We start from the raw sequence: 57671 nt of genomic DNA, 5'->3' as shown, positions 1-57671 counted from the left end.
TTTGATCTGAGGCAGGATCACTTCGTCATCAAGAGGAATGCCAAACTTGGAATCTTTTTTTCCCGTCACAATATAATCGTGGCTGCTGCTCTTGACGCCCGGTGTAATTCGGAAAAGGACATTCATCTTCTTCCCCTTTTCTCTGCAGATATCTTCTATCAAATGCAATTCCTGCAGACTGTCGATAATGATTCTGCCAATCCCATATTCCACGGCCATCTCAATCTCTGCCGGTTGTTTGTTATTGCCGTTAAATTCAATCTTCTCTGCCGGAAACCCGGCTTTGATGGCTGTATAGAGTTCTCCGCCAGATACGACATCCACACACATTCCTTCTCGATCCACCAGCTTTGCCATAGCTACTGGAAAAAACGCCTTTGCTGCGTATGCAACCCGCGTGCTGGGATACTTTTCGAGGAAGCACTTCTTCAGCTCCTCAAATCGTCTCACAATATCGCTCTCTGAATAGACATATAACGGCGTTCCATATTTCTTTGCCAATGTCACAGTGCTGCATCCGTCAATGTACAGCGTATTGTCTCTCACTTCTCTAAACATTTTTAATCTCCTAATTTGTTCATCTTTTGCATGAATTTATTTTGATGCCCGAAGGGCCGCTTGTTTTCGTTCTCATTGGGCGGCAAATCGTGTTCGCCGCCCTGTAGTTTTCTTTATCTCTCTACCTCAAAAGTAATTTCTTTTGCAGTAGTGTCCATGGAGCAAACCGCACCCATGGGCAGAGTCATCATCGGATTTCCATGTCCGGACTGGATGTTATACATCACTGGAATATCCAGACCCTCTAAAATATCCGTCAGACATCTTATCACGTCATATTCTGGGCATTCCCTGTTCTCACAATGGGTAAACTGCCCCAAAATAATGCCGCTGCATTCTCTAAGTTTGCCAGAATTTCTCAAGTGATACGTCCACTTTTCTATTTTGCTCATCTGTTCATAGACTTCTTCAATGAATAGGATATTCCCCTTCGTATCCACTTCATAGGGCGTCCCGATGCTCGCAGACAGCAGAGATAGATTTCCGCCAATCAGCTTACCGCAGGCCTTCCCCTCCTGGAGCACCTGCAGCGCATAACCCTGAGGATTCTTGAATTGGTATGTGCCCTCAGCGTTAATTGCCTGATACAGGGATTCCCTCGTCTCATCATCAAAATCGTCTACGATATTAGAAGATACCATGGGGCCGTGGAAGGTGACAAAGCCGCAGTTCTGCGTGATTGCAAGATGCATGCTGGTCACATCGCTGTAGCCGACAAAGACCTTTGGATTGTTTTTAATCAACTCATAATCCAGATATTCCATCGCGCGGCTGCCGCCGTCACCGCCTCTGATGCAGAAGATAGCCTTTACTTCCGGATCTGCAAACATTTTGTTGATCCATTCTCCCCGCACTTTTCCGCTGTCAGCCATATAGCCGGCATAGTTCGTATCCAGGTTATCCGCTGTTTTCACTATGTATCCCTGGTCTTCCATCGCTTTGATACACTGTCCGATGCGCTCGTGACTAATCGCAGAGCAGGGACAGATCAGGCCAATAGTATCGCCTTTTTTTAATTTGTTTGGATATTTCATTTCTAGTCTTCCTATCCTTTAGAACCACATGACGTTTACAATGACAGTCGCTGCAATCAGTGAAGCTAAGTCGCCGAGCAGACCTGCTGCGACAGACTGTCTTGCGTTGGTGATGCCGACTGCTCCATAATATACTGCTACGATATAGAATGTGGTTTCTGTGGATCCCAGTGCAACAGATGCGATTCTGCCGATCTGTGACTGTGTGCCATAAGTTTTCAGTAACTCAGCCATCATACCCTCAGCCCCACCGCCGGAGAAGGATCTCATGATGCCCATCGGCAGTACCTCGGCCGGCATGTTGATCAAATTTGTTACTGGTTCTAACAGGCTGCACAACCAGTCCATAGCGCCTGACGCTCTGAACATGCCGATTGCGCAAAGCATGGCTACCAGATAAGGGATGATCATGATTGCCGTGGAAAACCCTTCTTTTGCGCCCTCAGTGAATACGGCATAGACAGGGACTTTCTTGCAGATTGCATAAAGACAAACTGCAGCTACGACCACTGGTATGGCCCATACGGATATTGTTTCTAATACTGCTGTCATGACCTTACCTCCTTACCATGCGACTTTTTCTTCTTCAGCGTTAACGGATTTGTAATTCTCTGGCAGTACGATCGGGTCGTCTCCGATGTAGTCCTCGTTAATTTCCAAAGTTCCTGCCGCAATTTCCTTTTCAATGATTACATCGTACTTAAATCGCTTCAGCTTGCCAAATACAATGGTGAAGAAGATTCCAGTAACTGTAGAAATCGTTGTTGCGATGATAACTGGTGCAATAATTTCAGCAGCCCCTGCAGTCTGTACACTAGCACGCAGTCCAATCGCAGTTACAGGTATCAGCGTAATGGAAGTTGTCGCTACTGCCAACAGCATGACCTGGGCGTCTGTGGCGATGTTTTTTGTCTTGTTCAAGGTCTGCAATTCCTGCATCGCTTTAATACCAAAAGGCGTTGCAGCGTTACCGATTCCCAGAATATTGGCGGCAAAGTACAGCGCCATAGCGGAGTTTGCCGGATGATCCTTTGGTACTCCTGGGAACAGCAGTCTCATAACCGGTGAAATCGCCTTCCCCAGCTTTTCACAGAGCCCTGCCTTTTCCATAACTTTCATTAGCCCGCAGAAAAATGCCATGATACCGATTAGGCCTATTGCCAGGGTTACTGCGGTTTCTGCAAATTCAAACAAATTGTCTAAAATGCCCTGCATATTGCCAGTAACGCCGCCGGCAATTACTGCGATGACAACCAGTGCCACCCAAATATAATTCATCATATATCGTGTCCTCCTTAAAATATTTTCGCCTATATAATTGCGTCAAATCTTACTTCCGCCGATATGAAGCGGAATGCCATCCTCCTTTCTACAAATAGTCAAAAAATTGTAAATTCATTAAGATGACCTATGATAGAGCAATATTTATGCCAATTTAAAATGTGACTGAATTTGATGAATCCTGGGAAATGCCATCTCTTTTTTATCATTTTTGTCCGATTTTCAGGACATATAATCCTGATTTTCGGATTTAACCGTTATAATTTCTCGTAAAATCCCTATTGTAGAAAGGCATATTTCTTGCTTTAATAGTATATGTGCAGTTATTTTATAAAAGGAGAACATTTTATGAATAAGATACAATATCACTATACCAACCTGGCAAAACAGATTTTTTTCCTCGTCTGCTTCCTCTATTTCTTTCTTCGTTTCCTCATTATGATGGAAATCATTTTCTTTAGAATTGACGGATATTATGAAAGTACCAATATCCCACTGACCCTCCTTCTATATGCCGTTTTATTTATAATCGTCATTCTTTTTTTCAGAGGGCATAAGTTCTGTTTCAGTACCTACGATGAAGAGCATCTGATTTATCATAACACACTTCTGCGCACAGAAAAAAAACTGGAGCTGGCAGATGCAAAATTAGCGGTATTAGATACCTTCGGCATAAAATTCTTCTCTGCGCAGAATGCGGACCCAAAGACAGAAAAACCGATTTTCTTTCTGCCGTTTTTCCGAGATGGGATTATAGAAGCCGTGCAAATCGACAAGTTCTATAAGATGCTGAAAGCGAAAGAAGACATTCGGGTCGTAAAAAAATTCAAAGTTCTTCCAGGCTACAGCAACAAGTGGAAATTTGTCACAATCGCCTACGGTTTTCTTGCTGTCATCCTCTTCATGAGCTGTGCAACCCCTATTACCGTGGTCATCGTATTATTTCAAAACCACTAAAAAATGTGGAAATGACGGAATCAAAGATTCCTATTTCCACTGTCATAAAAAACAGCCCTGTAGGTCTCAATACCGCCAGGGCTTTTTCTATGTGCTTATTCTTGATCGGGTTCATCCTTTTCCTGTTCCGTCGTTCTTCTTTTTGCCATCAAGGTGTCCATAAGGCTCTGCTTCGGATTTTTCATGATGAATAGAAAAGACAGAATAACGATGAGGACGCCTGCAATTCTAATAATCGTATCCATACTTACAATCCTTTCTTCTGTTCTGTCCCAAAATCAGACAGCCAGTTTTACACAAAAGAAAACTGCACCTGCGACAATCAGGATACCGGCTGCCAGCAGAACCCTGTGCCATGTTTTCAGCTTTGCTACAGGAACAGCGTTTAAGTTTATAGTGCCTTTCTGCTCTTGCTCAATCAGACCCTCTCGTCTTTGCCGACGATTTTCCTTAGCCACATAATCCGCAACCGCTTCTTTACTAGACGCTTTGTATGCACCGTATTTCTCCAGATAATCACCGATGGCTTTCAATGGATCCTTTCCCATCCTGATTCACCTCTTTTCCTTTGTTCCCGTTAAGTCTAGTATATAACAAATTTTCTAAAAACTCAATTTATTCTCCGACTACGTCTTTGATGACTCTCAAAGCATTGAGGCTGCAGATTTTCTCAATTTCGTCATCACTGAACTTCTTCTCCATTTCTGCCAGCAGCCTGCCAAAACCGCTGTAATTGACTAGCTCGCCGTTATCGTCAATGCCGTCAAAATCAGACCCGAAGCCGATTGCCTCAATTCCTGCTTTATCTCTCATATGGAGCAAATGACCGATAATCTGCTCTATGGTCGCATGTTCCGAACCCTCCCTCAGAAAAGAGCATTCAAAGTTGATGCCGACCATTCCACCGCAGTTTCCGAGGGTCCGTAGCTGCTCATCGGTCAAATTTCTTTTGTTGTTGCAGAGCGCTCTTGCGCAGGAATGAGATGCAACAAAAGGTTTCTTGCTGTATTTTGCCACGTCATAGAAGCCTCCCTCGGACATATGAGATACATCGACGATCATGCCCAATTCATTCATCCGTTCCACCACCTCAATGCCAAAGGCTTTGAGACCCTTTTGATGGATTTCAGGATCGTCACTGCAAGGGTAACCGACGGAATTCTCATAACCCCACATCAAAGTCAGCAGCCTGACGCCCATGTCATAGACCTCTTCAACCCTTTCCATCTTTCCGTCGATGAACACGCCGTCCTCTACGGTCAGAACGGCAGACAAAAGCCCTGCGTCTCGGTTTCTTCTAATGTCCCTGGCACTGAATGCCGGTCTGATGATATCTGGATAGGTCTCTATCTGTTTCGTATAATACCTGTAAATTCCCTTCAAAATATCATAGGGATCCATCGTCTCCATCTCTTGTCTTGACAGGTACATGGCAAAGAACTGCGCCATGGAATCGTTTTCCTTCAGCAGTTTCAGATTGATAGAAGTTTCCCCATCAAAGAAACTTCGCTCTGGATGCCTCCACCCCTCAATCAGGGTATCACAATGCATATCAATAATTCTCATATTCTCGTCCTCCTCAAGTCTAAAGCAACGCAATGCTGCCGCCACCTGTTCTATATAATTATATAAAAGCAATTATTATGCCAAAATATAGTAAAATCGGCACAGTAATTGCATTATAATATATTCATGAAATCAAATCAACCAGAGGGAGGTCAATCATGATATACGACATACAAGAATTACAGGCAAAAGTGGATGATATCTTTGCACAAATTGTCACTTTACGCAGGCAGCTTCACATGCATCCTGAACTCAGCGAGCATGAGGTGAACACCAGCCAGCTCATTCAAAATGAACTGGCAAGACTTGAAATTCCTTATCAAAGCAATATTGCAGGCCACGGCATCTGTGCAACAATCTATGGGAAAGATAAATCCCACGGCGTAGGTCTTCGGGCAGATATGGACGCTCTGCCACTGACCGAAATGACGGACGTACCGTTTAAGTCTAAGGAACCAGGCGTCATGCATGGCTGCGGACATGATATCCATACAGCCATTCTCTTAGGCACTGCCCGCATTTTAAACGAGATGAAAGAGGATTTATCCGGTTCCGTCCAACTGCTATTCCAGCCCTCTGAAGAAACGATCGGTGGTGCAGAGCAGATGATTGGTGCAGGCTGCCTAGAAAACCCCCACGTTTCCAGTGTAATCGGCCTTCACGTAGACACCGCCGTTGACGCAGGGTGCGTTCAATTTATCCCCGGCGCTATGAATGCAGCTTCCTGTGAATTTTATGTTACAGTTACAGGGAAATCCTGCCACGGCGCCCATCCCTCGGAGGGCATCGACTCCCTGCTTGCTTCCTGTACCATGATCAGCTCCCTTCAGTCTATCATTACCAGAAAAATTGACCCGGCAGAAGCCGCTTTAATCACGGTAGGACAATTTCACAGCGGGACGAAGAATAACATCATTTCTGGTGAAAGTAAGTTTTCTGGCATTATCCGCACACTGAACATGGATAACCGCAGTTTTATCAAAGAACAGATAGAAGAAATCTGCAAATCTACCGCCCGCGCCTACGGGGCGTCCTGCAGCGTAGAATTTCATGACAGCTACCCTTCGCTGGAAAACGACGACCAGCTGCTGGCGTGGATCAAACCTGTCTGTGAGGAAGTCTTAGGCAAAGATCACGTGCTTCTTTGCACAAAACCCAGTCTGGGAGCTGACGACTTTGCTTACTTCTGCCACGGCACCAGGGGGCTTTACTATAACATCGGTGCCCGCAGGCCAGGAGAAAAAAACGCCTATCCCATTCACAACAATCGATTTAACCCGGATGAGGCATGCATCAAAACGGGCATTTTGACAGAAGTTCTCGCTGTTTTAACAGTCTTAAAGGAGGAAAGCAGACAATGGTAGAAAGAGAAGATTTGAGAGACACACAGATTATCGTGGATTTAGATAAAATTGAAGAAAACATGCGGCTGATTAATAACATCGTAGGAGAGGAAATTGCAGTAATGGCCGTGGTCAAGGCCAACGGCTACGGCCACGGCGCCGTCTCTATCGCCCCTGCCTTAATGCAGTGCGGTGTCAGGTATCTGGCAGTGGCCACTCTGACAGAAGCCTTGGAGCTGAGAGCAGTTTTTCCAAGCTACCCTCTCTTTATTCTGGGTCATACCCCCGACAGGCTGCTGCACTACGTTGTCGAAAAAAATATCACCCAGACGATATTTTCCCTAGAGCAGGCTCAGCTTCTGGGTTCTCTGGCAAAAGTGCTGAACAAGACTGCCCGGGTCCATATCAAAGTGGATACCGGCTTCCACCGACTGGGAAAAAGCCCTTCTGCGTCCTTTGCCGATGAAGTCTGCAAAATCTGCGCTGTTGCAAACGTAGAGGCAGAAGGAATTTTCAGCCACCTTGCGCTCGTAAACGAAGAGGAAAACGAGAAGCAGTACCGGCTTTTCTGTGATTTTATTGAAAGACTGGAATCCCGTGGATGCCACTTTAAGTATAAACACATCGCAGACAGCATTGCCACGGTAGACTATCCACGCTATCGAATGAACATGGTCAGACCCGGTGCTCTGATTTACGGAATGCATGGATTCCACATCGGCTTCCTGCCAGTACAGCAGGTTTTGACATTCCGCACTGCCATTTCGGAACTGCACGCCGTTCCAAAGGGACAAGGCGTTGGCTACGACTATCTTTGGAAAGCGCCACGAGACAGTATCGTCGCCACGCTGCCATTCGGTTATGCTGACGGCTATCCCCGCAACCTGCGTGACAAAGGATATGTAATCATAAACGGTGTCAAAGCCCCGCTTATCGGTGTTATCTGCATGGATCAGTGCATGGCTGATGTGACCGAAGTTCCAAATGTGACCGTAGGCATGGAGGCCATCATATACGGGGGCGGAGAAGATGGTTCTATGACCATAGACAAAGCGGCCAAACTGGCAGGAACCAATAAGAACGATATCATCGCTCGCCTTCCAGCCCGACCGCCAAGAAAATACATTTCAAAGAAAGTAACTTTAGAATAAAGGATTATAAAAGCCTGCTGCGGAATTAAATACGGCCTGTCTCACTGCCATCAACTCCTCCATATTCGCCGCCGCGACAGCTACCGTCATGGCGTCGACCCGCCTGATGCCAGGTACTCTCATTGCCCCATCGGCTAAATTAACCTGCTGAAAGGTAATTTCCATTTCAGGAGAACTCGGCACAGCCACAGGCTTTTTTTCTTTTGCCTGTCTCACTGCCTTCTCTGCTGCTTCTACCAGCAGATCCTGCGTCTTAATCCTCGGCAGACATCTGGCACAAAACCTTCCTTCTGCATATTTTACGACCACCGTCTCCACGTCCTGATAAAAGTCTTTTGCCTCTTTCTCCAGGGCCTGGTCGCCTGTAGCCATAATCAGTGGAACCTCTTTTTCCGCCGCAAACAAAGCGTTAAAACCCAGTTCGCCTACACTCATGCCGTTGACCCTCAAATCACGAATCATAGAGGGGCTGAAGGTATGATCTAAAATGGCGTTCTGCGTACCGAATTTTGCGTGATATCCCAGGAGAATCAGACCGTCAAAACTCTCATCGAGGCCATGAACCATGGAATTGGCTCTGGTATCTCCGCGCACCAGCTGTGCTCTGTCGTCCAGCTGCTCTACTTTGATATTTGCCGATACATTGTGAGAATCGCAGACGATTACTTCCGTTGCGCCGCCGGCAAAAGCACCGCTGACGACTGCGTTGACCTCTTCCGTCATAAAAACTCTGGCCTGCTGATAACCGCCGCCGACTTCCTCCACGTCTTCTGGGGCAACAACGCCATTGACGCCTTCTAAATCCGCCGAAATAAATATTTTCATACTCTTTCCTCCGCCTTTTTTAATATTTGATGTTGTACTTTTTCAGTTTATCGTAGAATACAGTTCGAGACATATCCAGTTCGTCCATGGCTTTCTGTTTGTCACCGTTATATTTGATCATGGTCATCTCCAGAATTCGCTCTTCTTCTTTGGCCAGCATCTCTTTCATAGTCGTCGGAATCGCTCCTTTGCCGATACGCAGATGTTCTGAATAAATGATGTTAGACTCACAGAGGGTAATCGCTCTCTCTATTGCATTCTCTAATTCCCTTACGTTCCCCGGCCAATTATAAGAAATCAGCTTCTGGAGGGCTTCGCCAGAAAACTGTTTCGGCTCCAGGCCATAAGTATCGCAGGCTTTCTTCAAAATCTGGTTAATCAGCAGATACAGATCCGCCTTTCGTTCTCTGATTGGCGGAATGTCGATGGGAAATACGTTGATGCGATAAAAGAGATCCTGTCTAAAATGTCCCATTGCCACCTCCTCTTCGAGATTTGTATTGGTGGCTGCAATGACTCTCACATCTACTTTAATCGGTTTTGACGAGCCGACGCGGTAGATAATCTTGTTCTGTAGTACGTGGAGCAGCTTTACTTGAATGTCGAGAGGGATTTCTCCGATTTCATCCAGAAAAATGGTGCCCCGGTTCGCCGCCTCAAAGAAGCCAAGCTTACCTTCTGTTTTCGCACCTGTAAAGGCTCCTCCCACGTACCCAAAGAGCTCGCTTTCAAAAAGGGTCGGTGCAATGGCATTGCAGTTAACCTCCACAAAGGGTGACTCAGGATTCCCCATCATATGAATTTCTCTCGCCAGTTTAGATTTTCCTGTGCCGCTTTCTCCAGTGATGATGACATTAAATCTGTTTTTGGAGGCTTTATAGGCCATGTATTTTACTTCTCTTGCCTTGTGGCTTTTCCCTACGAAACCTTCAAAAGCATTTTCTGGATAAGACAGCTCCGTTTCGGTCTTATCCTCATTCTTAGCCTCAATCTGCTTGATAATCTCATTTCTATCGTCTAACAGATTTTCCAAATGCTCTGCATCTTGAATCAATAGAAACACGCCCTCTATGTGATTGCTCTCTGCCTTGCGCCAAGGAACAATGTTGCAGATAAATGGCCTTTTGTTGATTTCATATAGGTGATTGCGTATTTGCTCCTCCTGACCCGCCAGGACGGCAAAAAGGCGTTCTGACAATGTGGATTGGTCGAAGAGGTCCAAAAAACGCCGGCCTGTCACGTCCAGATCAGTATCCTCCGGATCCTTGCCATAATACTTCTGTCCACGCAGAAGATTTCCTGCATCCTCATTTCTGATACTATATCCTTTAGCTTGGAAAAACTTAATGTCTCCCGTCGTTCCATCGATAATCACTACATTTCCGACAGAAGAGTAATAATTCATCTTATAGCTGAGGTCGTTAACGACAATCGAAGTTTCTTTTTTTTCAGTATCAATGGATGCTGCAATATGAAAGCCAAAATAATTGACGTCCAGATGCAGTGGAACGTTCAACTGGTGTTCTCTGAGATATTTGAATTCCGGTTCAATCTTTTTATTCTTATATACACCCACTGCCACCAGCATATCTCCGTCGCGGATATCCATATCATTGATATTCAGCAGCGCCAGTTCTTCTCTGCCCAAATTGCCGTCGTCTTCCCCCAGTTTATTATCTGCGATGATGACGATATCTCCCTCTGCAATCTGTCCCGCTTCGTGGCTCACATGGGCATCAATGACGATTCCCGTTATTTCCTTGGCCTTTCTGTTGCAGATCTGAATTTTCTGCGCAGCATCGACGTATACGATACCCTGATTCATACTGTCCATCAATAATTCAATTGCTTTTGCATCGTAGTTGTCCATTGTTACCTCATTTCGTGAAAAATCGCAGGGTCATTATACCATATATCAAGAAACTGAAACAGTGTATAAAAAGTAATAGTTGCTCAAAATCAAGGATAGAGATCAGTTACGGGATACTGTATCGTCACAGGCGTGGAGTCCTATGAAAAAGCTATACGCAATTTGTCGCTAGATTATGACGTCACCCCGCCGCCCGATATCGCAACTTGACTTCTTTACTTTCTATACGCATCTATCACATGGTTTTTAAAAGCCAGATAAGCGCCTGTCAGTCGTCGTTTTCTCGGATAGGCCAGATAGGTCAACATCTCCTGCTTTGGTTCGATAGGAATTGCAGCGATTTCCTCATTTTCATAGACTTTTCCTACGCTGTCGGTCACCAGGCTGATACCGATATCCTCTTTTACCATGTCCAGCATCATATCCACTTCCCCTGTGTTGAGGAATGCCACGTTAAATTCAATATTATTTCTTTCATATAGTTCTTTCATCTCACTATAAAAGTGAGAGTCCTGGTCTCCGGTCAATAGAGACAAACTGCCCAATTCTGACAACTCTATCACCTCTTTCTTTGCGTAAGGGTTCTTTCTGCTGATCAAAACATTCAAGTTTTCATTTAGCAACGTTTCATATTTCACCCAGGATTTCTGGATATTTTCCAAACGGGATTTGATGATGACAAAGTCCAACTCCCCTGTCTCTAGTTTTTCATATGCCCTGTAATTTTCTTCTACTTTAATGCTGCCGATTACGTTGTGGTTCGCAGCAAAAAAAGAATTGATTACCGGTGTCAGACCCGCCGCCTTATAAAATGGAAATATCCCCACTTTAATTACGGTCTTGTCTTTGGTCGTACTCTGGTTAAACGCTGACATTAATCTGTCTATAGATTCCACCACGTCTTTTGCATAAGTGCAGAATTTTTCGCCTTCTTTCGTCAAAGCCACGCTGTGAGTATCCCGCTTGAATAGTCTGACCTGCAGTTCCTCCTCCAACGCATTAATCTGCTGCGATATGGCTGGCTGCGTGATAAACTGTGCATTTGCCGCCTTTGAAAAACTGTTGAACTTCGCCACTTCCAGCACGTAATATAATTGTCTGATTTCCACGGGTCTGTCTCTCCTTTTTTGCTTATTAGTTGTTCTAATAATCGTATTATATCTAATTATTTCCCAATTGGCAATTCATCACGTACAATAAATTCAGAAAATTTAATCAGAAAGGTGGTGAAAAGAATGAATTTATTCTTACAAGAGGCCGTTGCCATGAAAGACACGATCATTCAAAATCGCCGTTACATCCACGAAAATGCTGAGACAGGTTTTGATCTGCCAAAGACAAGAGCTTTCGTCACGAAGCAGCTCAAGACACTCGGCTATAACCCCATCCTGCTCGGTGAAGGAATTACCTGTACCATCGGCAGCGGTAAACCGGTTATCTTGCTCCGAGCAGACATGGACGCTCTGCCCCAGAAGGAATCCTCAGGTCTTGATTTTGCCTGTACTACCGGCGCTTGTCACTCCTGCGGCCACGACGCCCATACGGCCATGCTCCTTGCCGCTGCCGCTCTGCTGCAGAAACGCTCTGATCAGTTACATGGCACGGTAAAATTGATGTTTCAAGCGGGAGAGGAAACGCTGCTTGGTTCCCGAAAAATGTTGGATGCCGGCATTCTGGAGCGACCAAAGGTGGATGCTGCTATGGCGCTTCATATGAACTTCGGCCCCTGCGGCAATTACGATATGCATGCGGGCAGCCTCGCCTACAGCACGCATAAAATGATGCCTTCTGCCGACGAGTTCCGCATTACGCTCAAAGGTAAAGCCGCCCACGGCAGTAGCCCTTACCTGGGTGTATCCGCTGCCAGCGCATCAGCCAATTTGGTGGTTGCTCTCCAGCAGCTGATTTCCCTGGAAATTCCCTGCGATGAACCAGTTATCCTGTCTATTGGAAAATTGACATCAGGCACTGCTTCAAATATTGTACCAGAAGAAGCAGAAATCATGGGAAACTTCAGAGCATTCACAAGAGAAAATAGAGAATACCTAAAGCGACGGCTCTCAGAAATTTCGAATTCTGTCGCTGCATGCTGGCACACAATTGCAAAAGTGGAGTTTTTGGCCGGTGTCGCCCCAAATATGAACGATCCTGATCTGGCAGAAGAAATGGCAGGCTACTGCAGCCAGATTATGAAAAAGGTTCAGGTGATTCCTCCGGTGAAGGGATCAGAGGACTTTGCCAACCTGTGTGAATATGTGCCGACTTTCTTTGCCAACATCTGTGCGGGCAGCATGGAAGATGGGTACGAAGCCTCCATGCACAATCCAAGTGCTCGTCTAGATGAAAACGCTCTGCCTTACGGCAGCGCCTTATACGCCTTCTGTGCTGTCAAATGGCTGGAGAAACACAGCGCAGATTATTAAGAGAATCAATCTGGAAAGGAATTATTATGAACGGATTATACGCTTTGACGATTATCATGATTGTCTACGCAATTGGCGACATCATCGCCACAAAGACCAAAGCAATTATTTCTATGTTATTTGTCGCTTCTGTGGTCTTCGCCATCGGTTTTTGGAATGGATTACCAGCCTCCATCTTTGACGATTCATCTTTAAAATTGTTTGCAAGTGTAACTGTGGGGCTGCTTCTGGTACATATGGGAACGACGATTAAGATGCGCGACTTGATAAAAGAATGGAAAACTGTCATTATCGTCCTCTGTTCTACCGTCGCTATCTGTTTAGGCGTGTATTTTATCGGAGGACTTATCATCGATCAATATATGGCATTAATCGGCGCACCAATTCTTGGCGGCGGCGTGGTTGCCTTTCTTGTCATGTCAGAAGCTCTGGGAAACGCTGGAGAGCATATCATTGTTTTTGGTTCCCTCGTTCTGGTCATTCAGGGAGTCGTTGGGTTTCCCATCGCTTCCATCCTTTGCAAGAAAGAAGCTTTACGCCTCAAGGGGCAGATTGCCTCTGGAACACTGGTCTTGAACAAACCGTTGGATACTACAGAAAACAGACCGACCTGGAGAATCTTTCCGCCGATGCCCGCAGATTATAACGGGGATAACTTTGTCATCGCCAAACTGGCTGTGGTCGCCTGTCTTGCCCAATGGCTGTCAAATCTCACAGACGGCAGTGTCAATATGCTGGTAATCTGTCTGATTTTGGGAGTCATCGCACGGGAAATCGGCTTCCTTGAGGAAGGTTCCTTGACAAAAGCCAATGGCTTTACCTTTGTCATCGGAGCCGTCCTGGTCAATGTATTCGCCAGCCTGGCAAACACAACGCCTTCACTAGTGCTGTCCATGATGAAGCCTCTGTTCATTGTAGCCGTCACCGGTCTTACCTGCTGCGCCCTCGCTTCAATCCTGATCGGCAAAGTCTTCAAACTCAGCTGGTATATGTCCTTTGCCCTTGGCGTCACGGCTCTCTTCGGCTTTCCCGGCACATTTATCGTACCGAACGAAGTTGCTAAAGCCGTCGGTGAAACAGATAAAGAAAAGGAAATTCTTCTGCAGAACATCATGCCAAAGATGATTATCGCTGGCATGGTATCCGTCTCTATCGTGTCGGTAGTCTTTGCCGGAGTCATGGCACGCTGGGTGTGAAATGTATTCATCCTAGACTTCGTCGATTCTGCATAACTGCACTGCTCGTTTCCCCGCCCCGTTACACAGTTCGCCTGTCAGCGGGGCTATCTTCTTCTATATCCTGCCAGACAGCATATCATATTGACTGCAATTCCAAGAAACAGCGGATCAAAGGGCAGATTGATCAGGTTCCCCGCAATGACAGCAACTGGTCCGCCGACCATAGAGGCGATAACAGCCTCCCTTTTGATTCTGCCCTTCAGGAATAATGCGCAGCTGAACGGCAATACAACGACTGCACCTCGCAGCCCCATGGAGAGAAATCCCATATCGTTGATAATTGCATCCGAAGCCATACCACCGATCAGTGCCGCTGCAAAAAGGACTACGATGATTACGACCCTCGTCACAATCAGTTTATTTTTTTCATCATTTATCTTATCAGACAGTTTAGCTAAGATATCTTCTACCAAAATTACCGAAACGCCTAAAGACAACCCTGCTCCTCCCCCAACAATGGTTATCAAAAGTGTGCCCAATGCGACGCCACCAATCAGTTTCGGCATGTAATGAACGATAAATGCTGGAAAGACCTGTGCCGTAGAGTCCAATTGGATCAAATCCTGCGGAATAACTTTTCCCATCTCCGTCAGCTGTGCCATCTCTTCTGCCGTGATACAATGACCTCGCATAAACAGTCCAATTGCGATGCAGGCGATGCCGATGGGCGGAATGAGAAAGGCTGCCAGCAGAGAACCTTTACGGGCTTTGTCATCTGTTTTAGCCGACCAGATGGCCTGCGCATAAGTCTGTGTAGACAGCACGCCCAAGACCAATGAAATTCCAGAACCGACATCCTTTGATATGCCGCGGGCAGTCAAGTTCATATACTGCTGACTCACATCGCCTTTATTCGTTATATCATAGAGACTTGCAATCTCTGTTTTCAATAACGTATGGTCCAGAAGTTCCAGTAGACCGCTGGTTCCTTTCGTCATCATCAGTACAAGAAATAGTCCAATGATGGAAACCCCATAGAGAAGTAGAAGTTTTACGATGCCGCCCATGCCAGCACCCCAGACGCCGCCAAAAATCACATAAATAATCATCAGAACAGCAGCGATTGTGATTGCAAGCCACTTGTCTACATCAAACAAGGTAGTTATCAATGCACAGGCTGAAACCACTTGTGATATGATGCTGATGATAATTCCGATAGAACTGAGTACAGATCCCAGTCCTTCCGCCCGCGGCCCATATTCCTTGGCGATAACTTCCATCAAAGTCGTAGCACCCGACTGGCGCATCGGCTTTGCATACCCCCATGCTAAAATTGCACACCCGATGCCTGATCCAAGGGTAAACCACCAAGCAGAAAGGCCGTAGAGATATGCTAGCTGTGCAGTGCCGATGGTCGCCTGACCGCTGACTAAAGCTCCCATAATTGTACCGCACACAATCCAGGGTCCTGCACTTTGTCCTCCAGTAGAAAAATCACTGTCACCGCTCACCTTGGTACCAGAGTAAATGCCAACGCCGATAATTAAGGCGATTGTCATGATAATTCCAATAATATGTAATATTCCAATAGACATTTAACCCACCTGCGATTCTGAAAAACAAGGCACACCCAAGCTGGGTATGCCTTGTATATTGCATGCAAGGATGAATCTAAAACAATCCTCCTCTGACCTATAGGATATTAATCGTCTTTTTCACGTTTGGCAGAATTTCCGTTGCCGTAGCCTCTTCACTATGCTCTTCGATTTCTTCTGCAGCATCATCATAACGAACCAGATTTCCAGATCCGCCAACACAACCGCCAACACAGGCCATGCCCTCAATAAAATTATTCGGCAGCACGCCCTTATCTGCTCTGGCTAACGCCTGCTTGCACTTGTCGATACCGTCGCAGACAATCGGGTTGAATTCGAAATCGTGAATGTCCAGTTCTTTCAGCGCCTGGGTCACTGCCTCGGCAAGTCCGCCTGATTTGGCAAAAATTCTTCCATAATAGGACGCCTGGTTCCATTCCGTCTCTTCCTGTTCACGCAGAAGAATATCTCTGCTGTCAAAGAGGGCCTGCAGTTCTTCAAAGGTAATCGCATAATCGATATACTTGCGCACTTCCGGCTTTCTAACTTCTGCCTTCTTCGCAATGCAAGGTCCGATAAATACGATTTTTGCCTCAGGATGGCCTTCTTTGACGAATTTAGCCAATTCTACCATCGGTGAAAAGTTATGAGAAATCTTTTCCTTCAGACCTGGGTACTTAGTCTCAATGTATTTTACGAATGCAGGACAGCAGGAAGATGTCAAAAATCCCTTTTCTACCAGCTCCTGCGCTTCTTTTGTCGCTACCATATCTGCACCCAGCGCTACCTCGAGAACCTGTGCAAATCCCAGCTTCTTAATGCCAGTGATGACCTGTCCCAGGTTGGCGTAGAGAAACTGACTGGCGATGGATGGCGCTACAATGGCAATTGTCGGATTATTCGCGTCTTTACGCGTACTCTCCTTCAGAGAATTGATGACGTCTACGATACTGGATACGTCAACAGTCGCACCAAAAGGACAGTGGTACACACAGGTACCGCAGCTGATACATTTGTCGTAATCGATCATTGCCTCGCCGCCAGGTCCCATGGAAATCGCCTTGACTTTGCAGGCGTTCTCGCACGGTCTTTGGAAATTATGTATCGCGCTGTATTTGCAGGCTGTCGCACATCTGCCGCAGTCAACGCACTTATTCTTATCGATATGCGCATGATGTTTTGAATCGATTGTAATCGCCCCTAATTTGCAGGCGTCAATGCAGCCGTGAGCCAGACAGCCTCGGCAAAGATCTGTCACAACATATCCTGCCTCTGGACATTCGTCACAGGCGATATCGATGACCTGTACGACACCGCTGGCTTTTCTACTTCCTCCGATGGCCAATCTGATTCGTTCAGCGATGACTGCTCTATCTTTATAGATACAGCATCTCTGCGGCGGTTCATCCTTTGGAATGACCTTGCTGGAAATTTCGTTAAACTCTGCAAAAACGTCGTTGCCCCGCCATGTCTGAATGGCAACTTCACGAAGGACATTATACTTCCTTTCTTGAACTTTGTTGTCAAATAATTTCACTCTCTATGACCTCCAAATTAAATATTACTGATATCCAGATCTTCATCTGAAAGGTGTTTATACTCCTCGCCGTTCATTATATCATAAATGATCGGAACAATATAGAGCGTTAATAAAGTTGCATAAATTAATCCGCCGATGCAGACTAACGCTACTGGCTGCATCATATCTGTGCCGGACGAATTGCCGAAAGCCATGACAATCAGACCGAGTATGGTGGTCAGAGACGTCATCAAAATCGGTCTCATTCTGGTCATCCCTGCCTCTATGATCGCATCTTTCTTGGCAGATCCTGCGGCTCTGAGCTGATTGATATAGTCGACCAAAACGATACCGTTGTTAACGATAATACCCGTCAGCATGACCATACCAATCATGGCAATGACGCTGATTTCTTTACCCGTAATCAGAAGGGCCAGCAGTCCGCCGGTAAATGCCAGCGGTATGGTGAACATGATGATAAATGGTGATTTCAGCGACTGGAATTGAGCTACCATAATCAAGTAGACGAAAACGATGCCCAAAATCAACATCAGGACCAAGTCTCCCATGGCATCCATGATTGTCTCATTTTCACCTGTAAATTCTATAGTTGTACCTTTTGGCAATTCATATTGGTCAATCGCCTTCTCCGCCGCTGATGTCACCTTTGTTACATTGTAACCTTCTTTTAAAGTGCCTGTCACGTTGAGATATCTGCTCTGATTGTCGCGGCCGATGGATTTCAGGGTTTCTTTTTCCTCCAGCTTTGCGATATCGTTCAGTTTGATTCTTTGCTCTTTCCCGTCCGCATCTTTTACGGTCAAAGTAAGGTTTTTCATCTCCTTTGGAGTCAGCGCTTCCTTCTGCTCAGAAGATACCATCACGTCATAATCGTTGTCCTGCCACGTCACCGTCGTTGCCTTATCCTCATAAGTCATCGCATCTACAATCGCCGTATAGACCTGAGCAACTGTCAGTCCTCTCTTCATAGCGGCAGTCTTTTTTACAACAAAGTGATATTCCTTATCGGACTCCTGAATACCGCTCTCTACTTCGTCGATGCCTTTCACCTTTGCAAGCTCAGCACTGATGCCCTTTGCTGCCTTTTGCAGATGATCAAGGTCGGCGCTGTATACATTGATGGAGACGCCGGCTCCTCCGAGTGCTGTAGTAAAGTCTCCCGTAGAAGATCCTGACGCCGTCACGACCCCTTTTAGATCTTTACATGCATCATTGATTTTGTCAGCTACCCAGGTACTCGTATGCTCCATCTCTTCTTTCAGCATGATATAGAAGGAAACAGAGGCCTGTGAGGTGCCGCCGCCCATCATGCCGCCTGTGGATAAAATAGCGCCTACGGTGTCCACATCCTTGATACCTTCCATTTTTTTAATGGCTGTATCAGCTGTTTCTTTTGTCTCCTCCAGACTGCTTCCCTTTGGCATTTCCATTGTCGCCTGAATCTGCGGCGAACTCATCTCCGGCATGAAGATGAAACCGCGCTGCAAGCTAAAATATACACTGCCAACCAAAAGGATCACGGCCAGTACCAAAACCGGTGCCTTATGTTTCAATACATATCTGATTGACTGCTCATACTTTTTCAATACTGCCAGGTAATACTTTCCTTCTGTCTCTTTGGTATTTGCCAGCAGCTTTGACGACATCGCCGGTACAAGAGTCAGCGCGATAATCAGACTAGCAATTAATGTATACGCTACGGTCAGCGCCATATCGCTGAACAGCTGTCTCGTCAATCCGTCAGTAAATATAATCGGTACAAATACGCAGATTGTCGTCAATGTAGAGGCTGTAATCGCCGCACCTACCTGTTTCGCACCTGCTACTGCCGCTTTCGGTGCCGGTACCCCCTGCCTGCGCAGTCTGACCGTGTTTTCAATTACGACTACCGAGTTATCGACCAGCATTCCGACAGATACGGCCAAGCCCGACATAGAAATCAGGTTTATGCTGATACCCGAGAAATACATCAGTAATATAGCAAAGATAATACTGATTGGAATGCTGCACAGAGTAATGATTGTCGGTTTGATGCCTCTGAGGAAGAGGAACAAAATCAAAATTGCAAACAGAGCCCCCCACAATAAGCTGCTGATAATGGAGTTAACGACTAATTTTATATAATCACCCTGATCCATCAGACTCGTAAAGCGCAGTCCGTCATGTTCTTTGCTGAGCTCTGCAAATTTGTCCTGTATGTTTTCGCAGACCTCTGCCGTGGCGTAGTTTGATTGTTTTGAAAAGGACAGGACGACGCCATCTTCTCCATTGATCTTTGCGTAGAGGTTGTCGGCATTGTCACTCATGAATACATCTGCCACGTCCTTTAAATAAATCTTACCGACACTGTCCACGCCTGAGTCAAAGAGAAATAGGTTCTTAGCCTGTACTTCTGTAGAAACATCGTCACCTACGCTGACAAGGTAGTTGGTGCCGCCCTCTTCTACATATCCTGCCGGCATGGAAAAATTCTGCCCCTGCAAAATTCCAGAAATCATTTCGGTGGTAATCTTGTCTCCAATTTTAGCCTGCTCTCTGGCCGTCTGTGCCTGTGAATCAAGCTGCGCCTGTGCAGTTTTCAGTTGTCCCTCTGCTTGAGAAAGCTCCGTTTTAGCGGTCTTAATTTTCCCCTCTGCAGTAGATAACTGTTTCTCTGTTTTGGCAAGCTTCTCTGCCTGTTCCTTGTACTGTTCCTCCGGAAGGAAGGGTTTTCCCTCTTCCAGCTGGGTTTTCGCCTTCTCTAGCTGTGCCTTCCCATCGTCAATTTTCTTCTGTTGATCGTCTAACTGGCTTTTGCCCTGCTGTACTTTTCCCTTCTGAGCGTCCAGCTCACTTTGCGCACTGGCAAGCTGTCCGTTGACGCTGGCGAGAATCTTGTTGTTAATCCTATCTATCTTATCCTGGCTGATGACCACATTGACTTTTTCTTCCAAAATGCCAGAGGTATCGATACTGGCAACTCCAGTCGTGCCCTCCAATTGGTTCATCAAAGTATCGCTGACAAAAGAAGAAAGTTCAGCCCTGTCTTTCCCCTTGTAGTCTACTGCTGCAACACTGACAGGAATCATATTGGGATTGAGCTTCATGATCGTCGGCGTGCCGACAGTATCCTCCCAATTCCCTTCTACTAAATTAATCTTCTGCAAAATATCCGAGGATACTGTATCCATATTGACGCTGTCCTCAAACTCCAGCATCACCATGGAATAGTTAGCATTGGAAACAGACTGTAAGTTCTTAATATCCGTTAACGTCGCCAACCTCTGTTCCAGAGGCTTTGTAACGTTATTTTCTACTTTTTCTGGTGTCGCCCCGGCATATGGGGTCACAACAATCACATATGGCATGTCGATATTCGGAAATAAATCCGGTGTCATCTTCGTGTAGGACACAATTCCTGTAACCAAGATGATAACGACTGCCACAAATACGGTAAACGGCTTCTTAACACTAAATTTAGACATCGATTTTCCCTTTCTCTGTTCCTCGCTTAATCATTTCCAGCTGACCTAAAAATTCTGCTCTTACTCTATCCGCATGACTGATATCGTGCAGGCATTCCGCCGCTGCATTCTTCAATAATAGGAAAAGCAGTCGGGCTAATAAAATCAGTTCACTGTCTTCATCGTTTTTCAGCAGCGTTCTATCTGTTCCCTTCACAAGAATCTCCACAATTTCATTTTGAAGGTTCAAGATAAAGTCCAAAGTGCATTCGTTCTTGTCCGCTTCTCCAATGATATTTTTCATGCCCTGTTGATTTCGCTCGTCTCTGCCGAGGACGATCACGCCGTCCAACACACGGCTGACCGCTGCAAATATATCGCCCTTGCAGACTTGCTGGCTATCTCTAATCCCGTCTTTTAAGACATTTATGTAGTCAGAAAGCATGTACTGAATCAGGTCGTGCTTGTCGTCAAAATACTGATAAAAGCTTCCCCGGGAAATATCCGCTCTCTGTATGATTTTGTTGATAGACATCTCGCTGGCCGGCACGCGTACGATTTCCTCCGAGGCAGCATCGAGAATCCGTTTTTTCTTATCTGCCGGCAGATTATAAAATGTTTCCTTTGGCATATTTCCTCCGTTAATGGCAACTCCATTCAGCTAATTTGGGCGCATCGCGGTACCAAAATGACACCCTGTCACATGCTAATTATTATATGCGACCAAGGTGTCTCCTGTCAATATGATTCAGGTTAGATATCACTGCATCTTTTTACCTATTTTCCATACAGCATCTACTGCTCTATCAATCTCCCTGCGGGTGTTAAACGGTCCGACGCTGAGCCTCACTGCGCCAGTCTCCCAAGTGCCAATGGTCTTGTGTGCCAGACCTGCACAGTGATATCCGCCCCGCACTGCAATGCCGTAATCTCTGTTCAGCAGTGCTGTAACCTCTTCACATTCCACATTTCTGATATTGAACAGACTGATGCCCGTCTTGCCAGCTGGCACAGGCCCATACATATCGACGAAGTTCATATTTCTGATTCTATCGTCAAAACGCTTGATCAGCTCTCTTTCATAAAACTCTATGGTCTGGATACCCACCTTTTCGATGAATCTAGCACTGTATCCCAGCCCGATAATGCCCGGCGCATTGATAGTGCCAGACTCATAACCTTCTGGAAAATCACAAGGCTGCACACGGCTTCTGGATTCTGTACCGGTACCTCCGCAAATCAAAGGTTTGATTTCAATATCCGGCGCTACGTAGAGGGCGCCTGTTCCAAGAGGACCCAGAAGGCCTTTGTGACCTGGAAAAGCCAACATGGATATATTGCATTTTTCTACATCGATGGGCATACAGCCTCCGCATTGCGCTGCATCTAACATAAAGGGAATATTGCATTGTGCGGCAAGCCTGCCAATCTTCTCGACCGGCATGATGGTTCCTGTCACATTGGATGCACCTGTAACTACAATCAGTCTTGTCGTCTCAGTGATGGCAGCACGAATGGCATCTGCAGAGACAAAGCCTTCCTCATCGCCTTTTACGATAGTATGGCTGATTCCCGCATCTTCCAGCTGCTTGAGCGGGCGCAGCACAGAGTTGTGTTCCATAGATGTGGTGACGACATGATCTCCTTCTTTTAAAAATCCCAGAAGACCGGCGTTCAGTGCTTCTGTCGTATTCTTTGTAAAAGTCAGCCGTCCTGGATCCTTAATATTAAAAACCTTAGCAATGCTTTTTCTCGCTTCGTATACTTTTTCTCCCGTTTTCATGGACATATAATGTCCCGATCTGCCGGGATTTCCGCAATAGTTCTGTATGCAGTCCTCCATTTCCGCACTCATGCCTCTGGGTTTTGGAAAAGAAGTTGCGCCGTTATCAAAATATATCATCTGCTTCACCTCGCAAAAAATGGCTGACGCCATTCTGCTAGAGAATCCTAAGTTCCCTTCGGCGCCCGCTTTGCCGGCGGAACCCTCCTTTGGACGGCGAGGGAATTCCCCTCTGCGCACCCTGCTTTTACATTCATAGGAAATTATAAGAACGCAATTTCATATGAATGTAAAACAAAATGGAGAGCCACTGGCCCTCCATTATTTTATTCACTGCTCTATGAAATTGTGCTACGTTTTTTAAATCGCATCATCTTAGAGATCCCTTCGATGAATTGCGATACAAAAAACAGCCAGAAGAGAATTAAGAAAGCAAAGTGTACCCAAGGCGAGATGCTCCTGATCACTGCCGTCAGCAGCGTATTCAGATGGCAGACCAAAATGACACCGCCAGCTCCAAATAGCAGCGGGTGATACCATCGGAATGAAATCAGCTTTCCGCCGCAAAGGCCATTGACACAGCTCATTACCAGGATTTCTAAAATCGTGCCGATTGCCAGTCCTGCTAAAAAGGACATAAAAACCACATGATACATGGTCAGATAATTCATCGAAAACAGAATCAGAAGAGCCCCGATGCCATAAGACGGGCAATACGGCCCCCGGCAGATTCCGCGATTCTCATAGATTCCCTTTGTCAGTGCAGAACTGCAGATTCCTATGCCCCATCCGATGATTGAATAGATGGAGAATAGGAGCAGCAGCTCATATAATTCGTATCCCATTCCCTTTACTCCCCGTGGCTGGAAATGCCGCTGCCGTTAATCGGTATGACTTCCCCACCCAAAATAGATTTTGATTTGATCATAACTTTGAAGACATCCTTTACCCTCGCGAGGACTTCTCTCACCTCTCGGGCAGGTTGTCCCGCATACTTCATCTGATCTGATGCTATGCCCATCACATGAAGACCTAACTTTTCTCCTATGTATAAGGATCTGTACTGATGATAAGTCTGTGTCACGACAATTAAATTGCTGACCTGAAAGATTTTTTTCGCCCTGTACATAGAGTCATAGGTCGAAAATCCCGCATGATCGCAGAAAATATCTTCTTCCGGTACGCCTGCATCCTTCACGTAGTTCAGCATGACATGTATCTCATTGTGTTCCTTGGAACCATTATCCCCCGTGAGGAGAATCTTTGAGGCGACACCTGCCTGGTACAGCATAATACCCGTATCCAGCCGATCTTTCAGCATCGGCGTCGGCGTCTCGTCGTCTTTGATGCCTGCGCCTAGTATCATGATACAGTCTGCACCAAAGTCTTTCATTTTATTTATTTCTGTGTTTAAAAAGGAATCCTTATTTTCGTTGATTGCATAAGCGATCTTGTCCTTTTCCTCGTTGACCACATGATTATTGATCATCATTCCTACGATTCCCATTAAAACTGCAAGAAAGATAATCAAAAATAACAGTCTCCCTAAAAACTTTTTAATCTCTTCCACCCCCGTATACATTTTTGCAAATTGCAGGAAAATATGTTACAATTTGATTATTCGCTAGTGTATAGTATAACATAGAAGGAAATTTTTTGTTATGGAATTATTGGCTTCTCGAAAAAAACATCCGCATGATACGATTGTAAAGGTTGGCAAGGTCTGCTTCGGTGATGGAAGTCTGGCTGCTATCGCCGGACCCTGTACCGTCGAATCAAAAGAACAGCTTTTTACCATTGCTGATGCGGTCAAAGTCTCTGGCGCTGATTTGCTGCGCGGCGGCGCATATAAGCCAAGAACTTCTCCCTATACTTTCCGCGGGCTAGGTCCCGAAGGTCTCTCCTACCTGCTGGAAGCCGGCAAGCGAACCGGTCTTCCCGTGGTATCAGAAATCATGGAGGCCGCAGATATCCCCCTCTTTGATGATATTGACCTGATCCAAGTAGGGGCCAAGAATATGCAGAACTATCCGTTGCTTGAAGCTTTGGGGAAATTGAACAAACCGATTTTATTGAAACGGGGAAGCGGAAATACGATTGAAGAACTGCTGTACAGCGCAGAATATATATTAACTAATGGCAATCCAAACGTCATATTGTGTGAAAGGGGCATCCGCACTTTTGAGCCGATGACTCGCAACACTTTTGATATCAATGCGATTCCCCTTCTCAAAGAACTGACTCATCTGCCGGTTGTGGCAGACCCCAGCCATGGAACGGGAATCTCCTCCATCGTTACGCCAGTTACCCACGCTGCCATCGCCGCAGGCTGTGACGGTATCATGGTAGAAGTGCACAATGATCCGCCGTCCGCTCTGTGTGACGGCCGTCAAGCCGTAGATTTAGACGGCTTTGCCCAATTAATGTTAGGAGCAAGAGAATATGAAAAAATTCGTTGTATCTACAGCAACACCTTATGATATCATAATCGGAAAAGATTTGATTAAAGATGCGGGCGTATACATCAATACCTGCATTCCTCCATGCAAACTTTGTGTGATCACTGACAGTACTGTCAACAATATCTACGCCCAGGTGCTTTTGACTTCACTGATGGAGCACGGATATCAAACTTCCAAAATTGTATTTCCTTCTGGTGAACATTCAAAAAATCTGAACACCTATTCTAATATCTTGGAGGCCCTGGCTGACGAGGGCCTTACCCGATCAGATGCAATTATTGCTCTCGGTGGCGGCGTTGTCGGTGACATGGCAGGCTTTGCTGCTGCTACCTACATGCGCGGCATTCCCTATGTGCAAATTCCAACAACCTATATGTCGGCGATTGACGCGTCCGTCGGCGGAAAAACGGGAATTAACCTACTCTGTGGCAAAAACTTAGCCGGTGCTTTCTGGCAGCCTGCTATGGTGCTTTGTGATTACAAGACATTTGACAGCCTGCCGGCAGTCAAACTGATGGACGGAATCGCAGAAGCCGTCAAAAGTGCTGTCGTCGCAGAGGGTGCCTTGATAGATCGCATCAAAGATAACGACTATGAATACGTCATTGAAAGATGCGTCTCTATAAAGAAGTCGGTCGTCGAAGCTGACGAAAGGGACGTCGGTCTCAGGCAGCTGCTCAACTTCGGTCATACCGTGGGGCACGGCATCGAAAAACTCAGTGCCTTTTCTATTTCTCACGGCCAGGCCGTGGCAAAGGGGATGGTTGTCGAAGCCAGGGCAGCATATAAATCAAATTTAACCAACGTGGATATCAGTGATTCTCTGACAGAAATTCTGACAGAAATGGGATTTGATCTTTCCGTAACTTATGCTGCGGATGAACTTTATCATTATGCGCTGATGGACAAGAAGATATCGGGAGACAAGATTACCATGGTAGTGCCCGAGTCCATAGGAAAATGCAGATTGCAGAAGATTTCTCTCTCGGAGCTGCGTAAGTTTATTGAATACGGTTTAGAAAAATAAAGGAGATATGAAAATGAGAAAAATTGTAGCAACAGAAAAAGCGCCTGCTGCCATCGGACCATACGCACAGGCAAATATTGTAGACGGCCTGATCTTTACATCCGGCCAGGTACCTCTTGACCCTGCCACTGGTCAACTAGTAGAGGGCGGCATCGAAGAGCAGACAAAACAGTCTTTAGAAAACATCAAAGCGATATTGGAAGCGGCCGGTTCTGGTATGGATAAAGTCGTCAAGACGACTTGCTTCCTAACAGATATGGATAACTTCGCAAAGATGAACGAGGTATATGCTGCATACTTTGCAGACGGCGCATATCCTTCCAGATCCGCATTTCAGGTAGGCGCGCTGCCAAAGGGCGCCATGGTGGAAATTGAAGCCATTGCGATGAAATAGGTGAAAGAAACGAATAGAATGAGTGCATAGGAGCGACGCTCCGTTATGCACTCGTTTTTCATATTGTTAAGTAAAGTGATACTTTTCACGAACTACATTTTCAGAAAGATGATTGTAAAGGAATGCTCCTAAGTGAAGGAGATTTTAAAATTGCTCCCACTCTTTCACAGCCAACTGATGCATCTTCGATAATTCTTTGCTATTTTTGTGCAAAAGTGACTTAAGAAATATACTGATCAATAATAGCAGCACATATCTGGACTTTTTACTCTTCAAAAACTTTTTCATAGTTTAATCACCCTCCTCGCCATCTGCCTGATCTGTTCATCATGGGTGACCAGAATGACGGTCTTCCCCCTCTGGTTCAAATCGCATAAGATGTCCATAACCATCTCTGCATTCCTCTTATCCAGCGACCCTGTCGGCTCGTCCGCCAAAATGATATTGCACTTCTTCAGGAACAGGCGAGCCAAAGCGATGCGCTGCTGCTCTCCGCCCGACAGCGTATAAACCTTGCTGTGAAGTTTCTCCTGCAGCCCCACTTTTTCCAGCGCCTCCATGATGCTGAACTCCGTCCGGTTCTGTTTAGATACAATCTCCAGGTTCTGTTCCACTGTCTTGTTTTCAATCAGGGCAAAATTTTGGAAGAGGAACCCGACTTCCGTACGGAAATATTGGAGCCTCTGTCTATTGGTCTTGTATTTGATGCCGTTGATCAATAATTCTCCCCCATCCAGCGGTTCGAGGAGGCCGATGATGTTTAAAAGAGTTGTCTTTCCTGCCCCACTGACACCGGAGAAGCAGACAAACTCGCCGTCTTCAATGACAAAATTAAAACCGTCAAACAAAACCTGGCCGCCGAATCTCTTTGTGATATTCTTCCCCTCGATCATATTCTTTCCCCTTTCAAAATAGATGATATGGTTCTTTTCTCAATCTTCTTTGCCCTCCAGAGGATATACGCCAGTTCCAGGAATAGCAGGAGCAGACCTGCTAAAACCAGCGGCACACCGCCCGGCATTTTTAAAATATTACTTAGGATCAGCGCTGTCAGGATACCGACAAGAGAACTGAGTACAGTAGTTTTTAAAATACGTCTGTTCCTATTCAGCAATGTATAACCGTGAATCTTCTTTAGAGCCATTTCTACTGCGTTGAATTGGTACTCCAGACGAATGATAAACATGATCAGAGCCATCTCCAGAAATAGCAGAATGATGGAGAGAACCAACAGCATCCTCATATTGCGTGACGCCATGTCCCAACTGTGGTTATAGACGTCAAGGACGTTGGATTTGTAGGCATCTTGGGATTCAATCTGAAACTCTTCCATAAATGACTGCCATTCATCAGGTGAAATATGATACATCATGTCATAAGGTTCAAGCCAGTCCGTCTCGTCACCGCTCTCTATTACTTTAGATTGGGTATTATTAAACAAAATAATAGGATCCTTATAAAGTTTCATTTCGTATTCATTATGTCTGTGTATTCCAGTTAATGAAATACCTTCTTCATAAAAAATGATTTCTACTTTCCCAAAGTCTTCCTGGCGAAAAGTTCCCTCCACTAGCGTTAAGGCAAAGTCATATTCTGGCGACTCAATGGAAATATTTGAAGGCACCAGTGCATAGACTTTCCCCTCAGTTTTCTTTTTCAATGCCTCTGCAATTGACGGCCAATGCCGCTTCACTTCTTTCATAGCCGCTTGATTATTTAAAACTGCAGGATAAGTGCTCTGGTAATGCCAGGATACATCCAGGTAACTCAGTGCACGTTGTTGAAATCTCCGATAGAACTCTCGATTTACATCCTCACTATCCTCTATGGATTTACTTCTGCTATCTGTTGTATACCCTATATGGTAATAGCTATAGTCTTTATGCGCCTCAAAGAAATCTTTCTGTTGATAAAGATTGTATGCATCTTTGATGATTACCACATTCCCTGCCAGAATCAGTGTCACAAGCACCGTAGTCACAACCTTCAGCAGATAGCTTGCCTTGAGAAGCCCCCGCCCGTCATGGCCTCCCGCGATGTCTTTCTTATAGTCGATTCGCAGGATTAGTGCATTGAGCAGGACATTAATGGCCAGGAAGGTAACAAAAAGTAAGATAACGAAGGATATTCTGAATTTCACGTTAGAAAATGGCTGCAGAAACTGCGGCAGCAACAGAAATAGTAAAGAAAAGCATGCTGTGTCAGCAAACGCATTTCTTACAAACATTCTTATTAGACTCTCCCCCAATATGATGCGGACCATGGTCTCTTTCTTGTAGTAGAGGATGCTGTAAAGTGTCACCATCAGCATCAGGCCAAAGATGAGTCCCCATACGGACAATAAATTAAGCCAAGTCTCCCGTTCAGATCCTTCTAACTTTGGAAAGCCTCCGCTGTACCGGTCAACCAGATCTGCTTTGAAAGAGCGGATGTCACCATATTTAGACTCATCTCCTACGAAATAGTAAGTGTCAAATTTTGTGACGTTCTTGACATTTTTAAAGGCCTCGCAATGCACTGCAGCCTCCCCAAAAAAGAGGCTTTGATGCTCCCCCTCTTTGATTCCCATGGAGGCCAAATGCTGCAACGCACCTTTTGTTCCGTATATGGTCGTCTCTGTTTCATATGCTGAGTGGATATTTTGATCAACCACAAAGAAATCCACATCGTGTTTTTTACCCGTGTCCACAAAATCTTGAATAATTTTATTATCTGATACCTCCATTGTCGGAATGTCAGTGTAAAAGTTTGCCTGGTAGCAACTATCCTGAAAATTATCAAGATAGAGAATATACAATTCTCCGTTAAACAAAAAGCCGACGGACAGCAGTACAATAAATATCAGTATTTTGATTCTCTTCATAAAATACTCCCCTCTGTCCTAATACACCACATTTACAGGAGAATGTTTCTATTCAAGCAAAAAGCCAAAAGACGAAGCAAACAGCTTCGTCTTTTAGACAAGATTAGTGTTGTGGCACCGAGAAGGAGGCATTGTTGTAAAACCACTCGATACATACAGAAGTCCTCGCGCCGCCCTGTGAAGCGAAGGTCTTTATTTCACACATAGACCATAGCTTTGTATTTGGGTCTTGTTCTCTGATTCGCAGCCAGTGCATTTCCTGTGACTGGCTGTAGACCGTATCATCTAGTACGACTTTAGTCGTGATTTGTGTATTATTCAGAGTCTGTGACTCGATAGATGCCCCATCATAGATACTGGTTCGCCGGATATCTGCTAATACCGGTGACACGGCGTTGGCAGCCTTTACTGAAAGACGTATCGCTGCAGCCGACGCATACTCAACAGTATAAACCAAATTTTGCAGCGGGATGTCAATATAGCTGCCTGATGCTGAAAGATCTACATTATAAGAGTCTACCGCAGATTTTAGGTTTGGACTTGTAATATCCTGGCCTGCCGTCTTAAAGTTCACTTTATAGCTGGTCGGAGTCTCCTCTGCCACAGTAATTTCTGGTGCAGGTCCCGTACCTCCCGTCGGGCCTTGCACACCTTGTGCCCCCGTTGAACCCGTCGGGCCGATGGGCAGAACAAAGTTTAACACAGTTCCCTCTTCTATAGGATTTGCCGTTACGTTTGCTGCTTCTCCACTCTCTACAGTGCCCACATTGACGACTGGCGTTGCCCCTATCGGACCAGTTGCTCCATCTGCTCCCGTATTTCCCGTTGCTCCTGTCGGACCGGTTGGACCGTCTGCTCCATCTGGCCCCGTATTCCCCGTTGCTCCCGTTGGGCCGGTCGCTCCATCTGCTCCCGTATTTCCCGTTGCTCCCGTCGGACCGGTTGCTCCATCTGCTCCCGTATTTCCTGTTGCTCCCGTCGGACCGGTCGGACCGTCTGCTCCATCTGGCCCCGTATTTCCTGTTGCTCCCGTTGGGCCAGTCGTCCCGTCTGCTCCAGTGTATCCTGTCGCTCCCGTCGGACCAGTCGCTCCGTCTGCTCCAGTGTTTCCTGTTGCTCCTGTTGGGCCAGTCGGACCGTCTGCTCCATCTGGCCCCGTATCTCCTGTTGCTCCCGTCGGGCCGGTTACGCCATCTGAACCTGTATTTCCCGTTGCTCCTGTTGGACCGGTCGCTCCAATGATACCTTGCAAGCCCTGTTCGCCCCGTGCTCCTGTTGGGCCAATTGGCAGGACAAAATCCAGCGCCACTCCCGTTTCTGTCGTATTCTCTGTCACAGAGGCGCTATCTCCAGTATTAACGCTTCCAACGGTGATGGTTGGCACGGCTCCCGTTGCTCCTGTCGGACCCTGGGGTACAGTAAAATCGAGGGCAATGCCAGTTTCAGTACTGGTAGAAGTGACAAGGGCTGTACCGTCAACACTTGTGGTCACTGTTTCGACCGCAAGTGTAGGGACCGTACCGGTTGCACCTGCGGCGCCGGTTGGGCCAGTTAAGCCGCGATCCCCTTGAATGCCCTGTTCCCCTTGAGGACCTTGGCAGCCCATTTCACCCTGAAGCCCCTGCGGACCAGTTGCACCCTGCAGACCTTGTTCTCCCTGAGGGCCCTGAAGCCCCTGCGGACCGGCCGGTCCCATGTCTCCAAAATCACCTTTTGGGCCTGCTGGCCCTACATCACCTGGATCTCCCTTTGAGCCAATCGGACCACGTTCACCTTGTATTCCTTGTGGGCCAGGATTTCCTCGTACGCCTTGCGGCCCCATTGCACCGTGATCCCCCTTTGGACCTGCATCACCGCGAACACCCTGTGGACCTTGTGGACCGGTAGGTCCGTACATACCTCTTGGTCCTGCTGGCCCCGGACAGCCCGGATCACCTTTTAGTCCTTGGGGACCCTGTGCACCTCGCTCGCCTCTTGGCCCCTGCGGACCTTGCGGACCAGGGTTTCCCTGAGGACCCTGATAGTACACGGTATCGTCACTATTTTCAGAGACACAGCCGCACGGCGTATTTATGTTGGCAAAATTATTTTTATATGAAATCATTTTTCTTCATTCCTTTCATGCTTTCGGGCAATCTACTGCCCTATTATATAATATGTGTTCCGCACGGTTTTGGCTTTTTAAATAAAAAAGCTGCCGCTGACAGCAAGATATTTGTCCTCCCGTCATGTGGCAGCATCTAATTTTATATACTGATGTTATCTACGTTTCTTATCAAAGCCCTTTCTGTATGGTTCTCTGGATGATATTGTCCTGAATTTCTTTACCAAGTTCCACGAAGTAAGCGGAATATCCCGCTACGCGAACAATGATGTTTCTGTACTTTTCGGGTTCCTTCTGTGCAGCCAAAAGAGTTTCATCGTCCAAAACATTGATCTGAATGTGATATCCTCCCTGTGCAAAGTGGGCGCGGAATACGCTTTCTATGATGTCGAGACCTTTTTCTCCGGCAGCAATGGTCGGGTCAAACCTTTGATTGAGCAGCATTCCGCTCTGCGGAACAAGTTCGTCGCAGGCAGCGAGAGAGTTTACAACGGCGGTAGGCCCGTTAACATCCATACCGATCATCGGGGACGCATTGTCTGCAAGAGGGCTATATGCCAGCCTGCCGTCAGGCATAGCCCCTACATTTTTACCCATTTCAACATTGTATACGACTGTCGCATGTAAGCTGGTCCATTGACCACCGTGGGCATCCTTAAACCTCTTCATGGATCTGTCAATCGTATCCACAAACCATTCTCCATATTTGTCAGCCTGTTCAATATTGTTTCCAAATTTCGGTGCCTTGTTGATCAAAAGCTGCCGCATATTTTCTTTTCCATCAAAATTCGTATCAATCAAAGCGAGTAACTCGTCCATGCTGAGATAATGCTTATTAAATACACATTCTTCCATGGCGGCAAAGGAGTCGATCAGGTTTGCCATACTTGCAATAGAAACAGTCGTATAGTGATGGTCTGAGCCCTTTTGCTGGAGCATCTTCCCTTTTTCGATGCAGCCCACAGAGAAGCAGGAAGCCGTAATCGTAGGCAGTGTAAAGGCATGGCCGCCTAACGTCGCATTGGCAAGGTTGATCATTTTCTCCATAAAGAAATCCAGCTGCGTCTCAAATGCTTTCATCACATCTTTGATGCAGGTAAATTCTCTAGGGTCTCCAGTTTTGATACCCAGCTGTTTCTTCGAAATTGGATCGTAACCGTTATGCAGTGTAATTTCCAATATCTTGTTGACGTTGAAGTTTGCTGAATTTGTCTGAAAATCCGTGATGCCGCAGACAACCGGTTCAATGCAGCCGCAGATACCCCAGTTCCTTGCTTCCTTGAGGGTAAATCCCAGACTCAGCAGATAGGTAATGGCGGCGGTATCGTTATAAAACGCCGGATGTCCCCCGGAGTCTCTGGCAGCTTTGATTGCTAAGCGGAAAGTCTCTTCGTTTACGCCCGGATGGAACCGGAAGGAAATACAAGGCTCATCGGTCTGCAGATCAAGCAGGCAGCGCAGAAATACATTGGTCAGTTCGTTACAGGCATCTCTCCCGTTTTCCTTGACCCCGCCCAGCATGACATGCATCCAGAGCGGGCATCCCGGAACTGCGATGGATTCCTTGTACTGACGGATATTCCACAGTTCAGCAATCTTCAGCTTGAACTCGTGAATGATTTCCTGGAAATACACCTCGTCTTTCCCTTCTGCCGTTTCCTTTTCAAAGAAGGGATACATATATTGGTCAAAACGTCCCAGACAGTGATCACCGCCGGCAGCCTCAAGCACGATAGAAAGATGCGTGAACCATACCAATTGTGCAGCCTGTAAGAAAGACTTCGGGGCGAACTCGGGCACTGTCCTGCAGTTTTCCGCCATGGTCAGAAGCTCCTGCTTTCTTCTTTTGTCTGTACATTCTGCAGCTTGTTGCTCAGCTAAATCTGCATAACGATGTGCAAAGCCGATAATTCCTTCCATTACAATAATCATGGCTTCCCAGTTGATCCTCTGTTCCATGTCATAGACATCTTTGCAGACAAAAGCTGCAAGCTTCTCTTTACATTGATCAATATATTGGCAATATCCGTATTTGATCAAGTTATCGTAGTCTGGTGTGTGATTCATGGTCGATTGATTGGAAACGCCGTGTGTGAAGACAAGCGCATCTACCATGTCCTTCACATCGTCGTCTTCCAGTTTTACTGCAAAGTCTCCGAAGGTGTTCCCGCGCCACTTTTCGACAATCTGCCTGAGTTCCTCTTTTTCCTCTTCGTTTCTAAAGTGAAGGCGGTCAGAGACTCTTTGATCGAGTGTTTCAAAGTCGTCATATAACCACTTCGTAACGTCCGGATGAAGGGGCACTGCCTGAATGCTATCTCCCGCATGACCTGCAATTTGCGAATCTGGATCGATAAAAATCTTTTTGTTTTCTAAGAAGTATCTGAACGCCTTCGCTCTTCTCAAGATATAGTTGTCCATTGAAGGCTGACTATAGAATTCCGTCATCAGTCTTGCGCGATCGAGATCAATTGTCGGGTCCGCATTGCGAACTTTATCATTCAGTCTTACAATTCTCTGTGTTAACATTTTATACCCTCCTTTTTGTTGTCCTTCATATAAAAGCTGTATTTACCGTATTTATTTAAAACAGCATTTGCGATTCCGGTAAGCTGCATCATTTTCTCATCTGACGGCGGTTCCGTACCTTTCAAATCATAGGTTCTCCCCAAAGCCTCATACTTGGATTCTCCAAAATTGTGATACTTCAAAAGCTCGTATTCCCTCACAGTAGGAAGTTGGCAGATAAACTCTGCAATGCCTTTTATGTTCTCTGGTGTATCAGTGTATCCTGGTACAACAGGCGTCCTGATCGTCAGCGGGATGCCATATTCCGAGATTCGTTTCATGTTGTCCAATATCAGTTTGTTACTTCTGCCTGTGACCGCTTCATGTTTTTGAGGATCTATAATTTTGATGTCCATAAACATCGAGTTTATATAGGGGAGCGCATTTTTAAAACTGTCAAAAGCGCTGTAACCACAACTTTCGATACACACATCGATACGGTTCTGCTGGCACTTCTTAGCGATTTGCTCCAGATATTTTCCATAGGTTAAGGGTTCACCTCCTGAAAATGTGACGCCCCCTCCTTTAATGTCGTAAAAGATCTTGTCCTTGTTGATTTCCTCAAACAGCGCATCGATTGTATAGTCTTTTCCTACCAACTTTTTAGCCTCCGCATAACAGATATCCGTACATTCGGTGCATTCATCTGGACAAAACGATCTGTCAATGTGCCCTCCTCCGTCTATCGTCTGCTTAGGGCAGTGTTTCATACAAAGTCCGCAGCCGATACATTTAGACGGATATTCTGTAACCTCGCGATGATAGGACTGTGATTCGGGGTTGGCGCACCACGGACATCTAAGCGGGCAGCCTTTGAAAAAAACAAGTGTGCGGATTCCGTGTCCGTCATGAATAGAACATTTTTGAACGTTAAATATCATAGAGATTTCTCCTTATATTCTTTTGACCGCGAAATTACCCCAGATACATGCCACCGTTTGCATGGAAGACCTGCCCCGTAATGTAACTCGCTTTTTCAGAGGCTAGGAATACGATGGCGTTTGCAATCTCCTCAGGCTGGCCGATATGCCCCACAGGCAGTTTTTCCAGATACGCTTCCTTGCTAGCAGCAATCCTCTCTTTTGTCATTTCGGTTTCTGTAATACCTGGCGCTACACAATTGAGGCGAATTCCTTCAGGACCAAGTTCGCGGGCAAGGGTCCTTGTCAAACCGACCACTGCCGCCTTACTTGCGCTGTAATGGCTGTATCCCGGGCATCCATAAAATGCGTCCTGTGAAACAACACTTACCACGGAGCCTTTCGCTTTGATGATGTAGGGAATTGCCGAATGAATCACGTTGTAGGCTCCGTTTAAATCTACGGAAATCGTCCTTTGCCATTTCTCTGGGGTCATGTCCATAAAAAAAGCCTCTTCGAAAATTGCAGCGCAGTGTACCAGTATATCAATCCCCCCTGCTTCTTCTGCCAAAGTCGAGATAGCCTGCTTTGACATTTCGTAATCGGCAATATCCATTGTCGCGATATATGACTGGCTGCCAAGTTGTTGTACCTGTTCGGCCATTTCCACAAGTGGTGCCTGTCTGCGTCCTGCCCCCAGGATCACAGCTCCTTCCCTTGCCATCTCTATGGCTGTCTGCCTGCCGATCCCCTGTCCTGCACCTGTGATCAAAACTTTTTTATTTTCTAACAGCATTTTAGTTCCTCCTTATGGAAGAGAATAAGAGGCGGCGGCGAACCGTCTCTTATTTTCCATTTTATTTACTTTATATTGTTGCTTGAACCGTTCTTTCGATAATGTTTTCTTGGATGCTCTTCTCTAAATCTACGAAAAATGCAGAGTATCCGGCAACACGAACCAACAGATTTCTATAATTCTCTGGATGAGCCTGTGCATCACGCAAAGTTTCATTATCTACAACATTAATTTGAAGATGCTCTCCTTCGTTACCAAAATGAGCGCGAAGAACGGTTTCCAAAACATCTATGCCTTTCTCCCCTTTTACGATATGCGGATCAAATCTCTGATTCAATAAATAACCGCCCTGTGCATTACACCGTTTACCAGAATTCACTGATTTAACGACTGCAGTAGGTCCGCAGACATCCATACCAATCATTGGAGACGCATTATCTGCTACAGGTGTAAATGCCTTACGACCATCAGGTGTCGCGCCAATTATTTTGCCAAGAACCATGTTGTAAGATTGTGTAGCAAAGACGATGTCAAACTCTCCTCCACGGGCATCACGGTATTTTTTTGCCTCATCATTGATTGATTTAGCAACAAATTCCGTGAACTTATCTACTTGTTCTATATCATTTCCATATTTCGGCGCCCTGTTTATAAGCATTTGTCTCAACTCTTCTTTGCCAGCAAAATTTGTTTCCAGTAGATTCATTAACTCATCCATTGTCAGATATCTTTTGTTAAATACACACTCTTCAATAGCAGCAAAAGAGTCAACCAAGTTAGCCAGTCCTGTCACACCAAATGCGCCCCAGCGATGAGGACATCCCCCTTGCTGCATGACCTTTCCATTGTCAATGCATCCTTCCACAAAACAAGAGCCGATAATTGTCGGGCATGCATACGCGTGGCAAGATACGACTTTATCAAACATCTTCACAAACATCTTTACAAAGTATTCCTGCTGAATCAGATAAGATTTCTTCAATTCCTCTAATGAAGTGAATGTTCTGGCATCACCTGTATGTGGTCCTATCTGCTTTCCTGTCACGGGATCCCTGCCATCATTTAAAGCAAGTTCAAAGACTTTGAGCGTATTAAAAAACCCCGTATTAGATTGATAATCTGACTTACCGGCAACGATTGCCTCCGTACATCCTACAAGACTGTAATCTCTAGCCTCTTCCAAACTAAAGCCAAGCTCTTGAAGGCTGAGTACGTTGGCTCCGTCGTTGAAGAACGCCGGATGGCTGTCGCCTTTTAACGCAATTTTCATTGCCAGCCGAAAAGTTTCCTCATCCACGTTTTTGTGAAAACGAAATGAGATGCATGGTTCTTTCGTCTGCAAATCTTCCATTCCCCGCAGAATTAATCTTGTCAAATCATTGCAGGCATCTGTGCCATCAGACTTCATCCCTCCGAGAACAATATGCATATAAAGCGCACATCCTGGATAAGCCTCAGCCTCACCGGCGCTCCTCAGGTACCACATTTCTTCAAATCGCAGCTTAAATTCATGGAGCAGGTCAGTCAGGGACTCTTCAGATTGTCCCTCTGCCAGTGCCTTTTCATAGAAGGGATATAGGTACTGGTCCAGACGTCCTATTGGATGATGATATCCGTTATTTTCTATCATGATGGCGCAATGTGTTAATAGCACCAGCTGTAGAACCTGCTGAAATGTCTGTGGTGGATTTTCGGGAACAACTCTGCAGTCGCCTGCTATAGTTAGAAGTTCTTTTTTTCTCTTTTCATCCGTGCATGTAGCAGCCATCCTCTCTGCCAAATCTGCATATCTGTGGGCAAAATCGATGATTGCTTCCATTGCAATAATCATCGCTTGCCAAGTATACTTCTGGTTCATTTTTTCCAGAGTCATTTCTTCTTTCGCCAAAGACTTTAGCTTTTCCTTGCACTGTTCAATATAGTAACGGTATCCTACCTTTACAAGTTCTGGGTAGTCAGGGTTCATACACATGGTTGACTGCTTTGAGACACCTTTTGTCATAACGCCCACATCTAATGCGTCTAATTCCTCTTCTGAATATTGCATCGCTGTCAAATCTTCAAAAGTTCGGCCTTCCCATTCTTGCAAGATGGCAGAAAGTTCTTTTTTCTCTTCAGGTGATACAAACTGAAAATTGTCAAACTCGCGCTGATCAAGAATATCCCATTCATCTCTGAGCCACCCGGACATTTCTGGAAAAATATTCACAGCTCTTAGGCGAGAAGTTGTATGCCCGGCTAAAAGCCAATCATCATCTATGAAAATTCTCTTATTTTCTAATACATATTTAAAAAGCTTTGCTCTGCTTAGTAGAAAAGGCTCAATAGATGGTCTTTTGCAAAACTCTGTTACCAGTCTTGCACGATCTAAACAGACGGTAGGCACAGTGTCTCGCGCCTTGTCCACCAATCTTTGGATTCTCTCTGATACCATTACAATTCCTCCGTTTCTTATATCAATCGTTTAAGCTTCACCTATTGCAGGGCTCAAGTGCAAAGCAACTCGTTAATTCCATTGTACGAAGTTGCTTTGCAGCACTAAATCTAAACACAAGCCATACAGTCTAAGCCTTTTTCTGGTTTCTGTCCGATTGTAGAACCTTAATTAGACCATAAACAAATCCGCCGACAAAAAAGCCGTAACTCAGAATTGCCATGATAATTGCATCAATACTCATAATTAACCTCCTTACTGCTCATCATAGTGTTCAGGTGGAATTTCAGGGAATGTTTCGCCGTTGAAGTACTTGTTTTTAATTCTATTGGCGACCTTGTCATTAAACAAAATTGTAACAAGAACGATCAGACCACCCTGTAATATAAGGGACCCTACAGTCCCACTTCCGAAAAAGTCGAATGCGTCAGCAGGATCTGCAGAAACTGACTGATATATCCAACCACCCAATACAAAGAGTGTAAGAACTGGTGCTATCACTGTAATCGTCAGTTCGTACCAACGTCCAATCGGGAACTCATCATAAGGAGTATTGAGAAATCTTTCTCTAAATTTCTTTGCACCAAACTTCCAAACGGCGAAACAAACGAACAATGCACCGAATACAAGCAATGTACCTGATACCCAGTCCTCTCTGCCCATGATATCCATGCTCCATGTAGACGGTATTCCAATGATACAGGTTACGATTCCAGCGTACCAAACAGCTTTTTTCTTTGATATTCCCAACTCTTGTATAGCCAGAGAAACCACAGCGATATGCCCAAAATTAGAAGTCAAAACCGCCATGAATAACGCCATGAAGAAACAAATGCCCAGGATATATCCACCATCCATTGTTGCGAAAAGATTAGGAAGCGCAATAAAGCACAGCCCGTTGCTTCCAGACTCCATAACTCCATAAGCTGCTTCTGAACCTAAGGTAGCAAACAGCGAGCAACAGATAGCAGTCGATGCTATGAGTGCGACAGCTGTATCCGATAGTCCCTGCGTAACAGTAGTAAGGGTTATATCAGATTTTGCCTGCGTGTAAACAGCGTAGGAAAGAATTAATCCAAATCCAGGGCCCATTGACCACGCTGTTTGAGCCAAAGCCTCAAGCCAAGTATTTGCCTTTAACAAGTAAGATCCATCAATATGGAATAAATACTGCAGCCCTTCTGTTGCCCCAGGCAACGTCACAGACTTCACGGCGATGATAATTGTACATATGGCTAAAATAGGGATCATAAACTTCATACTTTTTTCTATTCCGCCGCTAATGCCTTTCGACACTACAAAACAGCAAAATAGCAGGATGAGGAAGAAGAAAACCATGGTGATAGGATCTTTTTCTGCCGTCTGTTCAAATAGTGCCACTGTATCTGCCCCTGAAAAACTATTTCTTACCGCGTAAATCAGGTATCTCAATACCCATGCGCAAACTGTAGTGAATGTTGACATAATCATAATAACGATAACAGTCATAAACATGCCCATCCATGTACACTTCTTGCTGACGAAGTCTTTAAAAGCGCCAGGCAGGCCGTGCCTTGTAGATCTGCCTATCGCATGCTCTGACCACATAATAGGAATGGCAAAGCAGAAGAAGATTACTGCGTAAGCAATTAAGAAGGCTCCACCTCCGTTAAGAGTTACGACTCTTGGGAACCTCCAGAAGTTTCCTGCACCGATGGCTGCACCGATTAAGGTTAGCAAAAGTCCAATGCGGCTGCTGAAACCTTGTCCTTTTTTTACTTTTGTTTCCATTACTTCTACTATCTCCTTTCATACTAAATTACAACAACTCTTGGTCTCCCACATGCCATGTTTCCCCCGCATTTTCGTAATCTGCGCAAATTACCTTCTCATCATGAATGGATTAATGCGGGTGAAAGACAATAATATATTTCGCAATTTATATGCCAAACTTTTTTCACTTTATCCAACATATTTTTGAAAAATAGAGCGAATGAATTTCTAAAATTCCAGACACTTTCTCGGTTTAAAATGTAAAATTACAGTACCTGAAGTATTCATGTGTAAAAAATGACACCTTTTTACTTATAAAAAGCGTTTATCTATTTACAATTTCTTCGTGTGTGTAATTAAATACACACGATATCAGCATTTATGGGTAATTTTTTTCACATTTCCCTCCAGATGTGAGGTCACATCCCCTCAAAACAAAAGAAAACCCTTTTAAGGTTTCCTTTTGCAAATATTCATTTGCGGCAGTTACATCAGTCCTGCTTCCAGCAAAACATTTTTTACGTACTTTACGTCGGTATTTGTATCTGCCGCCAAAAATCTCAAGTCCTCTTGAGTCGGCTTGCTGCCATTTGCACGCAGTACAGCTCTCTTGATCATATTCTTGCGCATATGGTCCAGATCTGCATCTTTACATCGCAACATGCTGAGATCATCTGGAAGAATGATATTTTTGCCCGGAACATCCTCTGCGGAAGGATCCCCAAATTTAATTTCGATCCCATTTTCTCTGGCAAAGGACAGTTGCGGCTGGATGTGCTTGCCCGCACCAGTATACTCCGTTTCGGTCACTACTATGATTTCGTCTTTCGGCAGAGTCTGTGCCAGAGAGAAGGCACATGCCAGTGCAGTGTTGCCCGCCGGCCCTCTTTCAATGCCTTCTAGTATAGCAAGCATCTCGGTCATGTACATGACTTCCCCCTGTGTGATGGTAACATAGCGATCCATATACCGCAAAGGGCGTGCTGCGCTTCTTGGAATATCACCGCTGTCAGGGTTCATCGCGTGAGGAATGCCAAAGCCCGTATGGCCTGTCGTACAGGACTTCATGTTGAACTGTGAGTCCGACGCCATGTGAAGACCCGTCAGATCAATGGAGGCGCCGATAATCTGTGTATTCTTGCAGCCACATTTGGCAAGGCCTCTCGCAGTTCCTGTCACCATGCCGCCTCCCGCATACGTACAGACTGCCATGGCAGGTTTCTTCCCATAACGTTCCAATACTTCTCTGCCAATCTCGTAACCCAGGGTTTCTACACCTGCCATGCCAAATGGAGAGTAGAGCGAGGCGTTAAAATATCCAGTGTCCTCCATTAAAGAAAGATGCTCGTAGAAGAGTTCCGGTCCGACGGTCAGCTGAATGACTTCTGCTCCCAATGCCTCACATTTTCTCGCCTTTTCTATGATTTCCGGCTGGCCCAGACCCTTAGAATCATAACACTCCTGAACGATGATGGCCTTTAATCCCCGCATCGCAGCCTGTGATGCGACCGCTGCCCCATAGTTTCCCGAAGTAGCGGCGATAACCCCTTCATAGCCCAGCTTTTTTGCTTGGGCGACGGCAATAGAAGCTCTCCTATCCTTGAAAGAACCGGACGGATTTGCCCCTTCGTCTTTCGTCAGAATTCTTGCTCCATAACCGGGCTGGGCATATTTTCTGGCAAGTGCAGTTATATTTCTAAGCTCCAGTAAAGGGGTACTGCCTACGCCTGTTTCCTTTTGAATCGCAATGACTTCCTGCAAATCATATCCCGCCGCCTTCATTAACTTTTCGTAATCAAATGCGATAGAGCCGCTTTCAAATTGGCTGTAATCCAATCCCAGCGCCTTTTTCATGATTTCCTCTGACCTTGCCATGACGGAATGATAATCTTTTGCTAACGGCATTACTTTTCACCTCCAAACATCATTTTTCTAATTCTCTTGTCAATTTCAATGATTTCAGGAACAAAATCCCCATAGCTGTGGGTATAATGAGGCCGTTCTTCCAAAAGAACACCGCTCTGCACTCTGCCGGCGGCGGTTTCAACACTTACCACATCGCCACATTCTGCACTGTCCTCAATTAAAAAACCTTTTACCCACATTTCCAAATCACACCTTTTCGTGTCCTCTGGGATTTTTGCTGTCCGCTCTTCCGCTTTTAATACGATATTGTGAATGCGAATCCAATCTCCTTTTTTTGCCATTTAAAGTCCTCCTTTTCTTTTGTCTTACTTGCTATCTCTGCAATATACAGCAAACTTCATGCCATTGCACAGACCTATCTTGGCACAAAACTTGCGCTATAATTTCTAAAGTTACAACATATAAAAGGAGGTTTTTTAATGAATGCAAAAAAAGTTTTTCGTACGATAGAAACTCACACCCTAGGTCAGCCTACACGCAATATCGTGGGAGGATTTCCATGGGTGCCAGGCAAAACCATGACAGAAAAATTCATCTATATGAAGGAAAACGAGGACTGGTTCCGCAGGTTGTTATCCTATGAACCCAGGGGGAACGATTACATGTCCTGTACATTGATTACAGAGCCCTGTACACCGGGAACAGATGTAGGCGTGCTTTATTTTGAAACCAGCGGTTGGCTGCCGATGTGCGGTCACGATACCATCGGCGTATCCGTAGCCCTGATTGAAACGGGAATGGTGAAGGTAACAGAGCCGATTACGGTGCTCAAGCTGGATACTGCCGCAGGGGTTATCACAGTCGAGGCCAAAGTAGAACACGGTACCGTTCAGGAAGTTTCCTTTACCAACGCGCCCGCCTTTGTGCTCAGTGAAGATCTCATAGTGAAAACAGAGGAGTTTGGCCCATTAACCATGGACGTTTCCTGGGGAGGCAATCTTTACGCTATCCTGCCAGCAGCATCCATCGGCATTCCGATCTGCCCCGAAAACAGTGCAAAACTGGTAGAAGCCGCCCAGTCTATCGCCAGGGATATCAACACCCAGGCTGACTTCCGCCATCCTGATCTGCAGTTTGTATCAGAAGTGACCCATATCGAATTCTATGGGGAACCGATAGAGCAAGGCGCCGATATTAAGAACTGCGTCGTGGCACTGCCTAAGACCGTTGATCGTTCGCCGTGCGGTACGGGTACCTCTGCAAAATCTGCCGTATTATATAACAAAGGGAAGTTAAAAGTTGGCGAGAGCTTCGTTCATGAAAGCATTATCGGGTCCTGCTTTACATGCGAAATCGTCGGTGAAACGACTGTGGCAGGGTTTCCCGCTGTCATTCCAAAGGTTACAGGCAACGCCTGCATCCAAGGTTTTGCCACCTGGATTCTCGATCCTAAAGACGAATTCCCAGAAGGATTTCTCCTGGGATAATGAATATTAGACGCTATGAAGACATCAGACAAGAATAATTGCATAACACGCTTCAAGATAAAGGCGAGCAGCAATGGCGAGGACAAAACGTTCAAGAATATCAATACGATTGCAGAAGTGCTCTTTGACTTTTTGGTCCATGAAAAAGGCCTGCAGGACGAAGACATCGCCCTTTGTACCGCCAGCGGTTTTATATTGCGCTCTTTTCCCGCCGCCTCTTCAGAAAATAGTTCCCCGCCGATGCAGGATGAGAATTTCTCTTCTGAAGATCAGTTTATGATCATGGCAGATTCTCGTTCCCATAGATTAAAAGAGATTGAAGCGCTCCAAGAGAGCTTCACCTCCTTCTTTTCTATTTTTTATCACAATGAACAGCTGCGTAATTTTATATTCGATGGTCTGGATGCATTGCCGAACTCCCTCTTCATATATGATGAGAAGTTACGGCTGCTGTATGCAAACTCTGATACCTGCAGCTATATTCACATTAAAGACAGGGACCACGAATTAGGCAAACCGATCAATCAAATTCTCGAGGAGTGCGGCGTTCAATTTACATCTGTAAAAAAGCCTCACAACTATTTGAAGGTGAACGATGTCATAAAATATGGCAAGCCCGTTATCGACTGGGAAGTTGAAGTGACAAATGTTAAAGATCCAAGCGATCACATGATTGCCTCTAACGATATGTATCCTATATTCGATGCAGAGGGCAAAGTGAGCGGCGTAGCTGAAATTTCCCGCTCCCGAAACACGAGAATTAAGCAGGTCAGGGATACCCTGGGGCTGACTGCCGACTATACTTTTGAAGACATCCTCGGTGACAGCAAGCCGATGGCCGATGCAAAGAGTCTTGCCATGTCATTTGCCGCCAGCCCGTACAATGTTTTGATCTATGGTGAAAGCGGCGTCGGCAAGGAACTATTCGCCCAGTCCATTCACAATTACAGCGTGCGCAGGAACAAACCTTTTGTCGCCATAAACTGCGCCAGCATTTCGCCGGAACTGATCGACAGCGAACTATTTGGATACGAAAGCGGTGCATTCACCGGAGCCGCGAAAAACGGCCATGTGGGAAAGTTTGAGTTATCAAACGGGGGCACTTTGTTTCTCGATGAAGTCGCTGAATTGCCTCTCCACGCGCAGACAAAGCTGCTGCGCACGTTGGAAACCAATCAGATTACCAGAATCGGCGGCACGAAGAACATATCGGTAGCCGTCAGAGTCATCGCCGCTACAAATCGCTCCTTGGAAAAGATGATTGAGGAAGGACTTTTCAGAGAAGACCTCTATTACCGGCTGATGGTTCTCAATCTGACGATTCCGCCGCTGAGAGAACGCCCGGAGGACATCATGCCATGCTGTGATTTCTTCATGAAACAGGCGATGCGCATCAACAATTTTGAACGCAAGACCATCGATAACGAGGCCAGGAAACTGCTGGCAAAGTATGATTGGCCCGGCAATGTCAGAGAACTGCGAAATGTAATAAACCGCGTTTACGTGATGTCTAGTTCTTCTGTCATAACATGCGAGACTTTAGTCAGCGCATTTCAATCGAGCAAAGCCCACTATAACAGTTTTTCAGAAATGAAATCTCCAGAAGAGCTGCTGCAAGAAAAACGGCTTCAAGTGAATCGTGCCTATGTCGAGCTGCTAAAAGAAGCCCTTTTGCTGACAAACGGCAATAAAAAAGACGCCGCGGAACTGATGGGCGTCTCAAGAAAGACAATCTATAATATGTTAGAAAAATACAAAGATTTCATGTGAATGATGAGTGCATAACGAAGCGTCGTTCCTATGCACTCATGTCCCCCACAAGGGGACGACGCAATCTTACAAAGCGGGAGAGAACAGTTTGATCGCATTTGCCCTTTTGATATTCTCATAGGCATCCCCTGTGTGATATGCTTCAATTTCTTGCACAAATTTCTTGGCAGAGTCTAAAGAAGCATAGAAGGAGTCGCTTCCGAATAGCGTATGATTTGGCGCCAGCTTTTCTACGGCTGCGAATGCGATATCGTGGCACGATAATGCCGCATCATAATAGAATCTGCCAAAGTATTCATAGATTGGTTTTGAAAGACTGCACCAGCCATCATAAATAAACTCCGGCAGCACCTTATAGTTCTCCTTTTATTTGTAAGCAATTAATATAAGCCAAAAAGTCGTAAGAATTTCTGCCAAAAGCTAAGGGGTATCTCTTTTTCTGAATCATCAGCAGGAACCTCTGCTTTCTCAATGGCCGTTGTCTTGATGACAAACTGTACAGAATCCACATTTGTATTCTTGTCGGATGCAAAGGATACCGTTTCCGTTTCTTCCCCGCCTATGTTGTCAAGGATTTCCCCAATTTCCTCCTCTACCTGTGTATCCATCCCTGCGGTCTTAGCATAAAGCTCCTTGGTCCCATCGTTAAGGGCCGATACTCCATCACAGTAGGCTGCAATGCCATCGTATAGCTTTCCGGCACCGTTTTTCAGCGTATCACTACCGGAAAGCAATGTCTTGCTTCCCTTTGACAGTGACGATACGCCGTCCATAATCTTGGTATATCCTAGCGCCACCTGTGTAACACCGCTGGTATATTCATTGATTCCGCTGTCCAGAAGAGCATAATTTGTCACGATCTGGTCAATTCCACTTGACAGGGCAGCCAATTGTGTTGGCATTTCGCCAAGGGTTTTAGACAATTCCGCGATTTTTATATCGAAGAGATCATACTGCGTTTTCAAAGACCCTAAATTCACGTACAGGGAATTCATGCCGTTATCAAGGTTGTCAAGATAACTCTCTGTGCCCTCAATGGCAGCTTTATTCCCAGATAGAAGCTGTACGGTGTTCTGTAAGGTTTTTATTTGCGACTGTACCTGCGACGCTTGCGTTTCATACCCAGGTTTATCTTCAATAGAATTCAATGTTTTCTGTAAAGACGAAATTTGTGCTGAAAGTTCTTTGATCGCCTGTGTATTCCCTGCTTGCAGTGCATCTATATCTAACCCCTTTTGTGCCATCATCGATTTGTATTGTGCGGTGCCCAGGTTTTGCTTTAATGTAGATGCGCCGTCATATATGTTGTTGATTCCCGCCTTCATGCTGCTGGAAGCACCGATAAGCTCTTTCAGCTGGTCAGCGGAAGCTGCCACTGGTGAAAGACTTATTTGAACCCTTTCCAGTGCCGTCTTGATCTGTGCAGAACTGTCTGTCAGCTCATCGGATTTCTCATTTAAACTGTTCAGTGCCCCCTGTACTGAAGAAATACCTTTTTCTAAAGCTACGACCCCCTTATCTAAATCCGCAACACCGCTGTGTACAGAGGAGATTCCAGAATTTAGTCTACCGCTTTCCTTTTTCAGGGTATTTGAATTGGAATTAAGATCAGTAAATCCATCATTTAGCTTTTTTGTTGCGTTTATCAAGGCAGATACTTGCTCCATCAGTTCTGCATCATCAATTTCGATGTTTAGATTCAGCTTTATTCCGTTGATTGATATGGCGTCCATCTCAAACGCTCTTACGTCGGCTTTGATGCCCGTATCGAGGCCCTTTCCCGGAAGAACAGTATAAGTGATCTGTTTATCAGAGCCGACATTTGCTATTGTTGCATCTGGAGCGCTGATATTTTCGCAAATTCCGCTGTCCAGTGTAATGCTTGCCTGGAGCGCATAGTGGTCATAGAAATCACCTTTACATGCTTTGTTTTCTTTTATGGACAGATGCATTTCAAGGTTTCCACTTTTCCCGGCTATTTCAGAGGCGCTGTATTCTTTCCCATCAAGATAATAGCGAACGGAAATATTCCACGGGGTCTCCACATTTTCCATCGTGCCCTGGTAATATACTTTTTTATCATCGGTGCTGAACGTGATTTTATCTCCTCTCTGTGTGATTTTTTCCGTGCTGGTCAACAGCTTAATATCAGAGTAGTTGCCGTAATCAACGACATTGCCCCTCCCAAAAACATTTACCGCATTTACGCTTGCAACATGACCGGAGGCATCAGTGGTGATATAGATCACTTCCTCCTTTTCACTGGCTGCTACTGACGCAAAGGCGGGAACAATGGGGATGCAGACCAGAATCACTGCAAGGGATGCAGCAATCAACCTAGTATGTCTTTTCATCTTCTTTTCTCTCCTTTTTGATATTTAAAAATTTGCTGCCTTTTGTTGTTCTCTGAATCAGACCGTCGAACAGATACAGCAGTCCCGGCAGCGCGAAGAGAACAATCGCAAGGGAGCACAGAGTTCCCACGCCGAGGAAGTACCCCAGCTGTGACAGAAGTCCATGTGTTGAAAATGCTCCCAGCAAAAACCCAACTACAGTCAATACGCTTGCGGAGGTTATGATTGAAACAGTCACTGTGGAGACGGTCGCAGGCACAGCCTGCTTTTTTGAAAGCTTTTCCCTATATTCCTTGTATCTGTCTGTAAATAAAATAGCATAATCCACCGTTGCTCCAAGTTGAATGGAACTGATAATCAGGTAAGCAATGTAGAAAATCTTATTCCCGGCAAAATACGGAATGGCCAGGTTTATCCAGACTGCCGTCTCAATTGCTAACACTAGAATCGCCGGAATGCAGATGGACTTCATCGTTAGGAGGAGAACAGTAAAGACGGCGGCAATGGCAATGAGGTTTACCTTTACCATATCCGCTGTGACGGTGCGCATCAGATCATAGGTAGAAACGCCCTCGCCAGCGAGAAGCCATTCATCAGGATAATATTGTTCTGCAGTATTTTGTACTTTTTTAATCAAATCAAAGGTTTCTTCTCCCTCATAATCAGCATCAATGGTCAGAACCATTCTCGTATAACGGTCAGAATTCAGTTTTGACAGTGTATCTGTTTCAAGATACTCTTCCGGTATTGTTCCCCCTACGGTGTCCACATAGGAAAGGATGCTTTTTACCTGCGGCAAGGTGTGCAGTGCTTCGGACAATTTCTTCTGTGTTGCAACGCTGTCCTTCGGCACCATTAACACATAAGTATCGCTTTTCCCAAAGGTTTTTTCGATTTTTTCTGTATCTGCCCCGAGCTGTGTTTCTTCCCCGAAAATATGGAATGCCCCGTAGAAAAAACTATTGCTGTTTGATGCGAGGTAGCTTGGAACAATGGTCACTGCGAAGATGCAGACAAAGGGTATCATCATTTTACATACAGCCTTGCCAAAACGTTCAAAGGACGGAAGGAACGGACGATGATGGGTCCTGTCAATCCATCTGTAGGTTGCAAGGGTAAAGACCGGCATAAACAAAAATACCGTGATCAGACTGATCGCGACACCCTTTGCCAATGCCAGACCAAGATCGGGTCCGATTTCAAAACGCATCAGGCAAAGTGCAAGAAAACCGATGACGGTGGTCATTCCGCTTGATAAAATCGATGTCGTCGAGCTGCAGAGTGCCTGCACCATTGCTTCTTTCGGGTCGGCTATCTCTTTGCGGCATTCCGCAAAGCGGTGCAGGAGGAAGACCGAATAGTCAAGAGATACCGCAAGCTGTAATATGTTTCCGGCAGCATTGGTTACAAAGGATATTTCCCCGAACAGCAAGTTGCTTCCGCTGTTGATTATCACAGCAACACCAAGTCCCACCAGAATAACGATTGGTTCTGCGAAGGAAGTTGTGGTCAGAATCAGCACAAGAAATGCAAATATAACGGCGAATACAGCAATCTTCGGAATCTGAGATACCGTGCTTTTTGTAGCTGTCGCAGTGGACACGGCGCTTCCGGTCATGGCATTGCCGTCCCCGATTATGCTGCGCACTTCGTTAAGTGCCTCAATTCTTTTATCTTCCGAAACCGTCACAGAAAACAACGCATTTCCGTCTTTATAATAGGTGTCAAGGGTGTCAGCATCGATAAATCGAAGGGGCTCGGTGATGTTTGCTGCATCATCAAGCCAGGTGATATCGGTAACGCCGTCTACTGCTGCGATTTTGTCCTTGTATTCCATCGCCTTTGCGATTGACACCTTCTCTACCATTACACGAGCGTTGGATATTCCGCCGTCATATTCCTTTTCCATGGTGTTAAGCGCAATGGTAGAAGCTGTGTCAGCTGGCAGATAGTCGTTCATATCATAGTTGACCGGTATAAACGGCTTGCAGGCAAGGCCGATTAGAAACATCACCGCAAAGCCGATCAATATCAGCTTCGGGCGGCTAATTACTTTTTCATAGAATCGCTTCACAGGGTCACCTCCTCGCCTATGATGGTGAAGCTGTTGCGGTCCCCGGCTACATTCAGTCTTATTTTTGTGCCGTCCACCCAGCCTTGTGCCTGATATGTAAATGTTCTTGTCAGCGTAACCATTTGTCCCGAAAAAGTAATCTCTCCGTCAGACGTCAGCTTCCCTGTAAATGGTGTTTCGTTTTGAAACAGGCAGAGTATACCGTCTATATTTTGTTTGCTGTTTTTGCTAAATGATAATGTGCCATCTCGGTATCCAAGCGGGACATGCATGCGTATTTTAAAAACTTGTTCCATATTGGGATCTCCTCTTCATACTTACAAGTGACAGTATAGCGAGAATAAGGTTCCGATTACATGGTCAAATTGCAGGTATCTGGGTAAATACGGTCAAATGCACCGACATTGACGGGCAAATTTACCGGACAAATGTCCAGGGCTGTCCGTTGTAGTATTTGATGGGCAGATGTATAATAAAAGAAAGGAGATTTTTTATGAAACGCGAAGAAAGTACACTTATTACAAAAAAAGCTTTGGCGGCTTCCCTGAAAAAATATATGACTAAAAAGACGCTTAAAAAAATTACAGTCAGCGAAATCATCACTGACTGTAATGTGAATAGAAAGACCTTTTATTATCACTTTGAAGATATCTATGCCTTGCTGAAATGGATGCTGGAACAAGAAGCTGTTGAAGTAGTAAAACAGTTTGATTTGCTCATAGATTATAAAGACGCCATTTTATTTGTTATGGATTATGTCGAAACCAACGCACATATTCTGAACTGCGCCTATGACAGTATGGGAAGAGACGAAATGAAGCGATTTTTGTGTAATGATTTCTATGAGATCATTCGCCGGCTCATAGATGATATGGAGAAATCATTAGACTTAAACGTTCCAGAGGATTTTAAGCAGTTTGTCTGTAATCTATATATGGAGGCATTGGCCGGCACCTTAATCGACGCTTTTAAAAATCGCGGCAACAATGACAGGGAGAAGATGTTGAAATACCTCTCCCTTGTCCTGCACACCTCGCTGCCTGAGACGCTAAAACAAGCGGCAGCAATCTTAGATTAAAGACAGCCGCTTATTTGATTTCTTTCCAGAGTCCTTCTATTTCGTTAATTGCCTCTGCATTATTTTCCAAGTCTCTTGCATCATAAGCTGAATATGTATTGCAGAAAGCGATGTCCCACCCAAGATAATCAGAAATGCATTGGAACTGCTTGCGGATGATCTCGTACTGCGTGTCTTCTACAGGCATCTGCCCGACGACGATGATACCCACCTGTTTCTTGCATTCCATCAGCTGGCTGCTTCGGGAATAGAATTTATCGATGATCAGCTTCAGTTGAGCCGTGATGCCCCACCAATATACGGGCGTTGCGAAGACGATGACGTCGGCGCCGACTACCGCGTCCATAATATCATTGGTGTCATCATCAAAGACACACTCTCCACTGTCGCGACAGACCTCACATGCGAGGCATGGTGAAACGGAAACATCATTGGCGGCAATCTCTTTGATCGTCAAATTTTCGATATTCGCGAATCCTTTCTTTAGTGCTGCAAGGGCTGCGTAGGTATTTCCTTCTCTTGGACTTCCATTTAACAATAATGCTTTCATTTTTTACCTCCACGGTTTTTTTTTTCTTATCATCATTCTATCACGCGGACTTCTTTTTTACCACGGCTATTTCAAGAAAGCCTCATATTTCTCCAGCATGCGGTAAAAGGTTTTCCTGGATACGCCCAGCAGTTCCGCCGCTTTACGCTTGTTTCCCTTCGAGATAGAAAGGACTTCTTTGATAAGCTCCGCATTGGATTGGTCAATTGCGTTCTTTTTTTCGTTGATGCGCATTTCAGCGGTCTTTTCCTGCGGCTCATTGATGATACAATTGCCAGGCTGCAGTGATGCGGCCAGGATTTCCCGGGTGATAATGGTTGACTTTGACAAGATACTGACCCGGTTCATTACATTACGGAGTTCCCTGATATTACCCGGCCAGTTGTATTCTGTCATCAATTTCTTCGCATCTGTATCTATCATTTTCTTTTCCAAATTGTTTTGTTGGGTGGACTGCTGCAGAAAAAACTCTGCGCAGAGAGGAATATCTTCTGGATGATCTCGTAGTGGCGGAATGGTAATATTCAGCACCATCAGCCGATAGTAAAGGTCTTCCCTGAATAGACCTTCTTCGATCATTTTCTCCAATGAGCAATTGGTAGCGGCGATGATCCTGACATCGACCGGGATGTTTTTTGATCCGCCGATTCTGGTAATCTGATTGGTTTCCAGAGTACGGAGAAGCTTTGTTTGAAAATGAAGTGGAAGCTCTGCCACTTCGTCCAGAAATAAAGTGCCGCCGTTAGCCAGCTCAAATTTTCCAATCTGTCCGTTTTTGGATGCACCTGTAAACGCACCGCCTTCGTAGCCGAACAGTTCACTGTCAATCAGTTCCGGTGCGATGCTGGCACAGTTAATCGCGACAAAAGGGTTATTTTTTCGATGGCTGCAATTGTGAATAGACTGGGCAAACAGTTCCTTACCGACACCACTTTCCCCATAGATCAAAATATTATAGGCGCTGCCCGCAAAGGTGGCAGCAAGCTGTTTCGCCTCTGCCATAAGCTTGCTTTCTCCGATGATATCGTCAAAGGTGTAATCAGCTGTAAGACCGAGGGCGCTTCTCACTTCTCTGATCTTCTTGTTGCGCAATCTAGCTATTTCAACAACTCCATTGACCTGCCCCTCCTTGTCAAATATGGGATACATATCGTTGGTAGCAAGGATATTTTCTTTGGATGCTTTTGTGTAGATTACTTCCACTTCCCAATTGATAATCGGTTTTCCGTATTTGAGTACATCCTTTACTTTCAGCTGGTCATGTGGTTTTTTGATGGAAGAAATTTTAACGCCCATTTCTTTCAGCATGTCGTCAAGACGCATGCCATAAACTGCTTCTCGTTCCTTGATCTGTACATAATCGCAGAAATCAGCATTGGCATAAACCAATCGTGTGTTTTTGTCGTAAATGCAAATGGAAACCGGTAGAGAATCGAGTCCACGAAAAATATAGTCTCTGACTTGTTCATTGTGACAAAATATAGAAAGAAAATCAGAAAACTGTCTCCGCAGGTCGTCGATTTCAGAGAGTCGTTCACTTTTCGATGAAGCTATGATGACAAAGTCTGCTTCTTTCCCCTCGGAATCTATCTGTTCATACACGGTATTTTGTATGGACTGTGCAGGAAAAGAAGACAGCACAAATCCCTCGTCTGTGCAAAGGGCAATCTTTTCTGTTGTCAGACCCCTCTCGACACACAAAAACTCAAACAATTTTTTTGCTATCATATTCAAATTATATAAGTATTTTTTACTATCCTGCTTTAAAACCATATGAAAGCAGACTGCCGAATTCATTTTATCTGATGTTATCATATCTATTCAGGTTTTACGTATCAACTAAAAAAGGTCTAAAAACTCATAACAATATTATAAATCAAAATATATAATTATATATAATATTATAAATTCGTTCTATTAATTTACTTTATTATAATCAATGGGATCAGAAATGTCAAGGATGTCACTTTCATCCAAATTATGGAAACCGCCTGAATTTCTGCTAAAAAACGCTGCCGCAATCTGTAGGACCACAATCCTCATCGCTGCAGCAGCGTCTTCTCACATTTCCTTTTCTTTCAGCGCCTCGTACTCTTCCTTCAACAAGGAATAAACCATGGAATCGCGCAAGGTTCCATCGTATATTTTGTAAGTTCTGCGAATGGTTCCCTCATATTTGAAACCACATTTCTTTATGACACCCTGAGAGCGGACATTGGCCGTTCCCGTGCAGATTCCAATCTGATCTAGACCAAGCTCCTCAAAACCAAAGCGAATGACCTCTTTTGCCGCCTCTGTCATAATGCCCTGACGCCAAAATTCTTCAGACAAAGAATATCCAAGCTCTTTACTGTTGGCATCCGGCCTGTATTTGTCGTGTTCCAGACCGATGCTGCCGATCACTTTCCCGTCAGACTTGAGATGGATTGCCCACGCCTCTACAGGTATAAATAACTGTTTGATAATCTCCTCTGACTCCTCCACACTCTTGTGGGGAGACCACCCTGCATGAGGTCCTACATTAGGATTTCTTGCATAGGAATAAAGCTCCGCTGCATCCTCAAGGGTGAACATTTTTAAAGTCAATCTTTCTGTTTCAAGGCTTTTCATAGACGCTCCTCCATCCATTTTGCAATGTCTTATTCTGTTGTACTGATGATTTCTTTATTCGACTTATCGATCTGGCTGACCTTCATATTGACTGCATCTGCAGGATCCACTTCTTCTAAGAGACCTAAGAGGCTCGGTCCCAGATAAATGGTCTTCAGGGTTTCACCGTTCAAAGTGACTTTGCTGTATTCTGTGAAATTCTGCCCTTTGATATAATATTTGCCGCCAATATTGACAACCTTATCGATCTTAATACTCTTGACCCCCATCTTCATGCCGCTTTTCTCAAACGGATTGCTTCCGCCATAAATATAGTCCTGACCATAGAGCATATCATAACCCAGCATTTTTAGGTTCGACAGATAGTCCTTAGACTTGTGGTCCACGCTCTGATGATACTTGATGGTCGTTCCCGTATGGATGCCGATACGATCAAAGACTTCCGCTGCCAACTGGTACGTAGTCAGATTCATATCCTTCTTTTCCATGTCGAAATTACTCCAGATTACATATTGCGTCTGATACAAATCCTTCGCATCGTAAGAACTTTCTGTAACATCTAATGCCGGAATATGGTCGCCATACATGACGAGGATCACATCTTCATCGTACTTAGAAAGAGTGTCCGTAAGTTCTTTGACAAACTGGTCCATTTCGTATACCTGATTTACATAGTATTCGTACTTCCACTTCAGTTCTTCCGACGGTGCATCAGTAACTGTTACCTTTGGATTTTTGATCAATTGCTCTGTCGGATACTTACCATGTCCCTGCACGGATATGGTATAGATATAGTCTCTTTCCTTCGTAGAATTCATAGCGTCGAGAATCTGCTTTGTCAATATCGTATCTTTCGCCCAATTCTTTGGTGTCTTTGGCACATCACTCATGTATTCCAACGAAGTGAAGGTGTCATATCCGATATTGTTGAACACTTCATTTCGATTATAGAACAGTGCTCTGTGATTGTGTATGGCATGGGTTGAATAACCCATACTCTTTAAGTCAAAGGCGATACTCTCTCCCGTCTTCTCCTTGAGGACCGATTTAAACGGATATTCCCCTGGACCGAAGAACTTGACGGAAAGTCCCGTCATGACTTCAAATTCTGTATTCGCAGTTCCTGCACCGCAGGCCGGCACTGTCAAACTGCCAGATGAATAATCCTTCATCATTTTTCTAAATGTCGGAATTGGATCTGAAGATAGCTCGATATTGTTGAACAGCTCCGGATCGACAAAAGACTCCAGCTGCAAGAACAAGATGTTAGGATACTCCTCGTCCACATCTGTCTGCTCCAACTTCATTGTGCCATCCTCATTGTATTGGTCTTTACTGAAAATTGCCTTTACTTCTTCCTCTGAATAACCCTTTGGTTTGTTAATCCCCGTATTCAGCCACGTATTGATGAAACAGTAAGGAACCCCGTAATAGTCATACGCATAGGCCAGGTTCCCGAAGAAAGTGCTGAGTACATTTACTTTGATCAAACCGAAGGTTGCACCGAAGGTAAATGCAATTACCAGAACGACTGCGGCCACATTTCTTTTCCAGTTTACATGCTCTTCTTTCTTTGGCGCCTTGATCCATAAGATGACCAAACCGATAATACCTGCTAAAATCGCTGCTCCGATCAAGACGATTTCCGTCATTGAGAAATAATTCGTGATAATTGTTGCACCGTCGGTTATCGCACTGAGATCCTTGACTGTAAACGGCGTCATTCTCTCAATCAAAATGATACCATTGGTAATCCCTATGGCCATCCAGATAATCGTCACAACAGTGACAAAAAAAACTCTTCTTCTAAACAGCGTTGCAATAACCAGCGTTGCAAAAATAATCAACGTATTGTAGAAGAACACCAGCGGGCTGTCAAATAAAAATAAAAACCCGCCAAACCCCTTCCTTGCCAGGGTTTCAATGATTAAATTCAATATAAATGCCCAGACAAGGCAAAAGAAAAAACTGTTATTCAAGTACTTCTTATAAAATGCCTTTACTTTTTCCATTGTTTCTCTTCCTCTTTCTAATCCCTTTTGCTGAAATCATTTGCCAAATTTGCAAATTCATCTAAAGATAGTGTCTCAGCTCTTCTTTTCTCATCAATACCGACACGAGAAAGGCACTCTTTCACCGTATCTTTTGTCACATCGCCAATCCCCAATAAGGAATTTGATAACGTTTTTCTTCTCTGTCCAAATCCTGCTTTGATGCAGCGAAAAAACATCTTTTCATCGTTCAATTCTACCGGCTTGTCCTTGCGAATATCCAATCTCAGCACTGCTGAATCCACCTTTGGAACTGGATAAAAAACTTCTTTCGGAACAACCGCTACAGTCTGTACCGTGCAGTAATACTGCACTGCGACAGAAAGCGCCCCATAAACTTTTGATCCTGGCTGTGACTGAATCCTGTCCGCAACTTCTTTCTGCATCATAATGGTGATACTGTCGGCGCGGACACCGCTTTCCAATATGTTCATGATGATTGGAGTCGTGATATAATATGGCAGATTGCCAATAATCTTTGTACTTCTGCATCCTGCTTCCTCAATAATTCTGTTTAAGTCCGTCTTTAAGACATCCTGATTTATGATATCTACATTATCAAAATCACGAAGCGTATCCTCCAAAATCGGAATTAAGTTCTTATCAAGTTCTATTGCTGTTACTTTCTTCGCTCTTTGTGCGGCCTCATATGTGAGTACACCGATTCCAGGACCAATTTCGATGACCAGATCTTCATCTGTAATCTCAGTAGCATCGATGATCTTATCTATTATATTTTTATCCGTTAAAAAGTTCTGCCCCAAACTCTTTGACAGCTTAAATCCATATCTATCTTTTATCTCTCTAATCGTTGAAGGTGCGTATAGCTTCATTATAGTTCCTTTACTTTATCATAAAATTCTTCTTTAGTAATGGCAAACTGATTCAGTCTTTTTAAAAATGTTTTGCTGTTGCCATACCCGATAGAGAGCAAATTTCCCAGTTTCTCTCTTCTCTCTTTTGCCTCCGGGCAACCTATCAGGCCACATGCGAAAAGATCTTCCTCAGTAAAGGAATTTTCTCTGTCACTGGTGGTGCAATGGGCATGCCCTAGAGCCTCAATGATATCCTCCGGCGTAGCGTTTTCTACACCGATATTTCCGTTTTTTAAGGCCTTCCCTTTCGGTAAAAAAGCCTGCTTACAACCGGGGAATCGTTCTGCAATTTTTCGCCTTATTTTGTTGCCTGCGTAATCGGGATCAGTGAAAATAATGATTCCTTGATTTTTATATGCTTTCTCTATGATTCCCCACATAGAGTCTGGCATACCAAAACCGTGGGTTTCTATAGTCAAGGCAGATACTGCCCGATTGATTGCAGCAGTATCGTCTCGTCCCTCTACGACAATGGCTTCTTTAATTGTCATCTTTTCCATTTGTATCTGTTCCTTCGTCATCAAGCACGTAAAGAATTTCTCCTGGCCTGATCAGTTTTAACTGTATCCTCGCCTGCTCTTCTATGTAGTCGTAATCATTGACATTTTTCAGTTCTTCTTTTAGAGAGGCTTTTTCAGAGGCAAGCTGTTTATTTTTCGCGCGCAATTCGTCTTGTTCTGCACGCAGGTCAAAGACGTTTTTTATGGACACGCCAACGACCGCTATAAGTACGACTACTATAACGGTCACAACGATCCTCACTTTATTTATTCTGATTCTTTTTTTCTTTTTTGTGCTTTTTCTTCTTTCTTCTCGAAATTCTTCCAGATTGTTCTGTGTATTGTTCCGTTCGAATTCCTGAAGTCTCCCTTTTTTCCTCTTCTTCATAATTGTTACCCCTGTCAATTATAATACCATAAATGACCTTTTTCCACAATAAAATGCCGGCACAGAGGGAAAAAATTCCATATATTGTGATCACCCCGTGGGATCCCTTATATAGAAACTGGCAGAATAGAAAAGCTGCACAAAGCCAAGAGCCGAAGTAAATAAATATAGAAGCCCTTGACTTCACACCAAGCCGTCTCATGACAGTATCTCGCACTTCAAAAATCAACATCAACGCCAGACCGCAGTAAAACATGATAA

At 45.0% G+C, this 57671-nt stretch carries 49 protein-coding genes and 1 pseudogene (2 of these 50 only partly in view); 11 read left to right on the top strand and 39 right to left on the bottom strand.

Annotation, left to right across the window (positions count from 1 at the left end; genetic code table 11):
- The 4 genes from lysA to ACMQ5W_RS08110 form a co-directional block, all read right to left on the bottom strand.
- Window positions 1–558, bottom strand: the start of a protein-coding gene (gene lysA / locus ACMQ5W_RS08125) for a diaminopimelate decarboxylase (RefSeq protein WP_419024733.1). 723 nt of this gene lie to the left of the window's left edge; only the first 558 of its 1281 coding nucleotides appear in the window; its start codon is at window positions 556–558; its stop codon lies off the left edge, out of view.
- Window positions 559–671: 113 nt separating this feature from the next.
- Entirely contained in the window at window positions 672–1592 is a 921-nt protein-coding gene (locus ACMQ5W_RS08120; RefSeq protein ID WP_419024732.1) for a S66 peptidase family protein, read from the bottom strand.
- Between the two features lie 18 nt (window positions 1593–1610).
- The gene (locus tag ACMQ5W_RS08115; RefSeq protein ID WP_419024731.1) at window positions 1611–2144 is read right to left on the bottom strand and encodes a spore maturation protein; all 534 of its coding nucleotides are present in this window, start codon (window positions 2142–2144) and stop codon (window positions 1611–1613) included.
- A 12-nt stretch (window positions 2145–2156) separates the two neighbouring features.
- Window positions 2157–2873 (bottom strand): nucleoside recognition domain-containing protein, encoded by a 717-nt coding sequence (locus tag ACMQ5W_RS08110; protein WP_419024730.1) that lies wholly within the window; start codon window positions 2871–2873, stop codon window positions 2157–2159.
- A 348-nt stretch (window positions 2874–3221) separates the two neighbouring features.
- Between ACMQ5W_RS08110 and ACMQ5W_RS08105 the strand changes: the two genes are divergently transcribed.
- Window positions 3222–3830, top strand: coding sequence for a hypothetical protein (locus ACMQ5W_RS08105; RefSeq protein ID WP_419024729.1), 609 nt, complete (start codon window positions 3222–3224; stop codon window positions 3828–3830).
- A 95-nt stretch (window positions 3831–3925) separates the two neighbouring features.
- On the opposite strand, the gene ACMQ5W_RS08100 is transcribed toward ACMQ5W_RS08105, so the two are convergent.
- The 3 genes from ACMQ5W_RS08100 to ACMQ5W_RS08090 form a co-directional block, all read right to left on the bottom strand.
- Window positions 3926–4075, bottom strand: a complete 150-nt coding sequence (locus ACMQ5W_RS08100) for a hypothetical protein (RefSeq protein ID WP_419024728.1) — start codon at window positions 4073–4075, stop codon at window positions 3926–3928.
- Window positions 4076–4108: 33 nt separating this feature from the next.
- Window positions 4109–4378 (bottom strand): hypothetical protein, encoded by a 270-nt coding sequence (locus ACMQ5W_RS08095; RefSeq protein ID WP_419024727.1) that lies wholly within the window; start codon window positions 4376–4378, stop codon window positions 4109–4111.
- Between the two features lie 67 nt (window positions 4379–4445).
- Complete coding sequence (locus ACMQ5W_RS08090; RefSeq protein ID WP_419024726.1) at window positions 4446–5396, bottom strand: dipeptidase; 951 nt, start codon at window positions 5394–5396, stop codon at window positions 4446–4448.
- 158 nt (window positions 5397–5554) lie between these two features.
- On the opposite strand from ACMQ5W_RS08090, the gene ACMQ5W_RS08085 reads away from it, so the two are divergent.
- The gene (locus ACMQ5W_RS08085) at window positions 5555–6760 is read left to right on the top strand and encodes a M20 metallopeptidase family protein (protein WP_419024725.1); all 1206 of its coding nucleotides are present in this window, start codon (window positions 5555–5557) and stop codon (window positions 6758–6760) included.
- Window positions 6754–7890 (top strand): alanine racemase, encoded by a 1137-nt coding sequence (gene alr / locus ACMQ5W_RS08080; RefSeq protein ID WP_419024724.1) that lies wholly within the window; start codon window positions 6754–6756, stop codon window positions 7888–7890. Before ACMQ5W_RS08085 ends, alr begins: the two co-directional genes overlap by 7 nt.
- Here alr and ACMQ5W_RS08075 read toward each other — a convergent pair.
- From ACMQ5W_RS08075 to ACMQ5W_RS08065, 3 genes are all read right to left on the bottom strand, one after another.
- Window positions 7882–8715, bottom strand: coding sequence for a M55 family metallopeptidase (locus tag ACMQ5W_RS08075; protein WP_419024723.1), 834 nt, complete (start codon window positions 8713–8715; stop codon window positions 7882–7884). The genes alr and ACMQ5W_RS08075 overlap by 9 nt on opposite strands.
- Before the next feature lie 19 nt (window positions 8716–8734).
- The gene (locus ACMQ5W_RS08070) at window positions 8735–10585 is read right to left on the bottom strand and encodes a sigma-54 interaction domain-containing protein (RefSeq protein WP_419024722.1); all 1851 of its coding nucleotides are present in this window, start codon (window positions 10583–10585) and stop codon (window positions 8735–8737) included.
- Between the two features lie 215 nt (window positions 10586–10800).
- Window positions 10801–11694, bottom strand: a complete 894-nt coding sequence (locus ACMQ5W_RS08065; protein WP_419024721.1) for a LysR family transcriptional regulator — start codon at window positions 11692–11694, stop codon at window positions 10801–10803.
- Window positions 11695–11820: 126 nt separating this feature from the next.
- Here ACMQ5W_RS08065 and ACMQ5W_RS08060 point away from each other — a divergent pair, with 126 nt between their 5' ends.
- Together ACMQ5W_RS08060 and ACMQ5W_RS08055 are read left to right on the top strand one after the other, a co-directional pair.
- Window positions 11821–13008: a M20 metallopeptidase family protein gene (locus ACMQ5W_RS08060; protein ID WP_419024720.1), complete on the top strand. Its 1188-nt coding sequence runs from the start codon at window positions 11821–11823 to the stop codon at window positions 13006–13008.
- 26 nt (window positions 13009–13034) lie between these two features.
- Complete coding sequence (locus tag ACMQ5W_RS08055) at window positions 13035–14204, top strand: hypothetical protein (protein ID WP_419024719.1); 1170 nt, start codon at window positions 13035–13037, stop codon at window positions 14202–14204.
- 86 nt (window positions 14205–14290) lie between these two features.
- Here the strand turns inward: ACMQ5W_RS08055 and ACMQ5W_RS08050 are convergent, their stop codons facing one another.
- The 7 genes from ACMQ5W_RS08050 to ACMQ5W_RS08020 form a co-directional block, all read right to left on the bottom strand.
- Entirely contained in the window at window positions 14291–15781 is a 1491-nt protein-coding gene (locus ACMQ5W_RS08050) for a sodium:solute symporter family protein (protein WP_419024718.1), read from the bottom strand.
- Between the two features lie 97 nt (window positions 15782–15878).
- On the bottom strand, window positions 15879–17318 hold the full coding sequence (locus tag ACMQ5W_RS08045) for a monomeric [FeFe] hydrogenase (RefSeq protein WP_148490389.1): 1440 nt from the start codon (window positions 17316–17318) through the stop codon (window positions 15879–15881).
- A gap of 17 nt (window positions 17319–17335) precedes the next feature.
- A complete protein-coding gene (locus ACMQ5W_RS08040; RefSeq protein WP_419024717.1) occupies window positions 17336–20785 on the bottom strand; it encodes an efflux RND transporter permease subunit in 3450 nt (1149 codons plus the stop codon).
- Window positions 20778–21395 (bottom strand): TetR/AcrR family transcriptional regulator, encoded by a 618-nt coding sequence (locus ACMQ5W_RS08035; protein WP_419024716.1) that lies wholly within the window; start codon window positions 21393–21395, stop codon window positions 20778–20780. The genes ACMQ5W_RS08040 and ACMQ5W_RS08035 overlap by 8 nt, the downstream gene beginning before the upstream one ends.
- A 129-nt stretch (window positions 21396–21524) precedes the next feature.
- The gene (locus tag ACMQ5W_RS08030; protein ID WP_419024715.1) at window positions 21525–22667 is read right to left on the bottom strand and encodes an aminotransferase class V-fold PLP-dependent enzyme; all 1143 of its coding nucleotides are present in this window, start codon (window positions 22665–22667) and stop codon (window positions 21525–21527) included.
- Between the two features lie 218 nt (window positions 22668–22885).
- Window positions 22886–23392: a putative ABC transporter permease gene (locus tag ACMQ5W_RS08025; protein ID WP_419024714.1), complete on the bottom strand. Its 507-nt coding sequence runs from the start codon at window positions 23390–23392 to the stop codon at window positions 22886–22888.
- A 5-nt stretch (window positions 23393–23397) separates the two neighbouring features.
- On the bottom strand, window positions 23398–24078 hold the full coding sequence (locus ACMQ5W_RS08020) for a SanA/YdcF family protein (RefSeq protein ID WP_419024713.1): 681 nt from the start codon (window positions 24076–24078) through the stop codon (window positions 23398–23400).
- 130 nt (window positions 24079–24208) lie between these two features.
- On the opposite strand from ACMQ5W_RS08020, the gene aroF reads away from it, so the two are divergent.
- Genes aroF through ACMQ5W_RS08005 form a run of 3 tightly spaced genes read left to right on the top strand, consistent with a single transcriptional unit; the run spans window position 24209 to window position 26430 of the window.
- Entirely contained in the window at window positions 24209–25027 is an 819-nt protein-coding gene (gene aroF, locus ACMQ5W_RS08015) for a 3-deoxy-7-phosphoheptulonate synthase (protein WP_148490395.1), read from the top strand.
- On the top strand, window positions 24990–26036 hold the full coding sequence (gene aroB, locus ACMQ5W_RS08010; RefSeq protein WP_419024712.1) for a 3-dehydroquinate synthase: 1047 nt from the start codon (window positions 24990–24992) through the stop codon (window positions 26034–26036). Before aroF ends, aroB begins: the two co-directional genes overlap by 38 nt.
- A 13-nt stretch (window positions 26037–26049) precedes the next feature.
- Entirely contained in the window at window positions 26050–26430 is a 381-nt protein-coding gene (locus tag ACMQ5W_RS08005) for a RidA family protein (protein ID WP_148490397.1), read from the top strand.
- A gap of 284 nt (window positions 26431–26714) precedes the next feature.
- On the opposite strand, the gene ACMQ5W_RS08000 is transcribed toward ACMQ5W_RS08005, so the two are convergent.
- From ACMQ5W_RS08000 to ortA, 10 genes are all read right to left on the bottom strand, one after another.
- Window positions 26715–27323 carry an ATP-binding cassette domain-containing protein gene (locus ACMQ5W_RS08000; RefSeq protein ID WP_148490398.1) on the bottom strand — a complete coding sequence of 203 codons (609 nt, stop codon included), beginning with the start codon at window positions 27321–27323 and terminating at the stop codon, window positions 26715–26717.
- Window positions 27320–29293, bottom strand: coding sequence for a DUF1430 domain-containing protein (locus tag ACMQ5W_RS07995; RefSeq protein WP_419024711.1), 1974 nt, complete (start codon window positions 29291–29293; stop codon window positions 27320–27322). Before ACMQ5W_RS07995 ends, ACMQ5W_RS08000 begins: the two co-directional genes overlap by 4 nt.
- A gap of 103 nt (window positions 29294–29396) precedes the next feature.
- Complete coding sequence (locus ACMQ5W_RS07990) at window positions 29397–31397, bottom strand: hypothetical protein (protein WP_419024710.1); 2001 nt, start codon at window positions 31395–31397, stop codon at window positions 29397–29399.
- A gap of 171 nt (window positions 31398–31568) precedes the next feature.
- On the bottom strand, window positions 31569–33926 hold the full coding sequence (locus ACMQ5W_RS07985; RefSeq protein WP_419024709.1) for a glycyl radical protein: 2358 nt from the start codon (window positions 33924–33926) through the stop codon (window positions 31569–31571).
- Window positions 33920–34846, bottom strand: coding sequence for a glycyl-radical enzyme activating protein (locus tag ACMQ5W_RS07980; protein WP_419024708.1), 927 nt, complete (start codon window positions 34844–34846; stop codon window positions 33920–33922). Before ACMQ5W_RS07980 ends, ACMQ5W_RS07985 begins: the two co-directional genes overlap by 7 nt.
- A gap of 34 nt (window positions 34847–34880) precedes the next feature.
- Window positions 34881–35621, bottom strand: coding sequence for an SDR family oxidoreductase (locus ACMQ5W_RS07975; protein ID WP_419024707.1), 741 nt, complete (start codon window positions 35619–35621; stop codon window positions 34881–34883).
- A 70-nt stretch (window positions 35622–35691) separates the two neighbouring features.
- Window positions 35692–38055 (bottom strand): glycyl radical protein, encoded by a 2364-nt coding sequence (locus ACMQ5W_RS07970; RefSeq protein ID WP_419024706.1) that lies wholly within the window; start codon window positions 38053–38055, stop codon window positions 35692–35694.
- Window positions 38056–38310: 255 nt separating this feature from the next.
- Window positions 38311–39825, bottom strand: a complete 1515-nt coding sequence (locus ACMQ5W_RS07965) for a sodium-dependent transporter (protein ID WP_148490406.1) — start codon at window positions 39823–39825, stop codon at window positions 38311–38313.
- 468 nt (window positions 39826–40293) lie between these two features.
- Window positions 40294–41712: a 2-amino-4-oxopentanoate thiolase subunit OrtB gene (ortB, locus tag ACMQ5W_RS07960; protein ID WP_419024705.1), complete on the bottom strand. Its 1419-nt coding sequence runs from the start codon at window positions 41710–41712 to the stop codon at window positions 40294–40296.
- Complete coding sequence (gene ortA, locus ACMQ5W_RS07955) at window positions 41712–42014, bottom strand: 2-amino-4-oxopentanoate thiolase subunit OrtA (protein WP_419024704.1); 303 nt, start codon at window positions 42012–42014, stop codon at window positions 41712–41714. The genes ortB and ortA overlap by 1 nt, the downstream gene beginning before the upstream one ends.
- Before the next feature lie 138 nt (window positions 42015–42152).
- Here ortA and ACMQ5W_RS07950 point away from each other — a divergent pair, with 138 nt between their 5' ends.
- On the top strand, window positions 42153–43160 hold the full coding sequence (locus ACMQ5W_RS07950) for a proline racemase family protein (protein ID WP_419024703.1): 1008 nt from the start codon (window positions 42153–42155) through the stop codon (window positions 43158–43160).
- A 15-nt stretch (window positions 43161–43175) separates the two neighbouring features.
- Window positions 43176–44930, top strand: coding sequence for a sigma-54 interaction domain-containing protein (locus tag ACMQ5W_RS07945; RefSeq protein ID WP_419024702.1), 1755 nt, complete (start codon window positions 43176–43178; stop codon window positions 44928–44930).
- 66 nt (window positions 44931–44996) lie between these two features.
- Here the strand turns inward: ACMQ5W_RS07945 and ACMQ5W_RS07940 are convergent, their stop codons facing one another.
- The 4 genes from ACMQ5W_RS07940 to ACMQ5W_RS07925 are packed head-to-tail and all read right to left on the bottom strand — an operon-like array spanning window position 44997 to window position 49654.
- Window positions 44997–45281 (bottom strand): hypothetical protein, encoded by a 285-nt coding sequence (locus tag ACMQ5W_RS07940; protein WP_419024701.1) that lies wholly within the window; start codon window positions 45279–45281, stop codon window positions 44997–44999.
- Between the two features lie 29 nt (window positions 45282–45310).
- On the bottom strand, window positions 45311–47284 hold the full coding sequence (locus tag ACMQ5W_RS07935) for a hypothetical protein (protein WP_419024700.1): 1974 nt from the start codon (window positions 47282–47284) through the stop codon (window positions 45311–45313).
- Window positions 47268–49358 carry an efflux RND transporter permease subunit gene (locus ACMQ5W_RS07930; RefSeq protein ID WP_419024699.1) on the bottom strand — a complete coding sequence of 697 codons (2091 nt, stop codon included), beginning with the start codon at window positions 49356–49358 and terminating at the stop codon, window positions 47268–47270. Before ACMQ5W_RS07930 ends, ACMQ5W_RS07935 begins: the two co-directional genes overlap by 17 nt.
- On the bottom strand, window positions 49355–49654 hold the full coding sequence (locus ACMQ5W_RS07925; protein ID WP_419024698.1) for a hypothetical protein: 300 nt from the start codon (window positions 49652–49654) through the stop codon (window positions 49355–49357). Before ACMQ5W_RS07925 ends, ACMQ5W_RS07930 begins: the two co-directional genes overlap by 4 nt.
- A 197-nt stretch (window positions 49655–49851) precedes the next feature.
- Here ACMQ5W_RS07925 and ACMQ5W_RS07920 point away from each other — a divergent pair, with 197 nt between their 5' ends.
- A complete protein-coding gene (locus tag ACMQ5W_RS07920) occupies window positions 49852–50436 on the top strand; it encodes a TetR/AcrR family transcriptional regulator C-terminal domain-containing protein (RefSeq protein ID WP_419024697.1) in 585 nt (194 codons plus the stop codon).
- A 10-nt stretch (window positions 50437–50446) separates the two neighbouring features.
- On the opposite strand, the gene ACMQ5W_RS07915 is transcribed toward ACMQ5W_RS07920, so the two are convergent.
- The 8 genes and pseudogenes from ACMQ5W_RS07915 to yabQ all read right to left on the bottom strand — a co-directional run.
- Window positions 50447–50986: a flavodoxin family protein gene (locus ACMQ5W_RS07915; RefSeq protein ID WP_419024696.1), complete on the bottom strand. Its 540-nt coding sequence runs from the start codon at window positions 50984–50986 to the stop codon at window positions 50447–50449.
- A 66-nt stretch (window positions 50987–51052) separates the two neighbouring features.
- Complete coding sequence (locus tag ACMQ5W_RS07910) at window positions 51053–52699, bottom strand: sigma-54 interaction domain-containing protein (protein ID WP_419024695.1); 1647 nt, start codon at window positions 52697–52699, stop codon at window positions 51053–51055.
- 348 nt (window positions 52700–53047) lie between these two features.
- Window positions 53048–53596, bottom strand: a complete 549-nt coding sequence (locus tag ACMQ5W_RS07905) for a GNAT family N-acetyltransferase (protein WP_419024694.1) — start codon at window positions 53594–53596, stop codon at window positions 53048–53050.
- A gap of 29 nt (window positions 53597–53625) precedes the next feature.
- On the bottom strand, window positions 53626–55608 hold the full coding sequence (locus ACMQ5W_RS07900; RefSeq protein ID WP_419024693.1) for an LTA synthase family protein: 1983 nt from the start codon (window positions 55606–55608) through the stop codon (window positions 53626–53628).
- Between the two features lie 17 nt (window positions 55609–55625).
- Window positions 55626–56480: a 16S rRNA (adenine(1518)-N(6)/adenine(1519)-N(6))-dimethyltransferase RsmA gene (gene rsmA / locus ACMQ5W_RS07895; protein WP_148490417.1), complete on the bottom strand. Its 855-nt coding sequence runs from the start codon at window positions 56478–56480 to the stop codon at window positions 55626–55628.
- Complete coding sequence (gene rnmV, locus ACMQ5W_RS07890; protein ID WP_419024692.1) at window positions 56480–57022, bottom strand: ribonuclease M5; 543 nt, start codon at window positions 57020–57022, stop codon at window positions 56480–56482. The genes rsmA and rnmV overlap by 1 nt, the downstream gene beginning before the upstream one ends.
- Entirely contained in the window at window positions 57003–57410 is a 408-nt protein-coding gene (locus ACMQ5W_RS07885; protein WP_419024766.1) for an FtsB family cell division protein, read from the bottom strand. Before ACMQ5W_RS07885 ends, rnmV begins: the two co-directional genes overlap by 20 nt.
- Before the next feature lie 40 nt (window positions 57411–57450).
- Window positions 57451–57671 (bottom strand): annotated as a pseudogene (gene yabQ / locus ACMQ5W_RS07880) (spore cortex biosynthesis protein YabQ); its annotated part runs 37 nt beyond the window's last position; the annotation flags it as partial.

Source organism: Emergencia sp., from assembly GCF_048465375.1.
Classification (GTDB): domain Bacteria; phylum Bacillota; class Clostridia; order Peptostreptococcales; family Anaerovoracaceae; genus Senimuribacter.
This window is presented reverse-complemented; position numbering and strand designations above follow the sequence as displayed.

Bases quoted from the DNA above. Each gene is read 5' to 3' on its own strand.
- ACMQ5W_RS08120 (WP_419024732.1), bottom strand. From the start codon at position 1,592: ATGAAATATCCAAACAAATTAAAAAAAGGCGATACTATTGGCCTGATC.
- ACMQ5W_RS08115 (WP_419024731.1), bottom strand. From the start codon at position 2,144: ATGACAGCAGTATTAGAAACAATATCCGTATGGGCCATACCAGTGGTC.
- ACMQ5W_RS08110 (WP_419024730.1), bottom strand. From the start codon at position 2,873: ATGATGAATTATATTTGGGTGGCACTGGTTGTCATCGCAGTAATTGCC.
- ACMQ5W_RS08105 (WP_419024729.1), top strand. From the start codon at position 3,222: ATGAATAAGATACAATATCACTATACCAACCTGGCAAAACAGATTTTT.
- ACMQ5W_RS08100 (WP_419024728.1), bottom strand. From the start codon at position 4,075: ATGGATACGATTATTAGAATTGCAGGCGTCCTCATCGTTATTCTGTCT.
- ACMQ5W_RS08095 (WP_419024727.1), bottom strand. From the start codon at position 4,378: ATGGGAAAGGATCCATTGAAAGCCATCGGTGATTATCTGGAGAAATAC.
- ACMQ5W_RS08090 (WP_419024726.1), bottom strand. From the start codon at position 5,396: ATGAGAATTATTGATATGCATTGTGATACCCTGATTGAGGGGTGGAGG.
- ACMQ5W_RS08085 (WP_419024725.1), top strand. From the start codon at position 5,555: ATGATATACGACATACAAGAATTACAGGCAAAAGTGGATGATATCTTT.
- alr (WP_419024724.1), top strand. From the start codon at position 6,754: ATGGTAGAAAGAGAAGATTTGAGAGACACACAGATTATCGTGGATTTA.
- ACMQ5W_RS08075 (WP_419024723.1), bottom strand. From the start codon at position 8,715: ATGAAAATATTTATTTCGGCGGATTTAGAAGGCGTCAATGGCGTTGTT.
- ACMQ5W_RS08070 (WP_419024722.1), bottom strand. From the start codon at position 10,585: ATGGACAACTACGATGCAAAAGCAATTGAATTATTGATGGACAGTATG.
- ACMQ5W_RS08060 (WP_419024720.1), top strand. From the start codon at position 11,821: ATGAATTTATTCTTACAAGAGGCCGTTGCCATGAAAGACACGATCATT.
- ACMQ5W_RS08055 (WP_419024719.1), top strand. From the start codon at position 13,035: ATGAACGGATTATACGCTTTGACGATTATCATGATTGTCTACGCAATT.
- ACMQ5W_RS08050 (WP_419024718.1), bottom strand. From the start codon at position 15,781: ATGTCTATTGGAATATTACATATTATTGGAATTATCATGACAATCGCC.
- ACMQ5W_RS08040 (WP_419024717.1), bottom strand. From the start codon at position 20,785: ATGTCTAAATTTAGTGTTAAGAAGCCGTTTACCGTATTTGTGGCAGTC.
- ACMQ5W_RS08035 (WP_419024716.1), bottom strand. From the start codon at position 21,395: ATGCCAAAGGAAACATTTTATAATCTGCCGGCAGATAAGAAAAAACGG.
- ACMQ5W_RS08030 (WP_419024715.1), bottom strand. From the start codon at position 22,667: ATGATATATTTTGATAACGGCGCAACTTCTTTTCCAAAACCCAGAGGC.
- ACMQ5W_RS08025 (WP_419024714.1), bottom strand. From the start codon at position 23,392: ATGGGATACGAATTATATGAGCTGCTGCTCCTATTCTCCATCTATTCA.
- aroF (WP_148490395.1), top strand. From the start codon at position 24,209: ATGGAATTATTGGCTTCTCGAAAAAAACATCCGCATGATACGATTGTA.
- aroB (WP_419024712.1), top strand. From the start codon at position 24,990: ATGAAAAAATTCGTTGTATCTACAGCAACACCTTATGATATCATAATC.
- ACMQ5W_RS08005 (WP_148490397.1), top strand. From the start codon at position 26,050: ATGAGAAAAATTGTAGCAACAGAAAAAGCGCCTGCTGCCATCGGACCA.
- ACMQ5W_RS08000 (WP_148490398.1), bottom strand. From the start codon at position 27,323: ATGATCGAGGGGAAGAATATCACAAAGAGATTCGGCGGCCAGGTTTTG.
- ACMQ5W_RS07995 (WP_419024711.1), bottom strand. From the start codon at position 29,293: ATGAAGAGAATCAAAATACTGATATTTATTGTACTGCTGTCCGTCGGC.
- ACMQ5W_RS07990 (WP_419024710.1), bottom strand. From the start codon at position 31,397: ATGATTTCATATAAAAATAATTTTGCCAACATAAATACGCCGTGCGGC.
- ACMQ5W_RS07985 (WP_419024709.1), bottom strand. From the start codon at position 33,926: ATGTTAACACAGAGAATTGTAAGACTGAATGATAAAGTTCGCAATGCG.
- ACMQ5W_RS07980 (WP_419024708.1), bottom strand. From the start codon at position 34,846: ATGATATTTAACGTTCAAAAATGTTCTATTCATGACGGACACGGAATC.
- ACMQ5W_RS07975 (WP_419024707.1), bottom strand. From the start codon at position 35,621: ATGCTGTTAGAAAATAAAAAAGTTTTGATCACAGGTGCAGGACAGGGG.
- ACMQ5W_RS07970 (WP_419024706.1), bottom strand. From the start codon at position 38,055: ATGGTATCAGAGAGAATCCAAAGATTGGTGGACAAGGCGCGAGACACT.
- ACMQ5W_RS07965 (WP_148490406.1), bottom strand. From the start codon at position 39,825: ATGGAAACAAAAGTAAAAAAAGGACAAGGTTTCAGCAGCCGCATTGGA.
- ortB (WP_419024705.1), bottom strand. From the start codon at position 41,712: ATGCCGTTAGCAAAAGATTATCATTCCGTCATGGCAAGGTCAGAGGAA.
- ortA (WP_419024704.1), bottom strand. From the start codon at position 42,014: ATGGCAAAAAAAGGAGATTGGATTCGCATTCACAATATCGTATTAAAA.
- ACMQ5W_RS07950 (WP_419024703.1), top strand. From the start codon at position 42,153: ATGAATGCAAAAAAAGTTTTTCGTACGATAGAAACTCACACCCTAGGT.
- ACMQ5W_RS07945 (WP_419024702.1), top strand. From the start codon at position 43,176: ATGAAGACATCAGACAAGAATAATTGCATAACACGCTTCAAGATAAAG.
- ACMQ5W_RS07935 (WP_419024700.1), bottom strand. From the start codon at position 47,284: ATGAAAAGACATACTAGGTTGATTGCTGCATCCCTTGCAGTGATTCTG.
- ACMQ5W_RS07925 (WP_419024698.1), bottom strand. From the start codon at position 49,654: ATGGAACAAGTTTTTAAAATACGCATGCATGTCCCGCTTGGATACCGA.
- ACMQ5W_RS07920 (WP_419024697.1), top strand. From the start codon at position 49,852: ATGAAACGCGAAGAAAGTACACTTATTACAAAAAAAGCTTTGGCGGCT.
- ACMQ5W_RS07915 (WP_419024696.1), bottom strand. From the start codon at position 50,986: ATGAAAGCATTATTGTTAAATGGAAGTCCAAGAGAAGGAAATACCTAC.
- ACMQ5W_RS07905 (WP_419024694.1), bottom strand. From the start codon at position 53,596: ATGAAAAGCCTTGAAACAGAAAGATTGACTTTAAAAATGTTCACCCTT.
- ACMQ5W_RS07900 (WP_419024693.1), bottom strand. From the start codon at position 55,608: ATGGAAAAAGTAAAGGCATTTTATAAGAAGTACTTGAATAACAGTTTT.
- rsmA (WP_148490417.1), bottom strand. From the start codon at position 56,480: ATGAAGCTATACGCACCTTCAACGATTAGAGAGATAAAAGATAGATAT.
- rnmV (WP_419024692.1), bottom strand. From the start codon at position 57,022: ATGGAAAAGATGACAATTAAAGAAGCCATTGTCGTAGAGGGACGAGAC.
- ACMQ5W_RS07885 (WP_419024766.1), bottom strand. From the start codon at position 57,410: ATGAAGAAGAGGAAAAAAGGGAGACTTCAGGAATTCGAACGGAACAAT.